This window comes from Microcoleus sp. B6-A1, from assembly GCF_036705085.1.
Lineage (GTDB): Bacteria > Cyanobacteriota > Cyanobacteriia > Cyanobacteriales > Microcoleaceae > Microcoleus.
Genome location: NZ_JAUBTU010000048.1, coordinates 1 through 50,092 on the forward strand (window position 1 = coordinate 1; position 50,092 = coordinate 50,092).

The following is a 50,092-nucleotide window of genomic DNA, read 5'->3' on the forward strand; positions in this document are numbered from 1 at the left end:
TCTCTTGTTTCATCTGTAGAAAAAATTCTTAAAGAATTTGGAGATAATTATGTAATTAATTTTGCTTAACTACTTACCAATCTTTCAGCTCTTGCCACAGGTCTTTTGCGTAAACCCGCTCACCCTTGCCAGCTTCATACCCAACATCCCTGACAAACTGCCAAAGGTGCTGTGATTTTTCCTGAGCTTCCCGCAAAGCTGCGTCGCCTGAGCCATAGTTAATACCCTCTTCCAGTATCAGAGGTATCCGCTCCAACATTCTTTTAAGAAAAGCTGGGGCAATTTGGTCAGCAATAAAATCTGGGTCTAGCTTAAATCTGGGGTCAGCTTGTAACTCACCCTTGCTCAAGTCCGGGTTCATGTCGTATATCTTCTTGAAACTTAAGATGCAGTAGCGGCTAGTGATGGCTTTAGAGTCGGTACTGATAGACGGCAGGATGTTGCAATTCGCCAAAAAGATGGCTTGCGGTTCATAGGGATATTCCCCGCGACCCTTATGCTCAATTGTCAACACATCCCCGCTGATGAACTGCTTGAGGCTTTGCAGCTTGTCTAATTTTGTTGTGTCAGAATTCTCACTAGACCAGTTGCACAGAGAATTCTCAAGACCGGCCAGTGGAAATTTCCGGCCAGCATCATAGACCTGGAAATCCTTTAGAGTTTTACTCGTGACACCCCGCCCCAGAACTTTCACCAACACAGTCCTCAAGGTATCCTTACCGTTACTCCCATCCCCGTGACACAGCAGTCCTTTGACACGGGACATCCTGAGCCGAGCAAGGGGGAGGCATAATGCAGCAGCAACCGTCCTCATAAAAATTTCCCGCTGCTCTGGCTCAAGACACTCTAAAAGGCGATCGCAATCTGTGGTGTCAATATCAGGGTCATATTTGCACCCCACATAGGTGTAAATCTTGTCAGGACTATGCGGTATAAGAGTATGGGAGCCGTCACGATTGACTATTACTACCCCGTTAGAGCAATTCAAACCAGGCGGGTTGATGTTTTTGATACTTACAGCGCGCCGCTTGACTACCCAGTCGTAAACCTGATCGATGCTAGCTGAGTTAGCTCGATTGCAGACGTAAACACCCTTTACCTTCTCTGAGTAAGTATTTAGCCAATCGCCAATGCGACTTTTTTCTGCTTCTTCAGGGCGCTCCTCATAAAGCTCCCCTGTGAAGCGGTAAAGAATACCGCCTATCGACCTCCAATGCCCCTCCGTGAATAACGCAGCCTCTGCCTTTTGTATGAAGTTTTGCCCTGGAACGGGTGCAGTATCTGGGATGTAGTCGCTCTCACTACTAGAAGATGACAAAGATACTACATTCTCATACGTGCGCGGGTGAGGAGTTAGAGAATTACTAGGGTTTGTGTCATTTTTGCGATCGCCTTTCTTAAGCTGTTTCTCCCACTTGGCTAGAGTTGGCGCGTTCGCTACAGCCTCTTTGAAGGCGTCACCGCCGTTAGCCTTGATAAAGTCATCCATCCCCTTAAACTTGGTATCCCAAACAGTTACGTGTACCTCGCAGCCCTCCTGTTCCAGTAATCGGCCAAACTTCAAAATGGCTGCACGGCAAGATGGGTTAGCCGCATAGTCGGAGTCAAAATCTATGTAGTGGAGGGTGTCGGGTTGTGCCCACTCCTTCACACGGCGCGCCAGTTCCCCATCTTTACCCCAATTCCAAACACCCGTTAGAGCGATGACAGCTAGGTCAATACTTAAACCCGCGCCCGCTTTTTTGGTTCCCTCTGTCCAATGACGGGGGATGGATTTGTCAGTGTGAACCTTTGCCCAATAATCTTTATCGGGCATGGCTAGGAAGATTGCGTCGGGTTCCATGCCGCTACCTGTGAGGTATTTGCGCGGTTTAGAACCTTCTGGTTGGTGTGGCTTGTCTGGCTTGCCTTGTCCGTACCGCGTACCCATGAATACGCCTGTCCGCCAGTTAACGCCACGACACCACCAGCCCCCTGTTTTGATGGGTTCCTTTGGAAGGATGCGTTCGTTGAGTTCTTTGACGGTCAGAGATTCGATGTTGAGAGAGGCGATCACTTCTGATACGGCTGAGCCTTCAACCCATTCAGTCAGGTGCTTGCGGATGAAAGGATTAAATTTTGGAAATGCAGAATTTTCCCCAGTGGGGTATGATGTATTCACGAGTTTACGGCTCACCGCCTGGTGAGTGTGAATCCAAAAAGCCGTTGCAAGCTAGGTTCCAATTAGAGAGCAGCGGTTTTTTGGCGTTTACAGGTTTAAAAAAAAACAGAATGCAGGTGGAACCGCCCCGCTAAAAAATCAGCGAGCGGACGAGTGAGTCGCTGCGAGCGCAGCCACCAGCTTCAATCTTGGGAATAGGAATAAAGGGTTTGGGCGGGCCCCGACTAATTTCACGCCGTAGAGGGTCTTCTACCGCAACAGGTTCGTAAATGTACGTTAGTGCGTGGACGAAAGCATGAGTCAGGGACAATGCGACAAAGAAAGCTGCTAGCCAAGATGTTTTAAGCGAGACTCGCAGTACGGCTACCATTGCCTCTTTTAACGCATAAAGTATTGCCCGCCAACAACTCCAATTTCTGCTTTTCATCATTCGGATGCGACGCCAAAGGGAAATAGGCGTGTCGCCCTCTGCGGGTTGGCACGCTATTACACTCATCCTGTCTGCATACGCTTTGATGTTCATGTCCATCTTTAAATACTACTCAAAAACTGGTTTTCGCATCTGAACACGAAACAAACACGAACCAGAAACGTAAAAAAACTCGCTCGTCGGGTTTAAAGGTAAAAGCATTAGACGACTGGCTCGTAGAGCGGGTTTCAGCTCGGAAATATTTCGTCGATGTATAACATCGACGTGACGCAACCCCACTGATTTTCACTCCCCTTTGTCTGACCGCTACCGATCGCCCTGACCACCCAAAACCGCATCCCAATGTCGAGGTTGTGGCTCCCCTGGTGTTGGCGGCGGGACTGCTGCACCCAGTTGAGGCAATTGCAAGTCGTTGAGGTAGTAAGCGTACTGATTCTCTTCCCCCCGTTGCGGGTAGAACTTGCCGTTAGTTTTCCAGAAGAAATCCTTGCCTCGCAAAACCGCCAATACTAACTCTATTTCTGACTTAGTGCCAGTCAATCTTAAGGCTGCTGTAGTTGGTATATTCGGCTGTCTAGTCATCACCTTCCCCCTTCACAAACGGCATCAAGAATTCATATTCAGCCTTCGCGTCCCGGTAGGCTTGACTACTACCTGCACTGACTCCCCAAACTTCTTTGAGAATTTTATTTTTGCCGGTGATGCCTTTGGCGTGACATTGGAGAATCAGTTCGATTTGTTCGCGCTGCTTGGTGGATAAATTCACTACTGCCAGTTCGCCAGAATCGCCAGAAGTCTGATTCAGTAGCAGTTCTAATGATTCTCTTATCGAATCGAGTTCTGCCTCTTGTTCGTCGGTTCGTTCGTTTGTTGCCAGAATTTGTTCTGCTTCCTGCTGTCTTTGTTTCTGAGAAATGTATACGCTTGTCGAGATTTCATCTACCACATCGGCGGTGATTGCCCGCTCTTTAATTGCCTCAATCTCACCCTGTTCTGACAGTTTGCGAGCGATGTTACCCGCCGACACCGCACAAGCAATCGCAGCACACAGGCTCACCCCTTGCGCCGCTTTGTGGATGTCTAGTTTTTTGTCTAGTGCTGCTAGTGGAACCAACCACAGCACGACAGAGGACGCACTCAACACAAACAGTTTTAGCTGCATAGAAACACCCCCAAACCAATCAGCAGCATCGCCAAACCGCCGATTAAAACTGCCTGTAAGTCAGCCACTGAAATCTTGAGCAACTGGCTCAGGGAGTAGTCAAGCAACCAGCTCAACCCCCAAGCAATTGCAATCGCTGCTAATAAGAATAAAACCGCTTTCATTGCCATCGGATGCAGGCTCGCTATCCACCCCAAAAGGGAGAAAGCGACGCATCCAGCAACAAAGTAATTTGCCAGATACATCGCTTTCATTTAGTTAGTCCCTCTCGTCAACTTGGCTTTAATTTCATCAATCCGAGTGCGGGCATCGCTGTCAGCTTTATCAATCCCTAAACCCAGTCGTGCATAACCGGGACGCAAACTGTGCAAGTGCTTAGCCAGTCGAGTATCTGAGCGCTTTTTACTCAGTTCGTTATCAGCCACAGCACCTTCATATTTGCGGTGATGACGGTGAACTTTAGCATCGGCTTCTTCAACTTTTGCCAGTGCTTCATAGGCACGTTTAGATTGTTTTGCACCGTCTGTTTTTTCCTTTGCCAAGTCTTTCATAGCGTCCGCTTCTTCCTTAGTGAAGTAGCGCGGTGCTGGCACAACGGGAACACTACGAATGCTGGAAAAGTTACCGGGATTTAGCGGTGTGATGACACTTGCGTCAGTGCTTGCTAAAACCTTAGATTTGTCGACTGCGTGTCCACCGTCATTGCTGGCAGTGAGTTTTTCGGCATCGGAATTACCACCGAATAGGCGTAGTTGTAAGCTCATATTTTTGTCCCAATTTGGATGTTTACGCGGACTGGGGGAAAAAGATTTAGGGGATTGATTTGTCGCCACATGGACATCGCCAACACAAACACTCCCGCCGATGCGAGTACGAGTGCGATGAGTTGAGAGAGGTCAACCCAGTCTAAAAAGCTGGTGGAAGTCTGGCGGGTGAAACCGCACACAGGGAACGAACCGTCGTTAGTCCAATCAAGGCTGTCTACAGTGTCTACACCCTCTGTGTCAAGCAGTTCAGATGTCGCGTCTACACTGTCTACATTTAAACTGTCTACACTGTCTAACAATGTGTCTACAGTGTCTACATTCACTGTGTCAAGCGATTCATCATCAACGAGGTACAGTTCTAGCAGCGCTTCCCACGTAGCAGTTTTGGATAATTTCCCAAACTGTCTGGCGTCTTCATTGGTGAAGCCACGGTCATAGGCGATCGCCTTAAGTTGGTCAATGCGACGGTAGCTGACGGTAGGTTTAGTCATGGCAAAACCCCGTCAACTCAATCATTAAGAGTTGCGATCGTCCGCAAAGACAACCGTCTAAAAATGTCATAATTTATCGGCTCCAACCGTTGTACCTGAACGTTTGGGGAAGTCGTGACTTGGTTAGCGGTGGTACGCTAGTCAGTCGCGCATCAATCTTCCTTAGTTACTCACGATTGCAGACTTACAGTTCCTTGTCAACACAGAGACTGTAAAGTTTTGTTTCAAATTATTCGGCAAGTAACTCCATCACTTCGTGGGGCGTAATGCCGTAAATAGCAGCCAATAATCTAATACATTGTGTGTCGCTTCCTATTTGCTTGAGTACCTGAATAGCGCTACTCAAAGGAATAGCTTCCTTTGTAAATCGAGTCAACAAATCAATTGTCGTTTTGGTATTAGCTCGCTTCTTGTAAGTGCCTTCGTTCATCTGTGTTGAATGTCCCAAATTTTTGGCTCTCGTCTCCTGAGACATCCCAGCCATCTGACCATTAAGATTAGCCAAGTGACGTAAAGCGTGAGACTGAGTAAAACCTTTATTCCATCTTTTCAAAGTAGTCCAAGCACGGCGACTGTATATGCCAGCAATTGTTTTGGGACTATCTGACAATAAACAGATTTCAGGTGGTTTACCAGACTTAATTCCTAAACGCTCTATTAAGTCAGGATGAGTCGGCGCTAACATCGGTACGCACAGTCGGTAGCCAGTCTTGGTTGTTGTATCTAGTGATGTTTTGTCGCCTACTACAGCAATCATTCTCACGTTGTCTGGCTCGGTCAGTGCCTGAATAGTAATTCCATCCTCAGTCTTAAATGATTTGTCAATGTTTTGAACAGCAAAGACTTCGTGTACTCGAAAACCATACACAACTTGCATTGAGAACACCCATAACCAACAGCGTCGCTGCTCTAAATCGTATCGTTTATTACCAAGAGGGACATCTAAAACATCTTCACAGAATTTAAGAAATTCGTCAATAGATACTGATTGCAGGTCTTTTCTGAACTCCGTTTGTCTTCCGTCAATCTCCTTCAGATGAGCGAGTATATCAGTATTGCCGATAACTTCAGCTAACTTTTTCATGGCACACAAGCAGTTTTTAAAACATTTACTGCCTTGTTTCTTACTATTGACTACCGACAGAATATCCCTTAAGTTGACAACCGTATTCCGTGGCAATAGCTTATAATCGTGACCGTAAACGGCATCCCAAGTATTCTGCTGACTAATACTACTTTTGTCGCGCTGTTGACGGCGTTTAGTACGTCCATTCCAGTAATCTTTCTCTACTTTTGCTATCGCATCACCAAACGTCATCAAATCATTTTTGATGATGTTTTTTTCTAAAATCGTATCATCGTACCACGCTAAAAACTGAGACTCACTAGAGAACGAGCTTAGAGCATTAGCGACTAAATGAGCTTTTCTCGTAGCGTCAGTAATACCCTGCATCGTCAGATAGCACCCGCAGGTTTTGTTGACCCGCTTGTTACCTAACTTGAACTGAAGCGTTATGTAACCCCCACTAGCTTTGCTATCTCTTTTGAGGCCTACTCCTTTAGGGCATTCCTTCTGGGCTTGTTTGAAATAGTCCAAAATCCGCTCGTAGCCGATAAGGTAGTCGGCGGTAGTGTTCGTTGTGACTGAATTAAACTTTTCGCTCATCTTTCGCTCCCAGCTCTAAAGTGTTGAGTTTGCTTGCTATATAGACCATACATCAAGTAGCTCAGTCTTCGCTCAAGTGTAAGACAGGACTTTCAGGGTGAGTAGAGAAAAGCGCTAGGACGGCGGAAAATCGTAATTTGAAGCCTAAGTGTTAATTCAAGTCCTTTTATCCGCATAGCAAATTGTATTCCCAAAGCAAAAACTGTACAGTAACAAATTATTTGTCATTGTACAGGCGGCCATGACGCTACAACGGCTGAGGGAGAACGAACCGGGGTTTACGAACTCGGTTTCGCTGGGGCGGTTTATGTTTTGCTGGGATTCATTCATCGCGATCGCTCCAAGTGGTAGAGTTTGAGAGGGAAAAGACCATTGATTCCTTAAAATCTACTGAGCCTGTGATTCCGATATGGTTGGATCGGATTCACCGTACCATAGCTAATAAATTAGGGAATTGAGGGTGAGTTAAATTATTAGCAAGCATTAACACATAGAATGAAACTAAACTTAATTATCTTAATCTCATTTTCTTTATAATTTCTTGATACACTTGCCCAAATATCTTTTCACGCACTAATCTTCCAAACTCTTCATTATCATTAATACGCTTGAACATTTCAAAATTGCTATCAATCATGGTTTGAAGCACTGCATCAAATAATGCGTCGTGGAAAAGCTGAACATTCTCACGGGTGTTAACTTTTGCACTAGCTTGTAAGCTTTCATTCGCAGCAAGCCTAGTCTTTAATTCGGCAAAAAAGATCAGATCGCCTTCAGTAAAATCTGTGCCAAAACGTCGATTAATGTCGGCAATAATTTCGGATAGAGCCGCTTTCTCTGGCTCGGTTAATCCAGCAGGTTCTAGCTCGGCAAAGGGATCTAGCTGACTAGCTCCAGATTTGGGTGAAATTTTACCGCTAAAAGATTTTTGAATGCGGTAGCTCTCCAAATCGGCATACTCAGCAACGTTTAGAGATGATTTCTGGCTTTCAGAAGGTAATGCTCGTAATAGAAGACGTGCAAACAAATACAACCTTTCTAAGTCGGCATCTTTGAAGGTGATAACCTGGGATAGAAATGCGTATAGCTGGATGAACGATCGCAATCTATGTTTAAATTCCCTACGCTTTTCCAGGTCTGGTATGTAGGCGTATCGACCGACAATTACTCGGAGGAGAGGTTGAAGTTTAGTCGCTTTTTCACCTTGGCGTAGATAAAGTTCAGCAATCTCCGCCACTTGCTCAGTAGTGTAAAGGTTAAATGTTTCTAGCGCTGCCTGTAAATCGTAGAGCTTGTTAGGGTTAGTACCTTCGCTGAGGATGGTTGCCTCAAAATAGGGTTTAAAGGCACTTTGGATATCATCAACATGATTGGCGAAATCTAGCACCATTGTTTCTGTTTTGTGAGGATGGGTGCGATTGAGCCTACTGAGGGTTTGGACAGCCGCAACACTACTCAAGATTTTATCGACATACATCGTGTGTAAAAGGGGTTGATCGAAGCCAGTTTGAAATTTTTCTGCCACGATCAAAAAGCGGTACTCTGGCTTTTTGAATTGTTCTGCGGTTTGTTTGTCGGAAAAGCCATTCATCTGAGCTTCGGTATAGTCCAGATTGTTGTAATTCACTGTGCCAGAAAAGGCAACTAATGCTTTGATAGGATAACTCTGCTGTTTCAGATAATCGTCAAATGCCTGTTTGTAGAAAACGGCATGGAGGCGACTACGAGTAACAATCATGGCTTTTGCCTGCCCATTGCCGCTTTCATCGGGTATCTGGTGGCGGGTATTTTCCAAAAAATGTTCCACCATGAGGGCTGTTTTACGGGCAATTGTGTACTGATGTAATTCCACATAGCGACGCAGTAAACTGATGGCTTTGCCTTTTTCGTAGCGAGGATCGTCGGCAGCAATTTTGAGTAAATTGAAATATGTTTCAAAAGTGGTGTAATTTTGCAAAACGTCTAGGATGAAGCCTTCCTCGATCGCCTGCTGCATCGTGTAGAGATGAAAAGGTTGAAAACTGCCATCAGGTTGAGGTTGTCCGAAAATTTCTAGAGTTTTCTGTTTAGGCGTAGCTGTGAAGGCAAAAAAGCTCAAATTAGGCTGTTTCTGCCTTGCTTCGAGGCTTTGGTTAATTAGGTCTTCTCCTGTTTGGGATTCTTCTAATTCTAGCTGTTCGGCTTCGTCTAAACTTTGAGCGCGCAACACTTCTTTTAGACTCTTGCTGGCTTCACCAGATTGAGAAGAGTGAGCTTCATCAACAATAATGGCAAAATGTTGCCCTGTAAGTTGATTTATTTTCTTTACAATTACAGGAAACTTTTGTAACGTACAGACAATAATTGCTGCCCCACTGGTGAGGGCTTCGACTAATTGATCACTGTGCTTATCAATAACTACCACCGAACCTGGAGATTGCTCAAATTGACGGACAGTGGTTTGTAGTTGGCGATCGAGTACCCGCCGATCGGTAATCACAATTACGGAATCAAAAATGCGCTGATTTTCGGCGTTATGCAGAAATGCTAAACGGTGCGCTAACCAAGCGATCGTGTTGCTTTTGCCGCTTCCAGCACTGTGCTGTATTAAGTAATGCTGTCCAGTTCCATATTCGCGAGCATGAGCCGCTAATTTCTTAACTGTATCGCGCTGGTGGTAGCGAGGAAATATCAGTTGTTCGCGCCGTGTACCATTTCGATCTTCAACGGCTAGATGAATGAAATTACCGATGATATCCAATACGCTATCGTGAGAGAAAACATCTTCCCATAGGTAGGCACTAGCATAACCATTGGGGTTAGGTGGGTTGCCTGCTGCGCCGTTATAACCTCGGTTGAAGGGCAAAAAGTAGGTGCTTTTTCCTTCTAGGCGAGTAGTCATCCATACTTCGTCATCGTCTACGGCAAAGTGGGCGAGGCAGCGTTTGAATTGTAGTAAAGGTTCGTGTTTGGGGTCGCGATCGCGCTTATACTGTTCGCGGGCATTTTCTACAGTTTGTCTGGTCTGTTTGTTCTTCAGTTCAATGGTGAAGATGGGTAAACCATTGAGAAACAGCACCAGATTGATCGCATCTTTGGTTTCAATTGCGCTGTAATGGCACTGACGCACGACACTGAGAATGTTTTTGCGGTAGAGTGCCTGATGTTCGGAATTGAGGGTACTGACAGGAGCAAAATAGGCAAGCTGGAAGTAGCAGCCATAGTCTTTGATACCACGTCGGAGAACGTCTAGAGTGCCTCGCCGATCAATTTCACGGTTCAGTCGGTTAAGAAATTTCTGTCGAACAGTGGCTTGTCCGTGTTGTTCTGTTAGTTTTTCCCAAGTGTCAGGTTGAGTAGCGGTGATAAATTCAAGTAGCAATTCCCAATCAAGGCATAGATTTTTATCGTAATGAGAATCTTTACCTTTTGATTTAGAGGTACGAAAACGATAACTATGTACATTACATAGATAATCGTCAATATAGGCTTCAAAGGCTTTTTCGGAGATATCCATACTAAGGAGTGCCTAGCAGGGCGTTAATTTGGTCTAACTGTTTTTGCAGAATTTGAATTAATTTTTCTTTGTCATTTTTTTCATCAATATGGTCTTGTTTTGGACGTGCCATAGTATCAATTTTGTTGACCCGTACCTGAAGTTTTGCAATTGTATTTTTGAATTGTTCGCGTAACGAGTCGAAAAAACGATCGCTAACAGTATGAACAAGGCTGTGTTCTACTGAACGCCTTTCAAAATCATATTTATGCCCTTTCTTAAGAAGTTTTAGGGCTGCCTCATAAGGCTGGCTGAGTTCTCGATGTCCAAGTGACGCAGTTTGCTTGAGGCGCAGTACCCCTATTTGACAGCGGACTGTATGATTTTTCTTGATTTCGTCTGCAATATTAGGAAATACATATTCCATTAAATCGAACATATTACACAAAGCACGAAGACATTCTTCATCATTAATTGTTAAGCCTGCTTGATGATGATCGTGGTAAAATTTATTACGAGTTCTATGTCTTTTAAATGCCTCATCAAGCAAGGTGAGTACAGTAGAGGTGGTTTGTCCGGCTGAAAGTAGAAATTCTTGTTTTACTTCGTTAATCACGTCCTGAAATTCTTTTCTTGCTTCAGGATCGTTTGCACTCCAATGATTTAGATCGCGGTGACTATTGAGACAAGATTCGACACTAGCAGGATTACTTGTACGACCTAGTTTTGAACATAATTCAGTGGAGTCGATTTCATCTTCAAAAAATCGGGTGAGTGCTTTGTGATGGGCTTGAGATGCAATAATTCCGTCATTGACTAATTCCTCTCGACATTGCTCGCGGCGTTCAATTGTTTTTTCCTGCAAAAAAGTTTTAAGCGCAAGCTCTAAAATGTCATCGACTAAAATATAAGCAGTGCGTACCCGCCCAGGTGCAGTGATGAAGTAGACTTCATTAGTCGTTTGAATAAGTTCGATAATATCATCCAGTCTAGACATATTTATGCTGCACCTCGTTCTACTTCTTCACGCACATCAATTTTGCCGGTAACAGCAGCAGTAACTAGAGCGGATCGTTGCTGTTGAAGTAAATTTATGCTCTCTTGAACTTTATTGATTAAATTATTCATTTGGTTTACTTTATTATTAAGAAAATTCACAATCTCTTGTTGTTCGAAAAGAGGAGGAGCTAAAACTTGAAGATTTGCTGCTGTCCCAACGTTGAAGTGTTGTTGGATTGCACCACCCGAACCTAGTTCAAATTGAGTTTGAGCGAAATTAGAGTTTGCTAAATAAGACAAATAATGTGAGTTAAAGTATGGTGATTGCCGGACTATGATTAAATCGATACAGTTAGCACCATGAAATCGCTTATCTACCACTGCTGTAGCTCCTGGTTGTCCGGTTCTAACAACTACTAAGTCACCCTCAAAAATCATAGACTTTCTATGAAGATCATTACTCTCTGAGCTAATAAAAACGATATTTGCATAGATTAATTTACCTTGTTTAACGTTGAGCGATCTCAGGCAAGGAACCCCATTATCAACGTAATACTTGGCTGGGGTAACTACAATGCCTACAGTAATTTGAGGACTGATAAATTTTAAACGAGTTATTTTCCAATGTTCTGGGATTTTCCCTAGCCACTCTATTTTACTCTCTGTCATAGAAGCATTAGAGTTAAGCCCTTTAGTCACAGCATGGGCAATTACAGCGTTGCGTTTTTTCTCAAGTAAGTTGATTAGTTCACCTTTTTGGGTGATGAGGGTATCGATGCGGCTGGTTTCGCGTTCGAGGAAAGAAACTATGTATTCTTGCTCTTTAAAACTGGGAATAGGAAGAGATATATTTGCATACTTCTGCCCATTTACATTACCAATAGTAGATTGAATAATTGATATACCAATATAATCTATAAAAGCCCGTGATTTTGTAAAATAAAAAATAAATTTTGGCAGATATTTGGCTCTTAAAGAGAAACGGACTAAATACCCAGCAAAAGCACACTCCCCATGTTTGTCTTTTGAGTAAAGAAAAGAACGTCCTATAGTTCCACTTCTAGAAATTAAAATATCTCCATCATCTAGTTTATAATCTGCAACTTGAGAATGCTCTAAAAAGACTGCTCCATCAGATGATAGGTTGCCAAAGTCATCAATATCGGTTGTTCGTAAAAAACGTACACCCTCCTCTAGATAACTTTCAGAAGATTTATTAGCGCCATAATTAGCTGCACGCCAACAAATATGCTTGAGACGGATAACTTCCCAATGAAGCGGTATCTCGCCTAACCATTCCACACTCGAAGGCTTATAAGTTGAATAGGGTTTGTACCTTGTCATACCCGCACCTTCAATAAAGCAGCAATTTCCTCTTCTAGCTTGAGTATTTTTTCCTCAATTACTTCTAGGGGTTCTGGCGGCTGATATTTATAAAAATAACGATTAAAACTAATTTCATAGCCTATTAAACCCGTTTTTCCATCCTTTTCATCCTTAAATTTCTCATCAATCCACGCATCCGATATATATGGCTTCACCTCACGGGCAAAGTAATCGTACACATTCTCCTTAAGCGGGACATTTTCGTCATAGATAGACGGTGCCCATTGCAGAGGTACATTTTCATAATCCCTTAATTCTGGATCTGGTTCATATCCCTCACCTTTTTTCGCTGGCACGGGTTCAGCATTCTCATCCCGTTCTGTCAAAGCCTTAAGAATGGCATTTTTAACAGATTCTTTTAACTTGAAAGGTTTTAGCGTTTTCTCCAGTAGCGGTAAAAACTGTTTCGGATCGGTACTCACCTTTCCTGGTAATTGCTTTAGTGCATTAATAATCCTTTCCTGCAAAGCTTTACCAGCTTCAATATCTGCTTTTTGGTCTTCCTCTTTCTTCTTCTTGCTTTCTGCCAATGCTGCAAAACCAGACTGTTCCGGCAAACGGGCAAGTCTTTCTGGCGCAGCACTAAAATTCAATCGTAGAGGACGTTCTACTTTAATGCGCCGATAACCAAAGTCCTCATTATCAAAAATCAGGCAATTATCACCCGTTGAAAAGGCATGATAGATGTTAGCAATCTCGTTATACTGTTCTTCCGTAATTTCATTACGCTTGTTACCCAAGCTTTTCCGCATTTTTTGATAAAAATTTACCGCATTTACAAGCTGAATCTTTCCTTTCCGCTTGTTACTCTTGCGGTTATTGAGTACCCAAAGATAGGTACTGATGCCCGTGTTGTAAAACAACTGATCCGGCAAGGCGACAATACCCTCTAACCAATCATTTTCAATAATCCAGCGACGAATATTGCTCTCTCCACTCCCCGCATCACCCGTGAATAAAGGCGATCCATTAAAGACAATTACAATGCGACTGGGTTCTTCCTTTGAGCGCTTACTCAAGATATGCTGAAGAAACAGCAGTGAGCCATCATTAATACGCGGTAATCCTGCTCCAAAACGACCATCAAACCCCTGAGTTTCGTACTCTCGTTTGATGATGTATTCTACCTTCTTCCAATCCACACCAAAAGGGGGGTTTGAGAGCATATAGCGGAAACGGCTTGCAGGATACCCATCCTCACTAAAACTGTTTCCAAAAGTAATCCGGCGCGGGTCTTCACCTTTCAACAAAAAATCTGATTTAGCTACCGCAAAAGCAGTCGGGTTAATTTCCTGTCCAAAAAGATGAACTTGCCCAATTTTCTGATACTTTCTTATCTGGATATCGTGAATGTATTCCTTTGCCTCAGTCAACATCCCACCAGTTCCGCAGGCAGGATCGTAAATTGTCAGAATGTTATCAGGATGAAGCGTCGGGTCATCTTCAGGAAACAGCAACCTTACCATCAGTCGGATTACTTCACGGGGCGTAAAGTGTTCTCCTGCTGTTTCGTTGTTGTCTTGATTGAAGCGATAAATCAGGTGTTCAAAAATACGCCCCATTTCCAGGTTGTCAACTCCAGTACCGTCCTCTCTCGGCGGGTGTAGATCGATCTTATTAAATTCATCAAACAGATTGGGCAGCAGATTTGCTGTGTTTAAACGAGACACTTGACGGCGGAAATCGAACTTTTCAATAATGTCCTGCACATCTGGACTGAAGCCATTTAAGTAGTTAATCAGGTTTTGTGCTAGGTTAGGGCGATCGCCGAGCAAACGCTTCCAGTAATACTCCGATGTGTTGTAAATAGGCGAATCTCCAGCAGCCAATTTCAGCCTGGGGTATAAATTATCTAGCTGGCCCTGATACTTATTCCATTCGTCGCGCACCGCTTGGCGCGTTTTCTCCATTGCCTGATCGAGCCGACGCAAAACCACCATCGGCAGAATTACGTCAGGGTACTCCCGCCGCAGATAGTTCCCTCTGAGGAGGTCAGCGATTTTCCAGATAAAGTCGGCTGTTGCTTGGAAGTTGCTCACGGGTCTTGGTTCTCGATCGGGGCTTCAATTGACAACACGAGATTGACCAACTTGAAGCCTATTGCATTGGTACATCAATACTATTTAACAGCTTATTGAATACTATTTAACAGCTTATTGGGTAAGTTTTTGATATTTAGCCATTTCTTCAAACGCCATAAAGCAACGCTGACACCACCCATCCACCCACAAAGCCGGAATTTTAAACCTAGCCCCGCAGTTGGGACACTCCGACAGCAAGCGTAACTTGTGCCGATCGCACCCCGTTGCCGTCTTAAACTGCCACTCAATCTTATAACAAGGCGACTGGGCATAACAAGCCCCACACAACCTTGGAGGCTCTAACTTCATGCCCACACCAGGAGGCGGTAACATTTCCTGCTGAAGAGAAGGAGGCGGATTAAACCGAAACTTTTCCCAACGGGCGATCGCACCTCCCAGCCCCGCCATCTTACCCAACCGAGTCGGCGTTAACTTATTCGCCCGTCGAAACCGCCCCCAAAAATGGCTCAAACTCTCACCCTCCAACGGTTCCACCCGAAACAGCCAAGGCTGGATATCGATCGCTTCCATCACTTGTACTCCGCCGCAACTTCCTTGAGAGTCTCCAAATCAATCCTTGATAATCCCCTCTTCAAAGCCCGAATCGCCGTCTCCCTAAGAATCATATCCAATAGCCCCACATAACCCCCAGTCGCCTCCCCCAAAGTCTTCAGCATCGCCTTACTAGAAAGATTAGAAGCCACTGGTAACTGCAAAACCTTCTTTTCCCAAACTTCCACCCTCCGCTTAAACTCCTCCCCCGACAACTTACCAAACCGATGACTTGACCGAAAGCGGTTATAAACCTGTTCATCCCGCTTAATCACCGCATCTAAGCGATCGGTATCGCCTAAAACCACCGCTTTTTGAGTTTCTGCAAGTGCGATCGCCTCAAATTTTCCACCAACCCCCGCAACTGGTTCAAATTACCCACTTCGCCGCCATACTTCCAGCGCACGTAAGCCTGCGAAACCTCATCAATCACCTCAGCTTCATCAGTTGCATGATTACCGCGCATAGCCTCAGCATACTCCAAAGGCGTTTGAGCGCGAGGTTTCACAAAACCCCTACTCGCCAAATCCTTCAGCATTTCCTGATAAACCCCCTCCACCGGCGGCAACTTCGCCAGCCAGCGGCGGTGGCGCCACTTGCGCCACACTTGCCAAATTAACCAGCCAATAAAGCCAAAGGCGATCGCAGCAATCAAGCCAGTAAATAACCCTACCCAGCCCCTAGAAAACTGTCCCATAAACCAGCCCACAATCAAAGTTATCCAGCCAATTACAAAACCTATGACTGAATCGAGCCCGCTTCTGACAGGAGTCGGTAGCCAACCCGCGATCCACTTCCAAAACGATTCCAGCGCACTAAAAGTCTGGTTGTCCTCCACCGAAGCCGGAATCAGCGGATAACCGGGAATCGGATTAAAAGCAAACCAGCCATTATTGGGAAAATATACCTCCGTCATCAAAAAAGCGTCGGTATTTTTCACAACATAGTAACCAGTAAACGGGTTAAATTCTCCCGTATCGAAACCCCCCACCATTCGGGCCGGAATCCCGATCGACCTTAGCATAATGGTCAATACCGTCGAAAAGTGGTCGGGATATCCCCCTGTAACTTTTTTGCCGCCCTGGGTGTTTTTATAGCCAAACAGAAAACCCTCGACTAAATCTTCACTTTCCTCTAAGTAAGGCAAAGCTTTTTCAATTTTGTAATTAGGGTTTTGCTTCAAATATTGAGCTAAGTACAAAGCTTTTTCGTAAGGAGAATCGATCGGTCTGTCCGACTGAGATACTCTAGTTCTTGCCGCCAAGATTTCTTCAGTTTTTTCTCGCACCTTCTGGGCAATTTTCGGCGGCACATCCAAATAGAAGTTGCGAATATTTTTCGGGTAATTAGTACCAGTTTTCCCCAACAAAGAGCGATCTCGAAAAGGCACATTAGAAATCACCGTATAAGTCACACCCTCTCCCAATTCCGCAGGCGCTCGCAAACCCCCCTCCGCATCAATCGCCACCTCTGGACTCGGAAAATAAAGCTCTTTCGCCTTGTTTAAAGCCGGAATCAAATTCGGCAATGGAGCAACAATAGTATAACTTTGAATCACCTCTTGAGTCCGAGGCGCATTGGGAAAAGGATTCAGATAAAATTGATAAGACCACCTAGGCCGAGTAAGCTTTTGAGCTTGTTCGTTGCGAGAAATTTCCCAACCCTGACCGGTGTATTTGTCAAAGCCTAACACCCGCCAAAAACCCGCAGCCTGCGATCGCACCCGCATCACCACTTGAGGTTTCATTTCCCCCCGCAAATTTTGATTGATGCGCTGGTTGAAACCGTAATAAAAAGTAGAGTCCACCTCTCCTGGCCCAGAGTCTGGGTTTCTCCCCGTTCCTCCGCCAGTTCCTTTTTCATTTCCCCCTCTAACATACCCCGGATTCAGAATGCTGCGGGAGTCAAAGTCCCCCTGATATTCAATAGGAGCACTCACCGGAAAAGTCCGCAACTGATAGCCAGGGAGGCGTGGCAAAAACGCAAAAATAGTCAGCCCCAACCCGACAGTTATCAGCAGCAGCCAAGCAAAATTCTTTGGTGATAAAGTAGCCGCAAATAGCGACAGGCTATCATTTTTTCCTTTACCTTGTGCTTTTTCGCCAATGGCTTCTGGCTTCACAAATCCCAAGCGCGATCGATAATCCAAAACCAAAGTCGGAAGCGCTAAAGCCAAAAACACCAACAACAGCGGCGCAAAAGTCAAGGTTTGGCTGAGAGTCGCTGCTACCCCTAACAAAATTAGCCCGATTACCATCGAATAGCCCAAATCCTTGCGGCGAGGCAAATCGAAACTGTGCAGCACTTGAAGTTGGATTAACAGTTGCGCCAAAACTAACCGCGTATCGTTCAATTCTCCCACCAAGCGGCTAAAAAAAGCGAACAGCGCCACCAGCATTCCAATAGCTATGCAGAACTTAGCAGCTACATTGCGATCGCGGCGGCGGTACCAACTCCAAGTTGCTCCCACAATACTAACAGGCACAGCCCACAGGTTCTGGGCTTCTTCAGCAGCAACGTCAGTAGCTACAATCCCCACAATTACCAACAACTGAACTAGGATTCGCAGCAGTAAAGAATCCTCAATCACCGGCGGAGGCATCGCCTCAATCTGCTCCCACAGCTTACCCAACACAGGTATATTTCGCAGGTTATCAGTTGTCATGTGCACCCATCCAACTATTTTAGATTTTAGATTTTAGATTTTAGATTAAATCCACAGATAAATCTGGGTTTTACCTAAATATCTAAATCTTATTTCCCTGTCAAACGATTGTAGATTGTAGATTTTAGATTTTAGATTTTAGATTGACTCCACAGATAAATCTGGGTTTTACCTAAATATCTAAATCTTATTTCTCTCTCATTAGATTTTAGACTGAATCCACAGATTAACTTCACAGATGAATCTGGGTTTTACCTAATATCTAATTTTTTTGGTTTTCCACGACAGAAGTCGCGAAATTGCATCTGTTTTTGTGTGAGGTCACACCAGAGAGTAAACACCTACCTTATTTACTCTAATTACACCTTTCTAGTTGCTATCTTGTCCGGCCAAAATTGGACGAATAGCAAACATCAAAGGTCTGGTCTCGAAGTTTTGGAATCGAACTTCTAGGGCATAAGTCTTGTTAGGTTGTGGGTCAAACAACTCCACACTTAAATGCCCGGAATTCGGACGATGTGCAGTTGCTTCGGCATCTCCTCCCTTGAGTTCCAAACTTCCTGCCCCCGGAAATTGGCACTCAACTCTTAAACACGGCATTGGCTGTTCTCTGTTGGGGTTCGACAGGTATTGAGCCTCCAGAGTCAGCGCACCCAAAGCAGTCAGCCACTCCCGCGAAACCGGCGGTTGATTTACAGGACAATCCAAAGTTAGAGACTCAATGATTTCCTTGGCGGCCAACAGCGACAGCACCATTTGTTGATCGGTACTCGCTGCTTCGTAATTCGGGAAATCTTCTAAATCTAGAAGTCCCCGTAAAGCACCTCGGAGCACTAAACCAGCTAACTCGTTGAGTTCGTGAGACTGGCCCGGAAATAAGCTATCTACAGCGCGAACTAACTTCGATCCTTGCCGCAGCGACGACATTACCAGTTCCTGACAAGGTTCTAGCAGTTGAGCAAAAACCCCTTGGGCGATCGGAATTGGCAGGCGGCCCCACCTGATATTTTGTAGTTGGGGAGTCCAGAGGTGTAGGGGGGGAACCCATTGCGGGGCTACATCGTCTGGGTAATCGTGGTCGTAGCTTTTGAATTCTGTTTCCCAGGGGAACAGCGGCGGGTTAGATTCAATTTCGGCTCTAAGCCTTTGTTTTAACAAGGTCTGAAAACGGTCTTGCACGGTCGGTATTTCTCCAATTGTCTGCGGTTGTGCGGGTGCATTGCTGTGCGCCCCCACTTGATAGTCCAGCGGGTCTGGTTCGTCCCATTCCCAGTATTCCACCCCGGAATTGTCTTCTGTGTCGCCCCACTCTTCTGAGCGAGGGGATGGATTGAGGTTTTCCTCATCTTCGCTAGAGGCATTCGCGATCGGCGCCTGCAATATCCAGTCTAAAAAATGGCGATCGAAAGCCTCTGCATCCCTGTTCGTTTCGTTATTCATCACTAGATGCCCCTTCTCCGGAATCTGAACGATTTCGCAATTCCCAGGCAAGTTCCAGCAATTTAAACCACCGTTTCTGTACCTGGGCTACCGTGCTGCCGAGGGTTTGCGCGATCGCTGACTCTGACAGACCTTGTTGTTTCAACTTTAGCAAACGCTGTCCTTCTGGGCCAATTTGCTCACCAAACGCCTGCCACTGAGAAGGCAGCAAACCCAAATTGCGGTCTAAGTCTGCTTCCAGCCACTGGTGAACAAGTTCCCAGCGGTGCGACATGGCGAACCTGAGCAAATGGTACTTGAAGCGCTGCTGCAAATAGTCTCTTTGGCGGGGAGTTATGCCCAGAAGCGACTCTATTTCATTAGTCGGCAAGTCTTGCAAGCGCAGCACGAAGTAATCGGCGCAGTCTTGTTGGTTGCGCTCTTTCAAATAAGCTACTAATTCGTCAATCACGGTTTGCCGCAGAGATTCTGACTCGTCGCCTTGGGGGCGAATTGCCGCCGAACCCTGTCCGGCCATCGCTTCCCGCACTGAGTACACCGAGGTGTCGTTCCAAGTTTGATCGGAATCTGAAGCCCCTCCGTCGGCGGCTTGTTCCATATCTACGGAGGTTTCTTTCGGCTGCTGCTGGGAAAAGGTTTGGGCCCGTAAAATAATTAGTTGCTGGCTGCGGTTCCGAGGTAAAGGAATGCGCCGCTTGCCAAAGCGCTCTACAAAGGCCATGTACTCTGCTAGTTCTAAGCGAGTGCGGGGACTGTAGGTGGGTGGCAGTTGGGTTTCGCGCCGGAATGCCTTTAAAGCTTCCAGATAAAATCCTTGCAAAAAATCTTTGATCAGTTCTACTCGCGCCTGATAGCTAGACTGCACCTGCGGAGGGGTGATGTAGCGATAGACGATCGCGCTGAGGGTACTGTGCAATTCTACTCGCCCGGGCCCGGAGCCTAAATTGTAATAGTGGAGGCATTGTTGCAAGCGGTGCTGAGCGAGGCTCTGGGCTGAACCTTCTATATCTCCAGAGGCTTGAATCCGCTGGCTTTCAGTGCATATCCTGTTGACTTCTGCTGCGAGTCGCCCTGCTACATCTTGGCAGTTCTGCTCAGACGCGCGAGTGGACTTTTTAAGTTCGTCTAACAGCAGTTGAAATATGGTTTCCACGCTCTGGCAGATTTCCCGCATGATGGTTTACAGCTAACAATGAAAGTACCACAGTTAGTCAAAGTATGGATAAATCTTTCCTACTGCTACTTTACCCCGTATTCCCCAGATAGGACAAACTGCAATGCCCTCTTTCTCCTCCTTCGCGCCAACACAGAGGACTGCTTTTTTTATCTGTCCTGGAGGCGCCATCGGCCACAAACCAGGTTTAAACAGTTGCCATTGCAACGATGGTTCATCAGAGTGTCGGATTTGATAAAGCCTTCATGGGGGCCTAAAACGCTAAACTGCCGTTGATACCTTGGGCAAGCGTGCTGTGGTGGTCACAGCAGCGCAAGTCTTTCTGAAGGTGAAGCGAGCACACAACTTCTTCCGGCGGTCTACCAGATGGGACAAAGGGTTTCACGGCTGTATTTGAGCTGGGTCTTCCGCCACTTTTGCCATAAAGTTTCGACTGCGCGAGCCCGTCTGTTTCTTGGCAGCATCCTTCAACGTCGATTTAACGGTTTGACTCAATATCATTTCTAGCATCCCAATCACACAGATCAGAACCCCTCATGTCCCAAAATCTGTTTCCTAGCCTTCTAGGATAAATGGGGTTATATTTAATTGCAAGTCCCTTATACCGTCATTTAAACCCGATCGCACAATTAAGTGTGTGTGATGTTCGTTAACTTCGGCATAAATTCCTTTATTATTACTAACAATCAGAGTGCAGCCTTTTTATAGCCGGATTGAGCGGGGGCTCCCCTGCTGCCCAATCGGTGTGATCGCCAAACAAAGGCGCTGCGGAACAAGAAGTTTCATTGCATCTATCTAAGGGTATCAATATTGCTATTACTTTCACCTGAAAAGCAGATATTTTACTAAAGTGCGATCGTCTTCGATCGTCCTCTGGGTTGATGTAAGTGGCTGCCGAAATTTGTTCTAATAGTAAAGTTAGAGTTGAAGGAACAATTTTCAATGCGTAAGTTAAACATAGGTCTATCTGACGAGCAACGTGCAGGCGTTATCGAACTATTGAATCACGACCTGGCAGATGCTTATCTGCTGTTAATCAAAACCAAAAAGTATCACTGGGATGTAGTGGGCCCGCAGTTTCGATCGCTCCACCAGTTGTGGGAAGAACACTATCAGGCGTTAACACTAAATATCGATGCTATGGCTGAACGGGTGAGAACTTTAGGTGGCTATCCAATTGGTACTGCTGAGGGTTTTCTGAAGTACGGCTCGATTCAAGAACATATCGGCGATTTGCCTTTGGCTACGGAAATGGTAGCGCGTTTAGTTGATGACCACGAACTGATTATTCGCAATCTCCGCAAACACGTTGAACAGTGCGGTGAAGAGTTTAAGGATGATGGAACCGCAGACTTTTTGACTGGTTTGATGGAACAGCACGAGCAAATGGCTTGGATGTTGCGCTCGTTTATTGAAGGGGAATCCCTGTCGCCAGACGGCCAGCAGCCACAAGCTAAAACTCCTACAGCTTCTCACGCTTAGAAAGATTAAGTAGAAGGAAGAAGAAAGTTCGGCAACGGATGCTGTAACGGATGTAACGGATGTAACGGATGTCAGTCCGATGGCAGTCGGAAGAAGGAAGAAGGAAGAAGGAAGAATGGAAAATTTAGATTTTTTTATTTAACCCTCTTTCCTAATTGTGGATCGACCAAGCACGCACAATTAAACACCCTCTAGCTTCCTCTAAAACCCGGTTTATTCAAAAAACCGGGTTTTTCAATGTTGGGTTTATTTAGATTTTAGATTTTCTAAACTGTTGAATCGCATTCTTTCATATACTTGCGAGGGTAACATTCTGTGAGCCTTCGTCCGCGTCTCAATCCTAGCCAGTGTCGTTCCTTCACTCGATTCAGATGCTGGTTTTAACTCTAACCCTGATGCAGGTCGCGGTGTAACTATTATTTTTAATATACTTTCTATTGACAGCAGATACAAATTGTGTCGCAAAAGTGCCATTGATAAATCTTCTTTGAAAGCTCTATAAAGCCAAGATAATGTACTGCGGTGATTGCCGCTGCGGTTGCTTTTAACAGCTAAGTAAATGTAAAAATTGCTGCTAGACCAGCGATAAATGCTGCTGGGAATTTCGGGATGTTGCTGTCGAACATCTGCCATAATTAAAGAGTGAGATTTGGCCATTGCTGCATAGTTGCTAGACATACTGCTGGCAATCTGCCGATAGCCAACTAAGTATTCTGGTACGACTTTAAATTGATAATGTTCGGCTATGCGGAGGTGAAGTTCCCAGTCTTCACAGCCTTGAGCGTTTTCTAGTTTAAGTTGGCCGTTGTAACCGCCGACTTTGGCAAAACAAACGCGGCGGATTAGAGATGAGCTGGCATTGCCTATAAAATATTTATAAATTAATGCTGTGTAAACTTCTCCTTCGATGGTGGAGTTATAAAATCCACCTGTGAGCAAGTCTTTTTCATTTATATCAACTGACCAGGAATAGACAACTCCGACAGATGGTGCTGAGGAATTCAGGCATTTAACTTGTTTTTCTAGGTTTTGCGGATACCAAATATCGTCGGCATCGATGGGAGCAATATATTCGCCTTTTGATTTTTCAATGGCTAGGTTGCGGGCGACGGCGACGCCGGCATTTGATTGGTGGAATAAGCTGACTCGGCTATCTTTTTGAGCCAAAGATTGGACGATTTCGGCTGTTGTATCTGTAGAGCCGTCATCAACTACTAAAACTTCTATGTTTTGATAAGTTTGAGATAAGACAGACTCTAAGGTTTTAGCAATAAAATTTTCAGCGTTGAAAGCTGGTATGATGACTGAAACTAATGGCTGATTTAAAGTGTTTTGGGAGGTGTTCATGTAATATAAAAAAGGGTTTATGTAAAAGTTTTGGTTCAAAGGGAGCTAGCTAAGGGTATGTTAGCAAATTACTAAAGCTCGATCGTACAGCGTCGGAAATTTTAAGAGGTATATTTAAAATATATTGCCAAAAGTCATAAAATGTGCATTTAGCCCGCAGTCGCGATCGAGACTTGGTGCAAAAGTCACTCGCGGATGAGGTCTGTAAAAGCAATTGTACCGCGCAAGTCCTGACAGTTTCCGGGTGTCCGTATAAACGATGTTTGATTTTATACGGTGTACCTACTTATAAAATCAAAGTCTTGTGCATTGCAACACAGCCTCACCAAAATGCTGCTGGGGCTTTTTCCCAAGTTTACACAAACAATGATATATTTAAAGATTTTGTAAAGCGGTTGTCTAAATCAGGTCATTCTCAGCAAGATATGGCGTAAAATAAAGGTAAGAATGGGGAAAATCAAATCGAGAATACCAGAAAAAATCTAGTTGAAGACAAACAGAAATCGAGTTATAAATAAAAAAGTAGAGCTGATTTTACCCCTCGTAAAGTAGCATCAATAAAATTCCAGCAAATTGTAGCCCCTGCAATTTAAACACTTTAGGTAATGATTTCTACCGCCGACCCCACTGTATCCGTTATTATCCCAGTCCACAACGGGGGCTCTTACTTCCGCACCTGTTTGTCAAAACTGGCTCAAGCTGTGCCCAGGCCGATCGAGATTATTGTAGTAGCAGATGGCGAAAGCGACGGTTCTTGGCGTCTGGCCAAGGAATTCGGCGCCAAAGTGATCAGAATTCCAGAATGCGGGGGCCCAGCGCGGGCAAGGAATTTGGGTGCCCAAGCTGCAAAGGGAGATATTCTGTTTTTTGTGGATGCTGATGTCGCTGTTTGTCCAGAAGCTGTGGGCTATGCGATATCGGTGTTCAAAAATAATCCCTACTTAGCTGCTTTCATTGGCTCTTACGACGATGATCCGGGAGATCCTGATTTTCTATCGCAGTACAGGAACTTGCTGCACCACTACGTGCACCAAACAGGTAACGAAGAAGCTTCGACTTTTTGGGGCGCTTGCGGAGTGATTCGCCGGGAAATTTTTTTGCAGATGGGTGGCTTTAATGAGAGTTACCGCCAAGCTTCGATCGAAGATATTGAGTTCGGCTACCGTTTGAAACAAGCAGGTTATAACATTCGGCTGTGCAAAACATTGCAGGTGAAACATTTAAAGCAGTGGAAACCTATGGGTATGGTGAAAGCTGACTTTTTCTACCGAGCACTGCCTTGGACAGAACTGATTTGGCGCGATCGCAAATTGAATAACGACCTCAACTTGCAAGTTTCAAACCGCATCAGCGTGATTTTAACTTATGCAGTGCTGCTGGCAATTTTGGGGACGTGCTGGTCGCTGAGCTTTCTGCTACTGGCTGGTTTGCTGGCAATACCCCTGGTAGCAATTAATGCACCACTTTACCGATTTTTTTACCGTAAACACGGTATCCTATTTGCCCTGAAAACTATTCCTTGGCACTGGCTTTTCTACTTTTACAGCGGACTGGCATTCGCGATCGGCACTGGTCGCTACTTATACCAAAAAAAGCCTGTGACTGGCAAAGTTAGCTTGCCGGTATCCGCTCAATAAATCAAGGTAATTTGTGCTTAAACATCAGGTAGATCGATAGTTTCTCAGGGTATTCACGGGTGCATCTATCCCTTTAACAAGTTATAAATAACTGTATAGTTTGGATAAAAAAGCTGGAGGTAGGCTGAGTGAAACATTATCCTGTGGCGATCGTCGGTGCAGGCCCGGCGGGTTTGACGGCAGCTTACGAGCTAGTCAAACAAGGCATCATCCCTGTTGTACTAGAAAAAGGTGATAAAGTTGGGGGAATAGCTCGCACCGAAACCTACAAAGGCTATCGTTTCGACATTGGCGGCCACCGCTTTTATACTAAAGTTGAAGCCGTGCAGCAGTTGTGGCAAGAGGTGCTGGGAAATGAGTTTATTAAAGTGCCACGATTGTCGCGAATTTTTTATCGAGGGAAATTTTTTAACTATCCGATTAGTGCCTTCAATACTCTCTTTAACTTGGGCATAATTGAGAGTACGCTGATTATTTTGAGTTATCTGAAAGTGAGAATTAGGCCACTTACGGAAGAAAAAACTTTTGAACAGTGGGTGATCAATCGTTTTGGCGAACGCTTGTATAAAACATTTTTTAAGACTTACACTGAAAAAGTTTGGGGCATTCCTTGTTCGGAAATTCAAGCAGATTGGGCAGCGCAGCGGATTAAAGGATTGTCGCTGACGACTGCAATTATTAATGCTTTGTTTGGCAGCAACGACACTAAAACATTAATCAAAGAATTTGATTATCCGGCTTTGGGGCCGGGGATGATGTGGGAAAAGTTCGCGGAAGCTGTGGAGAATAAAGACGGCAAAGTTTATCTCGATACTAAAGTGATTAGCTTTGAGCGTGAAGGTAATAAGATTAAAAGTATTACTGCAGAGCAAAACGGAGAATTAGTTCAATATTCGGCTGATAATTTCATTACGAGTATGCCGATATCGGCGCTGGTAGCAAGAATGAAACCGCAGCCGCCAGAAGAGGTATTGCACGCGGCGCGATCGCTAAAATATCGAGATTTTTTGATTGTATCGCTGATTGTCGATCGCAAGGATTTGTTTCCTGACAACTGGATTTACATTCACTCCCCCGAAGTCAAAGTTGGACGAATTCAAAACTTTAAAAATTGGAGCGCGGCTTTAGTTCCAGATGTCAGCAAAAGTTGTTTAGGAATGGAATATTTCTGTAGCGTAGGCGACGAGATTTGGGAAATGTCGGACGCGGAACTTATCGAATTAGCAACTCGCGAGTTGGTTGGTTTGGGTTTAGCAACAACTGCGGAGGTTGAAGATGGAGTTGTCATACGGCAACTTAAAGCTTATCCAGTTTATGATGGGGAATATCGAGCACACTTGCAGGTACTTGAAGGTTTTTTGAAGGGATTTGAGAATTTGCAGACGATCGGGCGAAACGGTATGCACCGATACAACAACCAAGACCATTCCATGCTGACGGGAATCCTGGCTGTGAGAAATATTCTCGGCGAAAAGCACGATTTGTGGGATGTGAATACTGAGCGATCGTACTATGAAGATTTTAGTGTCGATCGCTCAAAAGAAAAAAGCGATTCGGATTTGATTTCGCAATCAAGCTGATTTGACGCTGGAGCTTTGAGAAAGGGAAAGGAAATCTGTATTTTCCTTTCCCTTTTAGTTTTTAACTGGTTGAACAGGTTTTAACTGGTTCTCCGGAAGATCCTGGAAACCCATTGACCGAGGCTCTGCCTCGTTTGCTGGCCCAGTACGCCTTCCCACCAAGAGCACGGGAACGAGAGAAGAAGCTTGTTGCAGCGGTGTATCTTTAAGAGTTCACGTAAAACTTGAAAATCTGTGCTAACTCTTGACTTACAGACTTAGAGAGTGGAAATATGCTAAAACGCAACCAACAAACGAACCAACCTATGAACTTTTCCCAGAAGTCAGGCGGCAAAAGTGCCACACCCCCAAAAATCAACTCAACACACAATCTCGCCGTCGTAGGATTGCGGAAATTACTTTTTGCCGCCGGAATAGCCTCTCTGTGCGCTAGCTGTCAAAATCCTGAAGCACCCACCGCCACAACTCCCGGAGGCAGCCCCGGAACCAGTCCCGCAGCCACTCCCGTCGCAGTCAGCAGCCCCGGCGACCCAAATACTGTCAAGATTGTCTCCATGCTCCCGATGACAGGCAGCGCCTTGGGTCAAGCTCAAACAATGGTCAACGGCATCCAACAAGCCCTCGCCGAAACCAACTCGAAAGCTTGCGACGGCAAAATCCAAATCCAATACGAAGTTTTCGATGACGCCACCGCCGCCGCCGGCAAATGGGACCCGGCCCAAGTAACCTCGAACTCTAACAAAGCCGTCGCTGACGGTTCGGTAGTTGCCGTCATCGGTCACTATAACTCCGGTGCAGCCAAACTTTCCATTCCCGTGCTCAACCAAGCTAACATTGTCATGATCAGTCCGGCCAACACTTATCCGGGACTGACTAAACCAGGAAAAGGCGAAGCCAAAGAACCCAACGTTTATTATCCCGCTGGCACTCGTAATTTCACCCGCGTTGTCCCCGCTGACGACCTTCAAGGTGCTGTAGCTGGCAACTGGGCGAAATCTTTAGGGGTGCAAAAAGTTTACATTCTCGACGACCAAGAACTCTACGGCAAAGGCATCGCTGATGTTTTTGAAGCCACTGCTAAAAAGTTGGGAATTCAAGTCCTCGGAAGAGAGGGAATTGATATTAAAGCTAGCGACTATAAGGCGTTAATGAATAAAATCAAAGCTTTAAATCCCGACATGATTTACTTCGGTGGCACTACTCAGAGCAATGCCGGACAAATAATTAAAGACATGAGAAATGTTGGGATGGCGGCTGATGCAGTTAAGTTCATGGGGCCCGACGGCATTAAAGAGCAAGCTTTAATTGACGCGGCGGGCAAAGATGCCGAAGGAATTTACGCTACTTTTGGCGGCTTGCCTCCTCAAGAATTGACGGGTGTGGGTGCGAAGTGGTACGAAAGTTACAAGGCAAAATATAATGCTGAACCGGAAGCTTATGCAGCTTATGCCTATGAAGCTGCTAAAGTTGCGATCGGCGCAATTAATAAAGTTTGCAAAAATGACCGCGCTGCTATCCGCGAAGCTGTGTTGGCAACTAAAGATTTTAACGGGGTACTCGGCACTTGGAGTTTTGACACCAACGGCGACACAAGCTTGACTACAATGTCAGGAAATGTGGTTAAAGGTGGCAAGTGGGAGTTCGTGAATGCGCTCAAGACCGAATAATTAATTAGAGGGCAGAGGGAAGTTAGGCAACGGATTTTATAACGGCTGTAACGGATCTCGGAAAGAAGGAAGAAGGAAGAAGGGATAATAAAAAATTATGCCTTTTTCCTTCTCCCTCCAATGTCCCATGCCCGATGCCCGATTCCCAATTCCCAATTCCCAATTCCCAATTCCCAATTACTCAAAAACATGAAGAACTGGAAAAGTATTCTCTTATATCTAGGTGTAGTTTATATAGTTTTGCTATTAGGCCCGATCGCAGGATTTGATTTGCCAAAAATCGTTGGAGAAATACTCAGCAATCCTGAAGTTTTGATTCAACAATTATTAGTTGGTCTGGTCAACGGCGCGCTGATTGCAATTATTGCCTTGGGTTACACTATGGTTTATGGCATTATTGAGTTAATCAATTTTGCTCACGGCGATTTGTATATGTTGGGTGCTTTTGCTTCCCTAACCGTGTTCGGAGCTTTTGGGATTCAAGATGGCGCACCTTTAGCTGTTGCTATACCGGTGATGTTAGTTGCTTTAATTGTATGTTCGGTGTTTTGTGCTGGGCTGAATATTGTTGTGGAAAAGTATGCTTATCGACCTTTGCGAAATGCTCCCCGTTTAGCTCCTTTAATTTCGGCTATCGGAGTTTCTTTTATTTTCCAAAATATGGGGTTATTTTGGGGAGGATTGAAAGCTTTTATTCCAGTGATGGGTTCTAATTCGGCGGCGCCGAAAAGTTTTCCCGATTTGTTACCGCGAGTGGATATTTTCAAAGCTTTGGGAATTCAAACGAGTATTGTATTTACTACGAAAGATTTAATTGTGTTGGTGGTGGCGGTGGTATTGATGGTTTTGCTTCATGTTTTTGTGCAATACACTCGTCTGGGAAAGGCGATGCGGGCAACGGCTCAAAGCCGCGATGCTGCTAAAATTATGGGAATTAATGTGGATCAGATTATTGCTCTGACTTTTTTGATTGGGGGAGCTTTGGCGGGTTCGGCTGGAATTCTGGTTGGTCTGTACAACAATACTATTGTTTTTACGATGGGGTTTACGGCGGGTTTGAGGGCTTTTACGGCGGCGGTTTTGGGGGGAATTGGCAATATTGTGGGGGCGATGTTAGGAGGGGTTTTGATTGGGTTGCTGTCGTCTTTAAGCGATCAGTATTTGTCGAGCCGCTGGACTAATGCTTGGGTGTTTGGGGTTTTAGTGGTGATTTTGGCTTTTCGGCCAGGGGGTTTGTTGGGCGAGAATGTTCAGGAGAAGGTTTGAAGTGGCACGGTTGAAATAATGGCAAGAGATACTTATCGGGACTTAAACAAAAAATACGAGCTAAATGAGTTCTAATGCTTGAAGAGTAATCTCCAGGACGAGTTTTTCTTAGACATTTCCCGCCATAAGGCAGACAATTGATAGAGACTGAGATAATTCACTCAAAAAACCCAATATGTCCACATATGTACCACCAAGAATCGCTATTCAACGACTTGGAGTATGTTCAAAAACCCTTGAAAGGTGGGAAAAAGAAGGGAAAATCAAAGCATACCGAACGCCGTCAGGACAGCGACGCTACGACGGAGACTCAGTTGTCAATATTCCATCTACTAAACCAACCATCCTCTACGCCAGAGTTAGCAGTCGAAGTCAAAAAGCCGACCTTCTCCGACAGGCTGACTTTCTTCTGTCTCGCTACCCCGGATGTGAAATTATCCAAAACATTGGGAGCGGTCTTAACTTCAAAAGAAAAGGTCTTATCACCCTACTGGAATACATTTACACGGGCGACATCGGAATGGTTGTCGTTGCCTCAAAAGATAGATTATGCCGGTTCGGATTCGATATTATCTCATGGTTCGCAGAGCGGGGCGGGTGTAAGATTTTGGTTCTCAACAATAGTTCACTTAGTCCAGAAAGAGAAATGGTTGAAGATATACTCGCCATCATCCACGGCGACCGTTGCCGATTGTACGGACTCAGAAAGTATAAAAAGCAAATCATTGAAGACTTTGACGTACCGAGTTTACCCAAAGGGGGAGACGAAGAAAGTCTGGATGTTGAGAATTCACGCCAATCGCAAAGTGTATAACAATGCAATCGCTTACCTGAATCAGCATCAAGGAAAGTTCACCTACTACACTGTAGACAAAAAGACTAATCAGCCAGTCTCAAAAACTTCTGGTAAGCAAGCTTTTCGGAGTTACTGTAAAACTCGCTTGTTGCGAGATCATCCCGGAATGGTGCAAAGAATTGGGAATAGCACATAGTTTGGACAACGCCCTTTTCGAGGCTTATACAGCTTGGAAGAAAACCGACAAACAGCCAGCTCAGTTAGGTAAAGGAAAAAAGGCAAAACCCAATCCTTTAGTCGGATTGAAATTAGCTCGATTCAGGTCAATTCGAGCCCAAAAACAGACTATTCAGTTCGCTCCGGGTGACTATAAGAACGGTCATCTAATGCTCAATGCTAGCAAAGGTCTAGAAAAACCTCTCTGGACTGGGCAGGATTCCTGCTTAATCAACTATGACAAGGCAGTAGAAGTCACCTACAATAAGGGACGCTGGTTCGTAAATATGCCTATAGATATGGACGTTCCAGAACCCAAAAATGGCGGCAAGACCATCGCACTCGACCCCGGACTGCGCTGTTTCCTGACTGGATTTGATGGCAATTCTTTTACTGAATTTGGAAAGCATGACTTTGGGAAGATTGCGCGATTGTGCCAGCATTTGGATAAGATGCAGTCAAAATTTGGATGCTCAAAGGGCGGTCAGTTTTCTCGATTGCGTTATCGGCTAAAACAAGCAATGGAGAAAGTTAGAACTAAAATCAAAAACCTGCGGTCGGAAATTCACAAGCAGGTAGCGAGCTATTTAGCACGGAATTACGATGTTATTTACCTACCTACTTTTGAAACTTCTCAAATGGTGGCAAGAGGTAGTCGCAAACTTAATTCCAAGTCGGCGAGGGCGATGATGACTTGGGCATTTTATCAGTTCTCGCAAACCTTAGAACATCTCTGTAATCGTTACGGTTCGAGATTGGTTAGAGTGACGGAAGAATATACTTCCAAAACTTGTACAAAATGCGGTCATATTCAGAGAAAGTTAGGTGGCTCTAAAACTTTGAGATGTCCCAACTGCGGTTATGAAATACCTCGCGATTTCAATGGCGCTTTAGGAATTTTTCTTAAAGCTTTGTGGGATACCACCATACTCTCAGACGTATCTGATGAGTGTGCTATCTGAAGATTTTCGCCGATTGTCGGGGATTGTCTGAATTAAAAGTATCAGCAAGCATATAACGTTAAATAATGAGCAATGAAAGAGACGACCCCCGCCGCGATGCCCCCCTGCTTTGATAAATGGTGTCAAAGATTTGACGATATCTTTGGTCATCAAGCTCAAAAACGGGAGTTAGGAACTATTTAGGCGGATTATTGGGATATCGGGAGCGAAAAAACCCCTCGCAGATGGCGCCAAACGCCGTTGCTTAAAGTTGTGCTGGGATTCAAGGTCAAAAAATCAAGGCAATGGGAAGTCAAAAATATGTGGGTAGGTTAACTGAATACGGGCGCTCGATACCTCGCCATAGTAGTTTTTGGATGGGATTATAGGGTAAATGTGGGGCGCAGCGAAGCGGAGGGAGTTGGCGTGGAATGCAAGTCAATACATTATTACGCTCATTAATCGGAATTAGGCGCAATAAACTACGATTTTTTCCGAGGGGTATGAGGGCTATGTCATTAATTCTATCAATGTTTTGACTCTAGTTGTCACCCCCTCAGCGGTAATGCTTGTATCACACTTTAAATGCAAAACAGCTTATATGGATTGTCCAGTGACCCACTCACTCATGCCATTTCAATAATCTACTCCCGACAAATAAGACCCCAAAGTACCCTGGTTCGAGCGCTTGGTTGTTTTAATTTTGGGAGGCCTTCGATAAATAACCCAGTTGGGTGTTTCTTGATAGAGTTCCAATGTTTTTTGAATGTAGGCAACCAATTTAGGGTTATCTTTGGCAATTTGATTATTGCCATATTTAACAATTCCCATCCAATCGGCTCCCTGGGTAATCAAATCTTCCAAGATGGCAATTAAAGTATCATCTGTTATGGGATATTTCCAATAAATACTATTCTTTATCCTGCTCTCTTGAGGACTCGAAGGAGGAGAACCCCAATAAATAGCCGGAGGAAAAACCCAGCCACGTCGGCGACTATAATAGATAGCGACGGGATCGCCACCTCCACGATTAGCTATAGTAACAACAAGGTCACTTGGTTGAGTTATTTGCTGCAAAGCTATCCCTAGTTCGTAGCCATCTTTTGCCACAGGAGAATAGCACCATACGTTTAACTGTCTATAACCAATTCCAGAAATGATTAGTAGTATTGCCGTTATGAGTGCTAATGCTGAAGATGAACCTCCGGCTCGCTTGGCGAATGAAGCAAGTGCTATCAGGCCATTTCCTGCTAAAGCGGCGGCGGCTGGGTTAACAATATTTAAATTCGAGTAATTTGTGACGAGCTGTTGAGCGCCAATGAAGTAATAAATCGCAAAAGCAAGTATCCACCAATGAAACATCCCTGGTACTCGTGCGGCTACATTACTTGGCTGCTGCTCTGATTCTTGGGTAGAAACTTTATAATTAGGGGGAACGAATAAACCAATAGCAACAAGGAGCATGATGGGATATGTCCAAATCCGCCGAGAAATAAGATGATAAAGTTCAGGGATAAAATATTTCTTTTGTAACCATTCCCGTAACCCATGATCCCAAAGCCAGTTCCCGCTGCCAGCAAAGTGGTAAGGCGGATAGGTGAGAGCAAGATGCCTCGCCCACAAATAATAGGCAGCTACGGGCAGGAGGATGGAAATGGCAGCTACTCCAATTACTATCAGCTTTTTCGGACGCAGTAATCCTCGATTACCCAGGACAACAAATATTGTATAGAGCATCGGAATGCCAATGATTAAACCTGGTAGTTTGGTTAAAAAGCCCCAAGTTGCAAAGAGGGTGGCAAGCAATAAATAGTACCAGCGGTCAGTTTGTAGGTAAGCAATCAGCATCCAGAAGCTTGTTACAACTAATGCCACCATTGCCGGGTCGGGAAGGAAAGACCGATCCACATATATATGGCCTGGAAAAATTGCGAGAATTGCGGCACTCATAAGAGCGCGATCCCGATCCCAAATACGATAAACTAACTGATAGAAGGCAAATATTCCCCACAAGCTAAACAGGACAACGACGCTGCGTCCCACCCAATCATGCTGTCCCAATAAAGTATAGAGAAGGGCTGTAATATAAGTAACTGTTTGAAATTCCCGTCCATTATAGCTAGGCCCTGGCCCATCCCAGCTAACTTCAGGGTAGAAGATATTCCCATTTCTGCGATAGAAATTTTCGGCCATCATGGCTGTGCTTGACTGCCGCCAACTAAAGCTATCAATAAATGGCTGATTGATATTAATCAATCGGAAAATAGCTGCCACTACAAGAATTGATATCAGGAGATAAGTGGTGTTCCTATAAATTGGAATTTTCATGTTGGCTGTGATGAGATAAAAAAATCTCTGACCTGTAAAACTACGCGGTAAGCTAGTGGAACCTAGACAAGGGCAGCGCTAGCTAATTAACTGTACATCTTGGAAGATATCTTGGTCAAGTGGAGTACGCTAACCAGCAAAGAGGGGGAGCCTTCACAGCCTGCTCCCCCAAAAGGTTGCAGGTTCTCTCCTGCATAATTCTTGTTTTAATTGTCTGATCTCGACTTGTGCTTGAAAATTCGGCGTTGCTGATTTACGGTATGAAAGACTAAATATGCCAATCATAGAAACCAGTATCCACAAAGCTTCTGGATTTTCAACTTATTTTTTTCATACCCTGATTAAGCAACGCCATAATTGGTTGATTGTCGTGCATACTAGGGTGAAGAATTATGTAAGGAGAGGAAGCCGACTACCCCTGCTGCAAAAGCTTAAACTATATGTTAAGGATGAAAAATAGTCAGCCTTCGCCGTCATCATACTACTGAAAAAATACTTAATGGGGCGATCGGTAGCAGTAAATTTTTATTTTCAAGTAATAAGATAGTGCTTCTCAATTGACTGCAATACTGTACGCCAAATTAAATATTCCCTGGTTTGAGCCAGCCAAAAACTTCGCCTAAAGTCAACTGCATTTCCGGCATAATATTGGGCATCGGAAGTATATCTGTTGGTTCTTGCAAGGAAATAGGCTGCTGCCTGGCGGGATAGGCTAAAATGTTTTTTTCATCGGGATCGAGCAACCACCCCATCTGGCAACCGGCATTCAAAAAGTGCAAAATATTGTTTGTGACTTTGGTTTGACTTTGGGCTGGGGACAAAATTTCTATTGTCCAGTCTGGGTGAGCATTAAATGTATTGGCAATTTCCCCGTCAGCGTCTAGGGGAATGCGATTCCAAACAAAAATTGCGACATCGGGAACAATAGAACGTCCGCCAAAGGTGCAGCGAAGTTCTGGAAATGCCCAAGCAATCCGGTGAGGTTGGCCCGCTGCATTAACCCTCGTGATGAGTTCTCCCTGAATTGTACTGTGTTTTCCTTGTGGCATAGGTTTTTGTAAAATCGCACCGTTGACGTATTCGCTAGCGGGTTTGGTTTCTGGGAGTTGCAAAAACTCGTCGAGGGTGATAGTTTTTTGAGGTGCTTGTACCATATAGCGATCGCCCGTTTGAAGTGTGTTCCGGTAACAGTTCCAGTATATTAGAAGTTTTGATCGCTGTGGTGAAACAATCGCTCTCAAAAGACTCTAAACTGTAGCTAGCCCGCTCAGCAGTTTCCCGAACCTGCCGTCGATCGAGTTGCTTGAGGCAGAAATTGGCACTGCCTGTGTCAGTCGCATCTATAACTGCAATTCCTAGCATTCTTGCATCTAACTACTGACTGCTGACTAATAACTAATGACTAATAATTTCTTCCTATGTCAAAAAAAATAATTAATGCGATAAAATCGACTGGTATTTTAGGGGCGATCGCCTCTTTCACTGTTTTGTTATTCGGCGGTTGGAGCGGCACCGTGATCGGCTGGCTAATGGGTACGGCGGCGGGCTTTATTAGCTGTCGGGAGCAGAAGGTGTACAGCCCGAAAATGGGTGCAACTATCGGCAGTTTAGGGGGATTAGGATTGGGAGTTTGGCTATTAATTGCAAGTGTGGTAGAAGGGGTTTTGATTAGACCTTTGTCTGGTCAATCTGCTGTTGCTTTGCCGACGACGCTGCTGTACGGGATTTGCAGTTTGACGATCGCAATTTTGACAGCTACGTTAATGGGTGCTTTGCAGGGTTTGCAGGGGGAACGCCAGCGGCTGGCAACTCTGGTGACATTAGCTTTTATTCTAATTCTGTTTCCGTTTATCGACATTCAGGCTCAGACTGGCTGGATTGCTACTGTAGTACAGATTCAAATCTTTATTATGCTGGCGCTGGGTTTGAATATTACTGTGGGTTTTGCGGGTTTGTTGGATTTGGGATATGCGGCGTTTTTTGCGATCGGCGCTTACACGACAGCTTTGCTATCTTCTGGACAGTTAAATATTGCTTGGAACTTTTGGGTGGTACTGCCGATCGCCGCCGGTGTAGCTGCGATCGCGGGCGTAATCCTGGGTATTCCGACACTGCGGCTCAAGGGCGATTATTTGGCGATTGTTACCCTCGGTTTTGGCGAAATTATCCCGGTTGTCTTTAGGAATTTAACTGCGATTCGCATCGACGAACCCGTCTCGAAGATTGTTGCTGCTGTTTTGGGTAAACCCGAATTGGTGCTGTGTCTGGTTGGGTGCGATCGACCTTTTAACCTCACCGGCGGCGAAGCGGGAATAAACCCGATCGGGCGTCCATCTCTCCCCATCGTCGGCACTTTCAGCACAGGCAACTACTTTCCCTGGTACTACCTAATTTTACTGTTAGTTGTCTTCGCTTACTTCATGATCTCGCGGCTGCGAGATTCCCGCTTGGGGAGGGCGTGGAATGCCATGCGCGAAGATGAATTAGCGGCTAGTGCGATGGGCATTAACCTCGTCAAAACCAAACTTTCGGCTTTTGCGATGGGAGCGACGTTTTCGGGCTTTGCAGGCGCGTTTTACGCCGCCTATATCAGCGCAATTTTTCCCAGCGTTTTCGATTTCTCTGTGTCGGTAATCATCCTGTGTATGGTGATTTTAGGCGGTTTGGGCAACATGACCGGGGTGATTTTGGGGGCTATCATTATCATGTCTGCCGATCGACTTTATCTGCCACAATTAGCGCAAGTCCTCAAGGGTTTTCTGAATACTTTTGTACTCCCCAGGATTGCAATTCCCCAGTTGCGAGACTTTCTGGCAACCAGTTTAGACCCGATTCAAATGCGCTTATTTCTATTCGGCCTAACTCTTGTTGTCATGATGCTCGTGCGGCCGGAGGGACTGATTCCTGATAAAATACACCAAGCTGAACTGCATTCGGATGCTGAAGCGAGCAATGAGTCTTTAGCAGATGCGAGAAGTCAATAAGTAGGTAAGGGCAAAAACCCTAGTATTTTGTAGGCGGGTTTAGCTAAGAATCTAGGATGCAAGGGAGTTTAGGGGTGTAAAAACCCCGTCCCCATCTAATGTTTATTTGTAACCAACTACTTAGTAAGGGTGAAAGATTAGCCATGAAAAATGTAACTGGTACTGCTTTTATCGTTGCGGAATTTAGAGCAGAAGAGAATGAAGAGGCAATTCCTCTTTACACTGATCATGTAGTAAAAATCTGGCTGAATGAGGAAACAAAAGAAATAGCTGCCAAAATATCTCAAAACTCTCCCGCAGCCAAAGAAATGGTTAAGTTGCGGACTAAATATTTTGATGATGTTTTGTCTAATCAAATTTTAGGAGGTTGCAAGCAAGTAGTTATTTTAGGTTCGGGTTTGGATACTCGCGCTGCTAGAATTAATGGCGAAAAAGTCACTTATTTTGAAATAGACGATCGCGCTACTCTTCAATTAAAAGAAGAAACTCTCAAAGCTAACAAAGTTACTGCCAATGTTCGCTACCTTCCCGGCGATTACGTAAAAGACGGTTTAATCTCCTTGCTGAAACAGAGCGAAGTTGATTTCGAGCGACCGACATATTTTTTGTGGGAAGGCAACACTACCTTGCTTGACAAAAAAGATGTAATATTTGTATTAGAACAAATTCGGGACAAGGTTCCTAATTTTCGAGTGTCCTTTGATTATATGTCGGAAAAGGTGATTTTGAGAACGACGGGCTACCAAGATATCAATGATTACATAGATAAATACGAAAGTATGTATGCACCGTGGATTACTGGGTTTGAAAACATTGCAACTTTGGCTGACGAACTCAATCTCAATGTTATTGAAAACTTTTCGACTGCCGATTTACACGCACAATATCGCCCTGGCCGTTCGCTAGAATCTAATCTTTTTAAGTTCTATTTTGTCTGTACCCTAGAGAATATGTCCTAAAATATCCCAAATTGACTCGCGTGCGTGAAAGCTCGCGAGTATCCCGCTTGCACTCCTCTAAAATATTAGGAAACATAACCAAAATGTCATTATTAGAAGCACAGCAACTTACAATGCGATTCGGCGGTTTGACTGCCGTCAACCAGGTTAGTTTAACATTGGAAAAAGGCTCGATCGCCAGTTTGATCGGCCCCAACGGTGCGGGCAAAACTACTTTTTTTAATATGCTGACAGGTATCTACAAACCGAGTGGTGGCCAGTTGCTTTTGGAACAGAAGAATATCACGGGTTTACCTCCGGATCGCCTGACAACTTTCGGCATTGCTAGAACTTTTCAAAATATCCGCTTGTTTAATAACATGACTGTGCTGGATAATGTTTTAGTAGGTAGACACTGCCGATTGAAAACAGGTTTGTTGGGTGCAATCCTCCGCCCTCCCACTGCGAATCTGGAGGAGCGGGAAGCTAAAATAAAAGCGCTCACTATGCTTGATTTTGTCGGTTTAGGTGCTTCTAAAGCGCCGGAGTTGGCAAAAAACCTTTCCTACGGCGACCAGCGGAGATTGGAAATTGCCAGGGCTTTGGCTTCCGATCCGAAAGTGTTGCTTTTGGACGAACCGACTGCCGGGATGAACCCGAACGAAACGGCTGATTTAACTCGCTTTATTTACCGGATTCGCGATGAGTTGAAGTTGAGTATTTTGCTGATTGAACATGATATGAAAGTGGTGATGGGAATTAGCGATCGCGTGAGTGTTATGGAGTACGGTACTAAAATTGCCGAGGGAACTCCGGCAGAAGTTCGCGCAAATCCTCGGGTGATTGAGGCATATTTGGGAAAAGAAGAAGATGGCAATGGATAATATAGAATAACCCGATACCCGACTTTTTTAAGAAGTCGGGTATCCAACAGTGATAGTTGACCTACTTAGATGTTTGGCATCATTTCTCAACTTTGGATTTAACTTCCGACAATGGATTCTTAAGTTTTCTCCCCTTTGCCAAGAAACCGAAAAACATGGCCGTCCCTAATATAGTAGTCGGTTCTGGAACTGGTTCTGCTTCTGCCAATACTATATTGTTCTTAACTTCTACTAATCTTAAGTTAGTGGCGTTATCAAAAGTCCGCGAATACACTCCGGAAGTATACAAGCTCAGGCTTTTTGTATTACCTTGATCCAGAAAACCAAAGTTAATTTGTGTGGGATTAAAGTTTCCCGCGAGGTTGTATGACGAACTTAATTCCGGGGCTTTAAAAGAGTGTAAACCGAGCGCAAGTTGAAATGAGTCTAAAAGAATGTTAGAAACAGTGTCAATCAATGAAAAAGATATACCTCCTTTGGCGCTAGCCCGTTCTGATTGCCGATTACTAACAGATGTAAAAAGATGTAAAATAGTCTCAACTGTGAAGGAAAAAGTTTCTTCCGCATTGATAGAGAAGTCACCGATCACTGCTGCTTGACTTTGGGCTAAACCAGAATAGTTATTGCCGTCACCTTGCACTTTACTTTGCGAGAGATTTTCTGCAAGCAATTCGTGACAGTTAGATATAAAAAATGCCTCAGCTTTCGCTTTGCTAATGACTAAACCGCTGTTAGCTATTGTCTGAGTGTAAGTGTTAGTAAATGTACCATTCTCATTCGGTCTGTGACTGAAGTTGTACATGGTTACTTCGGCGGCAGAACCTGCTATTATGGCAGCACGGCTGGGCGCTATACCTATAGTCAAGCCGGTTACTAAAGGAGTAGCTAATAAAAATGCGATCGCTCCGGTACTGTGATGTAATTTCATGGTAAATCTCCTTAAATTTTTAAAATTTTAAGTGCTGTTATTGGTAACTTGTAGCGGTTGGTTGCGCTTACGTATCAATACTAGCTATATACTTAGAGATTTTTGTAAAGCTACTGTCAAGAAAGCTTGTGTTTAAGTAAAAATTATGTAAAGTCGATCGCCCCACTACTAAAAATAGATGGTATGGGAGCTAACGCTGAGTCTTCTTCTAAGTAAAATTACTGCTTACTCTAAAAAAGTTAATTTTCACTAAATGCAATAAAAATTTATAATTAGTCTGGATAATATAAAAAGGCACAAAGCAGAAAGAGTAATCATGTTAGAAATTAAAGACATACACACCTACTACGGAAATATCCACGCTCTCAAAGGGGTATCGCTAACAGTCTCGCAGGGAGAAGTTGTGACATTAATCGGCAGCAACGGGGCGGGGAAAACGACCACTCTCCGCACGATTCAAGGACTGCTGCGCCCGCGCCAAGGCACTGTATTATTTGAGGGAAAGCCTTTAGAAGCACTATCTACAGAGGCGATCGTCCGTTTGGGAATTTCTCAAAGTCCCGAAGGGCGGTTGATTTTTCCGCGCATGACGGTGCAAGAAAACCTAGAAATGGGTGCTTATCTCCGCAACGATACTCTCGGTATCAAGTCCGATATGGAAAAAGCATTAAATTTATTTCCTCGTTTGCGAGAAAGAATTAGTCAAAAAGGAGGAACTCTCAGCGGCGGGGAACAGCAAATGTTGGCGATCGCCCGCGCTTTGATGTCGCGCCCCCGCTTGTTATTATTGGACGAGCCGAGTATGGGATTGGCACCGATGTTAGTCAGTCAAATTTTTGCGATCGTCCGCGATATTAATGCTGAAGGAACAACTATTTTGCTGGTGGAACAAAACGCCCGTATGGCTTTAAGTGTAGCCCACCGCGGCTATGTCATCCAAACCGGTCAGGTTGTAGTCGCTGGTACTGCTAGCGATTTGCAGTCAAATGAAACTGTTCGCAAAGCATATTTAGGTGAAAGTTAAATATGGGCATTGGGCATTGGCCAAACAGGGCATTGGCCAAACAGGGCATTGGGCATTGAAACTGACAACTAACAACCAAAAACCAACAAATAACAAATAATATCGTTTTCGGTTGCATCGGTATTGTTCAAACAGTCAACAGTCAACAGTCAACAGTCAACAGTCAACAATTCCGGAGGAGTACAACCGGAATTGATATAACAAATTACCCTATTTGCGATCGCAACTTCCCCGTTTCCAATTCCGTCTCAAAAGCCGCCCGCACCTTTTCCCACTCCGCTTGAGCTTCCAACAGGCGATCGCGCGCCGTACTCACATCAAAAACCTGTTCCCCTCCAGACTCAACCGCCAAGCGACCCATATATTCCAACTCCTTGCAAACAGCAGAAAAAGACACCGCTCCTAAATTGGCGCTGCTCGACTTCAGCGTGTGAGAAGCCAGCTTCAAACTATCAGCATCGCCGAGAAAAATAGCCTCTTTAATAGTTTCTAAATGTTGCGGTGCGTCTACCAAATATATCTTAATCAGCTCCCCCAAAAAATCGGGGTCTTCATCATCGTCTAGCTCGCGGAGATTTTGCAAAATATGAAAATCAATCGGCGAATCTGCTCCCGGTTGAACGCTCGAAGATGCCGCAGTATCACTGTCAATGTCATCAGAAATATCTTGATTGTTTTCCTCTGTTACCGCATCCAATTCATCCCGATTCAGAGGTGAGCACTTGCTCAAGGCGATCGCCAACTCTTCCCGGCGTACCGGCTTAGTAATATAATCGTCCATACCTGCTTCCAGACACTTTTCGCGATCGCCCTGCATCGCATTAGCAGTCATCGCAATAATTCTCGGCTTCTTGTTAGCAGGCCATTCCTGACAAATGCGGCGCGTCGCTTCCAACCCGTCCATGTTCGGCATCTGCACATCCATCAGCACAACATCGTAAGATTGCCGCTTCAGCGCCTCCAAAACCTCCAACCCATTACCCGCAATATCAGCCCGATATCCTATCCTGTCGAGTAAATGCGTAGCGACTTTTTGATTCACCACATTATCCTCAGCCAGCAAAATCCGAATCTGACTAGAATTAGTTCCATCCTGTCCAGCAGAATTCCCCGCAGCCTGCCTCAAAACAGCAGGCGTCCGCTGCACGCGGTGTTGTTCTTGAGAATTTTCAAAATACTTCAATCCCGAAGTCAAAGTCACCACATTTGAAACTTCTCCCCTGCTACTTCTGCCAGTAACATATCCAAAAACTTGCAGCAACACATTATAAAACTGGGACTGTTTTAAAGGCTTAGTTAAAAAAGCAGAAAAATGTACTTCTGTAGTTTCAAGTTTTTTCCAAACTTCCGCCTTACTTAAATAAGTAAACAGCACCAAAGGTAGTGCTATTTTGCGAGGGTTTTTAACGCTGACATTCGGATTTAGACCGTCGCCGCCGGACAAATTGCTCAGCTCAAATTTCCGAATTTCCACAGCCAAAGCCACACCGTCCATATCTGGTAGATTCATCGCCAAAATAGCTAAATCGAGCGGCGAGTTTCCTTTGATGATTTCCAAAGCCTCAGCACCCGAAGTTACAGCCATGGGTATCATTCCCCAAGACTCTGCCTGACGGATCAAAACTTGCCGATTAATGGCATGATGCTCAACAATTAACAAGCGCTTACCAGCGGCAAATTCCGGCCTTTTTTCCTCAGCCCGGATGTCATTGGCTTCAGCAGTCACCGTAAAATAAAAAATCGAACCCGAACCCGATATCGACGGCGAAGTAAATTCTCCAGGCGATTTTCCAGCGATACTTTTTCCGATCGCAGAAACTCCCGGTTGAGACTTAGAACTTCGGGGATCAACCTGGCTGACAACCCACATTGTACCGCCCATCATATCGCTCAAACGCTGGCTGATAGCCAGTCCCAAACCCGTCCCGCCGTAATGTCGCGTTGTCGAAGCATCCACCTGTGAAAAAGCTTTAAACAGGCGATCCATCCGGTCTGGCGGAATACCAATTCCCGTATCTTGGACAGCAAATTGAATCTCGTATTGTTTGCTACGTGCCAACTCTCCCTGGTTAATTACTAGCAGTTGTGGCGCTAGAATATTAATTTTATCGGGCGAACTGTTAGCAGCTACCTTTTCAATTTGCCTAGCCGTACAGCACACCACAATTTCTCCAGATTCTGTAAACTTCACTGCATTACCCAGCAGATTTACCAAAATTTGGCGCAGCCTCGTGACATCCCCTAAAATGTTTTTCGGAACAGAATCATCAATAAAGTAAGCCAGCTCTAAACCTTTTTCTGAGGCTCTCGGAGCCAGTAATTCCAGAGATTCTTCTATACAGTTTTGCAGCTCGAAGGGGCTGCGTTCCAAATCCAATTTTCCAGATTCAATCTTGGAAAAGTCGAGAATATCGTTAATAATAGTCAGCAAAGCATCGCCGCTGGTACGAATTGTCTCCACAAAATCCCGCTGTTCAGGAGTTAGTTCCATATCCAGCAGCAAGCCGGTCATCCCGATGACCGCATTCATCGGAGTGCGAATTTCGTGACTCATAGTCGCTAAAAATTCGCTCTTAGCTCTATTAGCAACTTCCGCCGCTTGTCGCGCTTGATCCAAAGCTTCATTTTGCTCTGCTAACTGTCGCTGTCGCTGCACTTCGGTTTCTAAAAGTTGTGCTTGAGCTAAGGTAATGCCAACTTGAGCGGCAACATCTTCTAATAGTTCAATTTCGTCGGGATTCCACTGGCGAGTTGCATCGCACTGGTGCAAAGTAATAATTCCATTCGGTTCTCCTTGATAGGAAGTGCGAACAGCCAACATGGATTTTAATCCGATGCGGCGGCACATCGGCCCCGAAGATTCCAGCAAAGGATCGGCAAAAACATCGGGAGATGCCAGGGCTATATCTTCAGCGAGGAGTTTTTCTGTGTAGGGGTTATAAGTGACAGAAAGTTCTAAATCTAAAGCGGATTCGTGACCGGGTTCTAAGTATTCCGCGACGCAAGGAAGGTGGGGATAAGGTTCGGAAAGATAGGTGTGAATTGTACAGCGATTGACACCAAATACGCGGCCGATTTGGGTGGCGGTAGTTTGAAAAATTTCTTGAGTGTCTAAGGTCGATCGCACTTTTTGAGTAATTTGTTTGAGTAGTAAAACGCGCTGGTACTGACGTTGCAAAGTTCGCTCTCGCTCTTCGCGGGCAATTTCTGCGCCAATGTAATTGCCCATCAACTTTAAAATTTCAAAATTCAGCGGTTTAAAAGGAGATTTAGTGGTGCGGGAAGTAAAGCTCAAAGTACCATAAACTCGCCCTTGCACTATTACCCTCGTCCCGACAAAAGCCTCCAACTTGCGGACGCTGTAAGCGGGGTGGTTGCGCCACTGAGTAGTGCCGGCTGATTCCACAGAAATAGGTTCGCTCGATCGCAAAACCTCTCGCTCAAAGGTTCTGCTCAAAGCAAAACCGTCTCCTTTAGCAAATCCAAAGGGAAAATCTTCCGGTACATAAGCCGCAATCACTTCGTAGCGATCGCCCAAAACCCTGCCCAACAGCCCGATATCCATCCCAAACTGACTGCAACCCATTGCCAGCAACCGGATCGTTCGATCGTCAAAAGAGCCTTCCGAGCTCACCATTACCTCGTAGAGCGATCGAATTGCCCGCTCACTTTCCCGCAGTTCCTCAACTCCTTCGAGGCGGTTGCAGACATCGTGCAAAGTCCCAAAAATTCCCGCTATTTCGCCTTGGGAATTCCGCCGGACTTGGGCAAATATTTCAACGGAAACAAAGCCGGAATCACTGTGAATTCCCAAGGAGTTTTTCCCCGCAAACGACTTGGACTTAAATCGCAGTTCTCGCCGTTCAAATTCCGACTTCCCGGAAAGCAAAGACTCCAATAAATTTGCACATTGCTCGCGCTCATCTGGATGCACCCAATCTAAAAAATTAGTTTGTAAACTTTCGGAAACCGGAAAATTCGTAATTTCCGTCCAAGCGCGGTTGAGAAATTTCCAAACCCCCGCCGCATCTATGTGGAAAATTACTGTTGCTTTCAAAGAGTCAAATAGATGGAATTGTTCTCGATCATGCTCGCGGTTTGTGACTTCAAACTCCTTGTTTAGAGTAATATCGGTATGAGTTCCTACTACCCGCAGCGGTTTGCCAGTAGCGCTACGTAAAACTTGACCCCGATTCAGCACCCAGACAGTGCTGCCGTCTTTACAGTACATCCGATATTCTGCTGCAAAATCCGGTGTCTTTTGGGCGAAGTGTTCTTCTAAAGCTGCCTTTACCGAGTCAATATCATCTCGGTGGATGCGACTCCACCATTCCGATCGGCGATTCGAGATTTCCCCTTCTTGGTAGCCCAGCATTTCTTGCCACCGCGCCGAATAAAAAAACTCATCTGTTTCGAGATTCCAGTCCCAAATCCCCTGATTGTTGACTGCAGGGGGGAGATTTTGCCGCTCTACGAAACTGTGGTGAGAAATTTCAGCCATCTCGTGGCTATTTGCTGCTGTCCGCTGTATTTCTGCTGAGAGTTTTTTGTATTGAGCGTTGCTAGATTCTAGCTGGCGCTGCAAAGCGATTAAGCCAGAATGCAGAGATTTTGAATCCAGCGCTTGTAAAAGGATAGTTTTAGGATTGACAATCCCGATCGGGTGATTTGTTTCGTTGATAACTAATAAAGGCAACTGGCAGTAGTGTTTTTGCAGCAGCGCCACGGCTGCTTCGAGGCTAGAGTGCGATCGCACCAGTGGCGGCGAACTGCTGCAAATTGCTCCCGCTTTAATTTTGTTAGAGTCTCTTCCCAGGGCCTGTAACTGCACGATATCCCGCGAACTTACCACCCCAACCAGTTTGTGAATGTTGGGATTTGTAAATTTGGAATTATGAGCAGCACCAGTCGAGTGTTGATCGGGGGTTTCAGTGATTAATACATAACTAACATTGTGTCTAAACATCAGTTGCGCCAAATAGCGAACCGAAGAATTAGCAGGAGCGTGAATTATTCGTGAGCCTGCTATTTGAGGGATTTGATAAAGTTTAATTAAACTTGCGGGTAGCTCTACTTTCTGATGCACAATTGGCAGCGGCCGAGGGAACGCGAAAGCCGCAGGTGGCGAAGCGCTGCTAATTGCTTTTGGTGTCGGTTCCCCAATTCCCTGCAACAAAAGCACCAAGCTTTGAGAGCTAATTAAACCGACAAGTTCTTCAGCCTCGCTGACGACGGGCAAATGGCTGATCTGATTTTTCTCCAGCAGATTAGCTAAGGCAAAAAAGTCGGGAATTTCCGATTCTCGGGCTACAGTTACGCTTCTGATCATGATTTGCTCGATCGCAAATCCGCTCAAAGCAGCGCCGATCGAATTTAGCTGTACGACATCTCGCGTTGTAAAAATCCCCAGCACTGTCTGGCTGCTCGGATAGGGAGCTTTTGAGCCGTTGAGACGCAGCCCGTTGCCTCCTGCGTGTAGCGCAGGCCGTATGCCGTTGTAGAAACCCGACTGTTCCCGCGATTGTGGGGAAATCCCGTTCATGGGATTTCCGAGTTGAGAATTCCCGCGCGGTTCTACCACGAGGACGTAACTGGCTCCTGTGCTACTCATCAGCTCGATCGCCTTTTCTACGGGCGTCTCAGGCGTGACAGTGAGGGGGTTGCGGTTGATGACCTGACTGAGGGAGGGAATAAACATCAGGGGGCATAAAAGTGATATTTGTTGGAAAAAGCCGATCGCGAGCAGCAGGTTGATTGAGAGGCTTTACCCGCGAGATTTCCAAGCGCGCTCAAAGTTTCTGTACGATTCAACTCACCCCTACTTCCAGCATCTTGGCATTTAAAATTAATTCCGTGCCATATCCTGATCGTTGACGGCTTCTGACTTTCAGAACCAATGCTATCTGCCAAAGGGCCCAGATGAAAGCGGGCGGGTAATTCCTCGCCTAGCCTAACTGCTGCGGGTTTACGAGCAAGAATTTCTGCGATTGTCTAGACTGCACCCTACTTTCTGCCCCTCAACGGAACTCTCGCTCGCATTCTGTTTGAGGCAAGATACCTGCACGCTACCAATTTACCAGCGACAGGAGGGGAATCACAACAGGACGACTTAGGTATTGCAACTGTGCAATTAGGGGTTCGAGGCTTCAAGGGTTCCAGGGTTCCAGGGCCCAACAGGCAGAAAATAAATAATTCTGAGCATAACTAATTCTATCTTATCCCAATTATGACCCAGAGGATTTGATCTTCAATTCTGGCGATCGAACTTGATGAGAATAGCGCTGTTCCCGGCCAGTGCAAAACTCGCATTGCCGCCCTTGAGCCTTAAGCTACCAACAACCTCATCCATTCTTTGAGAACTGAACTCCCGCACCGTGCCATTACCAGATTTTATCAGCTCCGAAATATCAGCATTAACAGTGTAAGATGTTGGTCGGTCATTCACAACCAGCAAGTAAACATTCTTGCTAGCATCAAGAGTTGCAACTGCCATTAAATCCGAACTGTTAGTGATAGGAAAAAAGCTAGCTCTCCCGCCCTGCAAAGCCCTAATTCCCATCCGCAAAGCATAGTAGCCCGCGCGCCGTTTTCCCCCGTCCCCTAGCAAACCTTCTGGCAGTCCCGGCTTTCCCCAGTCGTACAAACAGAATATGTGACTGCCGTAAATATAATTATCCCCCGGTTGGGAACCTCGAATCAAATTCTTAATCTAATTTAAAGCTAAAGATAAATCGCCGTAGCTAATTTCGTAAGTTCCCCATTCTCCTACCCAAAGCTGCGAGTTAGCGCGGACAGTACCGTTCATCCAGCCGCGCACTTTGCGGGTGTAGTTAGAAATATCTGCATCGTAGTTGTGGACATTGACTGTATCGAAATAATTCGGTATTTCCTGCAAAGCACTAGCCGGCCAATTGCTGCCGCCTACGGTTTTCGGGCCGTGGATGCGGTAAGTGCGCGAAGGCAAATAAGTTTTATAAACAAAGTCGAGCGCATCTTTTGCCACCTTAACCAATTCAAAATAGTCAGCCCTAGTCCCGCCCCAACCCTGATCGCGATTATCCGGTTCGTTGTGAATTTCCCAATCATCAACGCGGTAATCATTGCGAACATTCAGCCAATAAACCGTAGCAAAAACCTGTTCCCACCACTCGTTCCAATCTTCTCCTGTGCGCGGCGGATTCAGTTGCAACGCCCAACTCGGCCGCCAGTTATTATCAACATTACGAATACTGACAACTGGGCGAATATTTGTTTCTTTTAGAGTATTAAAAATCGTCCTGGCATTGCCTTGCCAAACAGTACCGGGTTGGCCCGACCACCAATAATCGCTACCCTGGGGCGGATTAGTCATAATCTGATCCCAATGCGCCGAATTAATTATATTTGGATTTGTCTTAATTTCGTCAATAGATGGCCAACCGTATTTACCGTCGTCGTCTTCGGCTTCCCACCGGGACATCCCGCCGTAAATGCGGTAGGTATTAATTCCCAAATCTTGCAAATCTTTGATGTCGAAATTGATATTGCCCTCGACTGCACCGATGTAGCGAGTGCTGACACCCGCAGCAGTACCGGAAATTTTAATTGTTTCGATGTTTTGAGCAAAAGTTGTCGTTCCGCTGAACAACTCTAGGCTGAGGGCAATTAAAAACCCGAGCAACAAATTCAGAAGTCTAGTTTTTGATAACACGTGATTATTAACTACTAATTTAGGTTATTTTATGACCGAGGTAAAGGAACCCATCGCTAATCTAAATCGACTTGTGATCGAGTTTGTTAGGTATTGTAATAAAAAAGCCATAACTATACAAATTTGAATCATTAATACATAAACTAAAATAGCACGACTAGCACTCAAAAGAGGAGGTTCACCTTGAACAAGCACAATAAAAAACTTTTTTATAATAATTAAGCCTATAAACTGCGTCAAGTATAGTTCATAGGAAATATGAGAAATCCATGTTAAAAATCTCGTTGTTAAGTCAGATAGTTTGCTCAAGTTTCTACACACATTAAACACAATCACAAATATGCCAAATCCAATAAATGCATCATAAAAAGACATTCCAAAAGGAAAAGCTACGCCTAAAATTTTTATCTGATTAGCAAACTTTAACGAACCCATAATACCCACTATTTCACAAATTATTGCTAGGGCTATTGTGATTGGTTTCGTTAGGTAATTAATTAATAGATTAGGATTAGTTACATAAACCTTTGCCATTGCCATTCCCAAACAAAACTCAAATAACCTTGAAATTGCTAAATAGCCGGGATAACCGAAATCGCCTATTATTGGAAAAAATAGGTTAAAGCCTATCATTAAGATTAAAAATGCATAGGTTAATTTAATTAACAAAGCAGCCCAAATAAACTGTGAGACAGAAAATTTTTGTAAAAATTTAAAGAGCAAAAAGAAACACAAATAAAATTGAATTAGTGGAAACATAAACCAAGAAAATGGTATTGCTTTATCGAGAATGAGAAAACTTCTCCACAAGGAGAACCAATCAAAATAGCCGAAAAATAAATCAGACCTTAACCGAGGAATTATCAAAGATACAACTAAAAGTATCCAGTAAGTAGGGTAGAGCCGGAAAAACTTTTTTTTCATAAAAATGCTCCAGCTTTCATCAGGTTTTAAAATCCTTGAATAAGCCAGTCCAAAACCACTGAGAATGAAAAAAATATGAACTCCCTGATATCCAAGCAAGAAAAATATATTCAGTAAATCAAAAACTATATTGCCCACACCATTAAATGGGAGGGGAAAAAATTTGGCTAGCGTCGAGGCTCGACCCACTACTTTTAGATACTCCAAAAAGTTGGTGTATCCAAAAAATGGAGGGATGATATTGAAAGACCAATAATGAATGCCCAGTACCCAACAGGCGGCAAAGCCTCTCATCATATCTAATTCTTGAAATCGATTATACTTCATCAATAAAAATCTCCGTTTAATTCAAACTTATAGCAACAGTCAGGACAGTTAGGATGGTAAGCCTAGGATGTACTCTATCGCTCCTAGGATTCGGGAATAATTCTAGTCTAGGTCATAACAATACTCCGGACAGTTTTTAAAGAGGAATGTGATCGCAATAAAATAGAGAAGTGAAAAAAGTGAGTGCAATCGGAACCCAAAATGAACAGAAAAAAAAGGCGCTCTTTTAGGTTAAGCTATAAAATAAGCTATAAAAAAAACACAAGCTCAACAGATTGCCTTATGAAAATTATGGAATCCATCTTACAACAAATGCCAGGGATTAGTCAACCCCAAAAGAAGTTTTTAATCACTTTATTCTCAACTATTTTGCTAGCCTATGGCAAGATCAACTTCACGAATCTCAGTCGTTATAGTTATTTGAGCGAAAAAACCTACCGTCGTCACTTTCTCAAAAGCTTCAACTTTCCACAATTTAATCAATATTTTCTCGCGTGTTGCCTTAAATCCTGAACACACAATCATTGCTGTTATTGATTGTTTTTTTTTAAGAAAAAGTGGCAAAAAAACTGACGGCAAAGCTTATTTTTATAAGGGTCTATCTGGCAAATCGGAACAGGGGTTGGAAATTTCTGTGATTTCTATTGTCGAAATTGAGAGTCGTTTATCTTATAGCTTAAGCGT

At 44.7% G+C, this 50,092-nt stretch carries 37 protein-coding genes and 1 pseudogene; 12 read left to right on the top strand and 26 right to left on the bottom strand.

Going from position 1 to position 50,092, the window contains the following annotated elements; translation table 11 throughout:
- Window positions 1-73: 73 nt before the first annotated feature.
- The 17 genes from QUB11_RS18320 to hetZ form a co-directional block, all read right to left on the bottom strand.
- The gene (locus QUB11_RS18320) at window positions 74-2,161 is read right to left on the bottom strand and encodes a DUF3854 domain-containing protein (RefSeq protein WP_333205493.1); all 2,088 of its coding nucleotides are present in this window, start codon (window positions 2,159-2,161) and stop codon (window positions 74-76) included.
- Window positions 2,162-2,291: 130 nt separating this feature from the next.
- Window positions 2,292-2,684, bottom strand: a complete 393-nt coding sequence (locus QUB11_RS18325; RefSeq protein ID WP_333256977.1) for a hypothetical protein — start codon at window positions 2,682-2,684, stop codon at window positions 2,292-2,294.
- Window positions 2,685-2,897: 213 nt separating this feature from the next.
- Window positions 2,898-3,173: a hypothetical protein gene (locus tag QUB11_RS18330; protein WP_333205491.1), complete on the bottom strand. Its 276-nt coding sequence runs from the start codon at window positions 3,171-3,173 to the stop codon at window positions 2,898-2,900.
- On the bottom strand, window positions 3,166-3,753 hold the full coding sequence (locus QUB11_RS18335; RefSeq protein WP_333205490.1) for a hypothetical protein: 588 nt from the start codon (window positions 3,751-3,753) through the stop codon (window positions 3,166-3,168). The genes QUB11_RS18330 and QUB11_RS18335 overlap by 8 nt, the downstream gene beginning before the upstream one ends.
- Entirely contained in the window at window positions 3,744-4,007 is a 264-nt protein-coding gene (locus QUB11_RS18340) for a hypothetical protein (RefSeq protein ID WP_333205489.1), read from the bottom strand. The genes QUB11_RS18335 and QUB11_RS18340 overlap by 10 nt, the downstream gene beginning before the upstream one ends.
- A complete protein-coding gene (locus QUB11_RS18345) occupies window positions 4,008-4,517 on the bottom strand; it encodes a hypothetical protein (protein ID WP_333205488.1) in 510 nt (169 codons plus the stop codon).
- Window positions 4,514-5,011 (bottom strand): hypothetical protein, encoded by a 498-nt coding sequence (locus tag QUB11_RS18350; RefSeq protein WP_333205487.1) that lies wholly within the window; start codon window positions 5,009-5,011, stop codon window positions 4,514-4,516. The genes QUB11_RS18345 and QUB11_RS18350 overlap by 4 nt, the downstream gene beginning before the upstream one ends.
- Before the next feature lie 229 nt (window positions 5,012-5,240).
- Window positions 5,241-6,677 carry a hypothetical protein gene (locus tag QUB11_RS18355; protein WP_333205486.1) on the bottom strand — a complete coding sequence of 479 codons (1,437 nt, stop codon included), beginning with the start codon at window positions 6,675-6,677 and terminating at the stop codon, window positions 5,241-5,243.
- 511 nt (window positions 6,678-7,188) lie between these two features.
- Entirely contained in the window at window positions 7,189-10,173 is a 2,985-nt protein-coding gene (locus tag QUB11_RS18360) for a DEAD/DEAH box helicase family protein (protein ID WP_333205485.1), read from the bottom strand.
- A 1-nt stretch (window position 10,174) separates the two neighbouring features.
- Complete coding sequence (locus QUB11_RS18365) at window positions 10,175-11,149, bottom strand: hypothetical protein (protein WP_333205484.1); 975 nt, start codon at window positions 11,147-11,149, stop codon at window positions 10,175-10,177.
- A 2-nt stretch (window positions 11,150-11,151) separates the two neighbouring features.
- Complete coding sequence (locus QUB11_RS18370) at window positions 11,152-12,495, bottom strand: restriction endonuclease subunit S (RefSeq protein ID WP_333205483.1); 1,344 nt, start codon at window positions 12,493-12,495, stop codon at window positions 11,152-11,154.
- Window positions 12,492-14,576, bottom strand: coding sequence for a class I SAM-dependent DNA methyltransferase (locus QUB11_RS18375; protein ID WP_333205482.1), 2,085 nt, complete (start codon window positions 14,574-14,576; stop codon window positions 12,492-12,494). The genes QUB11_RS18370 and QUB11_RS18375 overlap by 4 nt, the downstream gene beginning before the upstream one ends.
- A gap of 114 nt (window positions 14,577-14,690) precedes the next feature.
- Window positions 14,691-15,149, bottom strand: coding sequence for a hypothetical protein (locus QUB11_RS18380; protein WP_333205481.1), 459 nt, complete (start codon window positions 15,147-15,149; stop codon window positions 14,691-14,693).
- Window positions 15,149-15,478, bottom strand: coding sequence for a hypothetical protein (locus tag QUB11_RS18385; RefSeq protein ID WP_333205480.1), 330 nt, complete (start codon window positions 15,476-15,478; stop codon window positions 15,149-15,151). The genes QUB11_RS18380 and QUB11_RS18385 overlap by 1 nt, the downstream gene beginning before the upstream one ends.
- Complete coding sequence (locus QUB11_RS18390) at window positions 15,469-17,835, bottom strand: transglutaminaseTgpA domain-containing protein (RefSeq protein WP_333205479.1); 2,367 nt, start codon at window positions 17,833-17,835, stop codon at window positions 15,469-15,471. The genes QUB11_RS18385 and QUB11_RS18390 overlap by 10 nt, the downstream gene beginning before the upstream one ends.
- 369 nt (window positions 17,836-18,204) lie before the next feature.
- Complete coding sequence (locus QUB11_RS18395; protein ID WP_333205478.1) at window positions 18,205-19,275, bottom strand: hypothetical protein; 1,071 nt, start codon at window positions 19,273-19,275, stop codon at window positions 18,205-18,207.
- Window positions 19,268-20,449 (bottom strand): heterocyst differentiation protein HetZ, encoded by a 1,182-nt coding sequence (gene hetZ, locus QUB11_RS18400; RefSeq protein WP_333205477.1) that lies wholly within the window; start codon window positions 20,447-20,449, stop codon window positions 19,268-19,270. Before hetZ ends, QUB11_RS18395 begins: the two co-directional genes overlap by 8 nt.
- A 942-nt stretch (window positions 20,450-21,391) precedes the next feature.
- On the opposite strand from hetZ, the gene QUB11_RS18405 reads away from it, so the two are divergent.
- A complete protein-coding gene (locus QUB11_RS18405; RefSeq protein ID WP_333205474.1) occupies window positions 21,392-21,931 on the top strand; it encodes a Dps family protein in 540 nt (179 codons plus the stop codon).
- Window positions 21,932-22,177: 246 nt separating this feature from the next.
- Here QUB11_RS18405 and QUB11_RS18410 read toward each other — a convergent pair whose 3' ends face one another.
- Window positions 22,178-23,278 (bottom strand): glycosyltransferase family A protein, encoded by a 1,101-nt coding sequence (locus QUB11_RS18410; protein WP_333205473.1) that lies wholly within the window; start codon window positions 23,276-23,278, stop codon window positions 22,178-22,180.
- Between the two features lie 605 nt (window positions 23,279-23,883).
- Between QUB11_RS18410 and QUB11_RS18415 the strand changes: the two genes are divergently transcribed.
- The 7 genes and pseudogenes from QUB11_RS18415 to QUB11_RS18445 form a co-directional block, all read left to right on the top strand.
- Complete coding sequence (locus tag QUB11_RS18415) at window positions 23,884-24,915, top strand: glycosyltransferase family 2 protein (protein WP_333391326.1); 1,032 nt, start codon at window positions 23,884-23,886, stop codon at window positions 24,913-24,915.
- 128 nt (window positions 24,916-25,043) lie between these two features.
- Window positions 25,044-26,495 (top strand): NAD(P)/FAD-dependent oxidoreductase, encoded by a 1,452-nt coding sequence (locus tag QUB11_RS18420; RefSeq protein WP_333205471.1) that lies wholly within the window; start codon window positions 25,044-25,046, stop codon window positions 26,493-26,495.
- Between the two features lie 272 nt (window positions 26,496-26,767).
- Entirely contained in the window at window positions 26,768-28,162 is a 1,395-nt protein-coding gene (locus tag QUB11_RS18425; RefSeq protein WP_333205470.1) for a branched-chain amino acid ABC transporter substrate-binding protein, read from the top strand.
- 189 nt (window positions 28,163-28,351) lie between these two features.
- On the top strand, window positions 28,352-29,428 hold the full coding sequence (locus QUB11_RS18430) for a branched-chain amino acid ABC transporter permease (protein WP_333205469.1): 1,077 nt from the start codon (window positions 28,352-28,354) through the stop codon (window positions 29,426-29,428).
- A 175-nt stretch (window positions 29,429-29,603) separates the two neighbouring features.
- The gene (locus QUB11_RS18435; RefSeq protein WP_333205468.1) at window positions 29,604-30,242 is read left to right on the top strand and encodes an IS607 family transposase; all 639 of its coding nucleotides are present in this window, start codon (window positions 29,604-29,606) and stop codon (window positions 30,240-30,242) included.
- 179 nt (window positions 30,243-30,421) lie between these two features.
- Window positions 30,422-31,402, top strand: coding sequence for a transposase (locus QUB11_RS18440; protein WP_333205466.1), 981 nt, complete (start codon window positions 30,422-30,424; stop codon window positions 31,400-31,402).
- A 72-nt stretch (window positions 31,403-31,474) separates the two neighbouring features.
- Window positions 31,475-31,644: pseudogene (locus QUB11_RS18445) on the top strand (IS701 family transposase); the annotation flags it as partial.
- Window positions 31,645-32,017: 373 nt separating this feature from the next.
- Here the strand turns inward: QUB11_RS18445 and QUB11_RS18450 are convergent.
- From QUB11_RS18450 to QUB11_RS18460, 3 genes are all read right to left on the bottom strand, one after another.
- Entirely contained in the window at window positions 32,018-33,709 is a 1,692-nt protein-coding gene (locus QUB11_RS18450) for a glycosyltransferase family 39 protein (RefSeq protein ID WP_333205465.1), read from the bottom strand.
- A gap of 581 nt (window positions 33,710-34,290) precedes the next feature.
- A complete protein-coding gene (locus QUB11_RS18455; protein WP_333205464.1) occupies window positions 34,291-34,863 on the bottom strand; it encodes a Uma2 family endonuclease in 573 nt (190 codons plus the stop codon).
- Entirely contained in the window at window positions 34,793-35,071 is a 279-nt protein-coding gene (locus QUB11_RS18460; RefSeq protein ID WP_333205463.1) for a hypothetical protein, read from the bottom strand. The genes QUB11_RS18455 and QUB11_RS18460 overlap by 71 nt, the downstream gene beginning before the upstream one ends.
- Before the next feature lie 56 nt (window positions 35,072-35,127).
- Here QUB11_RS18460 and QUB11_RS18465 point away from each other — a divergent pair, with 56 nt between their 5' ends.
- The 3 genes from QUB11_RS18465 to QUB11_RS18475 all read left to right on the top strand — a co-directional run bounded on the left by QUB11_RS18465 (window position 35,128) and on the right by QUB11_RS18475 (window position 38,515).
- Window positions 35,128-36,693: an ABC transporter permease subunit gene (locus QUB11_RS18465; RefSeq protein ID WP_333205462.1), complete on the top strand. Its 1,566-nt coding sequence runs from the start codon at window positions 35,128-35,130 to the stop codon at window positions 36,691-36,693.
- A gap of 143 nt (window positions 36,694-36,836) precedes the next feature.
- Complete coding sequence (locus QUB11_RS18470; protein ID WP_333205461.1) at window positions 36,837-37,652, top strand: class I SAM-dependent methyltransferase; 816 nt, start codon at window positions 36,837-36,839, stop codon at window positions 37,650-37,652.
- Window positions 37,653-37,735: 83 nt separating this feature from the next.
- The gene (locus QUB11_RS18475; RefSeq protein ID WP_333205460.1) at window positions 37,736-38,515 is read left to right on the top strand and encodes an ABC transporter ATP-binding protein; all 780 of its coding nucleotides are present in this window, start codon (window positions 37,736-37,738) and stop codon (window positions 38,513-38,515) included.
- 79 nt (window positions 38,516-38,594) lie between these two features.
- On the opposite strand, the gene QUB11_RS18480 is transcribed toward QUB11_RS18475, so the two are convergent.
- Complete coding sequence (locus QUB11_RS18480; protein ID WP_333205459.1) at window positions 38,595-39,443, bottom strand: PEP-CTERM sorting domain-containing protein; 849 nt, start codon at window positions 39,441-39,443, stop codon at window positions 38,595-38,597.
- A 316-nt stretch (window positions 39,444-39,759) separates the two neighbouring features.
- Here QUB11_RS18480 and QUB11_RS18485 point away from each other — a divergent pair, with 316 nt between their 5' ends.
- Complete coding sequence (locus QUB11_RS18485; RefSeq protein WP_006631855.1) at window positions 39,760-40,467, top strand: ABC transporter ATP-binding protein; 708 nt, start codon at window positions 39,760-39,762, stop codon at window positions 40,465-40,467.
- Between the two features lie 205 nt (window positions 40,468-40,672).
- Here the strand turns inward: QUB11_RS18485 and QUB11_RS18490 are convergent, their stop codons facing one another.
- The 4 genes from QUB11_RS18490 to QUB11_RS18505 all read right to left on the bottom strand — a co-directional run bounded on the left by QUB11_RS18490 (window position 40,673) and on the right by QUB11_RS18505 (window position 49,408).
- Window positions 40,673-46,165 carry a response regulator gene (locus QUB11_RS18490; protein ID WP_333391329.1) on the bottom strand — a complete coding sequence of 1,831 codons (5,493 nt, stop codon included), beginning with the start codon at window positions 46,163-46,165 and terminating at the stop codon, window positions 40,673-40,675.
- 549 nt (window positions 46,166-46,714) lie between these two features.
- Entirely contained in the window at window positions 46,715-47,167 is a 453-nt protein-coding gene (locus QUB11_RS18495; RefSeq protein WP_333391331.1) for a hypothetical protein, read from the bottom strand.
- A gap of 9 nt (window positions 47,168-47,176) precedes the next feature.
- Window positions 47,177-48,157, bottom strand: a complete 981-nt coding sequence (locus QUB11_RS18500) for a hypothetical protein (protein ID WP_333391333.1) — start codon at window positions 48,155-48,157, stop codon at window positions 47,177-47,179.
- Between the two features lie 24 nt (window positions 48,158-48,181).
- Window positions 48,182-49,408, bottom strand: a complete 1,227-nt coding sequence (locus tag QUB11_RS18505; RefSeq protein ID WP_333205495.1) for an acyltransferase family protein — start codon at window positions 49,406-49,408, stop codon at window positions 48,182-48,184.
- Between the last annotated feature and the right edge of the window lie 684 nt (window positions 49,409-50,092).

What these genes read in the sequence shown, in the direction of transcription:
- QUB11_RS18405 (WP_333205474.1), top strand. Translation starts at nt 21,392, where the DNA reads ATGCGTAAGTTAAACATAGGTCTATCTGACGAGCAACGTGCAGGCGTT.
- QUB11_RS18485 (WP_006631855.1), top strand. Translation starts at nt 39,760, where the DNA reads ATGTTAGAAATTAAAGACATACACACCTACTACGGAAATATCCACGCT.
- QUB11_RS18390 (WP_333205479.1), bottom strand. Translation starts at nt 17,835, where the DNA reads ATGACAACTGATAACCTGCGAAATATACCTGTGTTGGGTAAGCTGTGG.
- QUB11_RS18325 (WP_333256977.1), bottom strand. Translation starts at nt 2,684, where the DNA reads ATGAACATCAAAGCGTATGCAGACAGGATGAGTGTAATAGCGTGCCAA.
- hetZ (WP_333205477.1), bottom strand. Translation starts at nt 20,449, where the DNA reads ATGCGGGAAATCTGCCAGAGCGTGGAAACCATATTTCAACTGCTGTTA.
- QUB11_RS18380 (WP_333205481.1), bottom strand. Translation starts at nt 15,149, where the DNA reads ATGGAAGCGATCGATATCCAGCCTTGGCTGTTTCGGGTGGAACCGTTG.
- QUB11_RS18450 (WP_333205465.1), bottom strand. Translation starts at nt 33,709, where the DNA reads ATGAAAATTCCAATTTATAGGAACACCACTTATCTCCTGATATCAATT.
- QUB11_RS18370 (WP_333205483.1), bottom strand. Translation starts at nt 12,495, where the DNA reads ATGACAAGGTACAAACCCTATTCAACTTATAAGCCTTCGAGTGTGGAA.
- QUB11_RS18475 (WP_333205460.1), top strand. Translation starts at nt 37,736, where the DNA reads ATGTCATTATTAGAAGCACAGCAACTTACAATGCGATTCGGCGGTTTG.
- QUB11_RS18430 (WP_333205469.1), top strand. Translation starts at nt 28,352, where the DNA reads ATGAAGAACTGGAAAAGTATTCTCTTATATCTAGGTGTAGTTTATATA.
- QUB11_RS18340 (WP_333205489.1), bottom strand. Translation starts at nt 4,007, where the DNA reads ATGAAAGCGATGTATCTGGCAAATTACTTTGTTGCTGGATGCGTCGCT.
- QUB11_RS18415 (WP_333391326.1), top strand. Translation starts at nt 23,884, where the DNA reads ATGATTTCTACCGCCGACCCCACTGTATCCGTTATTATCCCAGTCCAC.
- QUB11_RS18490 (WP_333391329.1), bottom strand. Translation starts at nt 46,165, where the DNA reads ATGTTTATTCCCTCCCTCAGTCAGGTCATCAACCGCAACCCCCTCACT.
- QUB11_RS18355 (WP_333205486.1), bottom strand. Translation starts at nt 6,677, where the DNA reads ATGAGCGAAAAGTTTAATTCAGTCACAACGAACACTACCGCCGACTAC.
- QUB11_RS18330 (WP_333205491.1), bottom strand. Translation starts at nt 3,173, where the DNA reads ATGACTAGACAGCCGAATATACCAACTACAGCAGCCTTAAGATTGACT.
- QUB11_RS18505 (WP_333205495.1), bottom strand. Translation starts at nt 49,408, where the DNA reads ATGAAGTATAATCGATTTCAAGAATTAGATATGATGAGAGGCTTTGCC.
- QUB11_RS18350 (WP_333205487.1), bottom strand. Translation starts at nt 5,011, where the DNA reads ATGACTAAACCTACCGTCAGCTACCGTCGCATTGACCAACTTAAGGCG.
- QUB11_RS18435 (WP_333205468.1), top strand. Translation starts at nt 29,604, where the DNA reads ATGTCCACATATGTACCACCAAGAATCGCTATTCAACGACTTGGAGTA.
- QUB11_RS18360 (WP_333205485.1), bottom strand. Translation starts at nt 10,173, where the DNA reads ATGGATATCTCCGAAAAAGCCTTTGAAGCCTATATTGACGATTATCTA.
- QUB11_RS18425 (WP_333205470.1), top strand. Translation starts at nt 26,768, where the DNA reads ATGCTAAAACGCAACCAACAAACGAACCAACCTATGAACTTTTCCCAG.
- QUB11_RS18465 (WP_333205462.1), top strand. Translation starts at nt 35,128, where the DNA reads ATGTCAAAAAAAATAATTAATGCGATAAAATCGACTGGTATTTTAGGG.
- QUB11_RS18460 (WP_333205463.1), bottom strand. Translation starts at nt 35,071, where the DNA reads ATGCTAGGAATTGCAGTTATAGATGCGACTGACACAGGCAGTGCCAAT.
- QUB11_RS18335 (WP_333205490.1), bottom strand. Translation starts at nt 3,753, where the DNA reads ATGCAGCTAAAACTGTTTGTGTTGAGTGCGTCCTCTGTCGTGCTGTGG.
- QUB11_RS18455 (WP_333205464.1), bottom strand. Translation starts at nt 34,863, where the DNA reads ATGGTACAAGCACCTCAAAAAACTATCACCCTCGACGAGTTTTTGCAA.
- QUB11_RS18345 (WP_333205488.1), bottom strand. Translation starts at nt 4,517, where the DNA reads ATGAGCTTACAACTACGCCTATTCGGTGGTAATTCCGATGCCGAAAAA.
- QUB11_RS18365 (WP_333205484.1), bottom strand. Translation starts at nt 11,149, where the DNA reads ATGTCTAGACTGGATGATATTATCGAACTTATTCAAACGACTAATGAA.
- QUB11_RS18395 (WP_333205478.1), bottom strand. Translation starts at nt 19,275, where the DNA reads ATGAATAACGAAACGAACAGGGATGCAGAGGCTTTCGATCGCCATTTT.
- QUB11_RS18410 (WP_333205473.1), bottom strand. Translation starts at nt 23,278, where the DNA reads ATGAACACCTCCCAAAACACTTTAAATCAGCCATTAGTTTCAGTCATC.
- QUB11_RS18470 (WP_333205461.1), top strand. Translation starts at nt 36,837, where the DNA reads ATGAAAAATGTAACTGGTACTGCTTTTATCGTTGCGGAATTTAGAGCA.
- QUB11_RS18480 (WP_333205459.1), bottom strand. Translation starts at nt 39,443, where the DNA reads ATGAAATTACATCACAGTACCGGAGCGATCGCATTTTTATTAGCTACT.